Here is a 40,961-nt window from a genome sequence, read left to right on the forward strand (position 1 = left end):
CTCGCAAAGCTATGAATTATTTTATTGAACAAGGATGGACGGCTGGCGGCAATGCCGATGTCACTGCTAAGGCTGGTAACAAAGGCGTCGCGTATAATGGCGAGGGTTATTTCGGTGATGTTACCGTTTATACCATGACTGAAAGCGGCTTAGCACTACAAGCAACGGTAAAAGGCACTAAGTTTTGGGTAGATAGTGCACTTAATTAATACCGGGTTGTGAGTACAATCCTCGTTCCCCCTCATTTTCACTCATCTTTGCCTAAGCATTGGCTTAGGCAAAGGTCTATATAAGACCAATAGCTTATATGCACATGTAAATACAATGTTACCAATGTGAAAAACTCTATTTCCCCACACATCTCTCTGCAGTCATATACCACAACGGATAAAGTCGTCTGCACCAATGCCTTGTATTTTCTCAGACTATAAAAGCACCAAATATGTATTAATTAGGTTAAATTATTAACACAATAATAACTTTCATAACTTTTTTTGTACTTTAGTATGCCGGTAGTCAAGATTGAAGCCCATGGAGTAGCAATGACTACCAACAACACATCTACCGAACAGGCTGGTAGAGACACGATCAACAGTGCGTCATCCGTCGACGATAATTATCAAAGTAAACACCGTTCAAGTGCTTCATTTGAATCTCGCGACGACTATTTATGTCACGAATTGCAAATCATGTCTCCGAAACGTTGGCGGCCTAATTGGCCATTTAAAGATTACCGATTTGAATGGGAAGACACGATCCCAGCCATGGCAGCAACCATAGGCAAGGTAGTCATGGTAGGGGCCATCGCAGCCACTTTTGCAGGCCCTCTAGGATTAGGCGATTCTTTCGTACTGGAGAATGTCAGGTATGAATTAATCATTGTTGCCTTTTTCATTGTTTTATTTTCTGGATTTATTTTACCTACTGCGAATCTGGCAGGTACCCACGGTCCACTCATTCCCCTGATCCCCTTAGTGGTTGCCGCCGGCGGTCACCCCATGGCATTTGGCCTATTAATCGGCATCTTTGGCTTTCTATTGGCAATAAGTAAAGGCGGGAGTTTGCTGGCCAACCTTACCAGTAAAGGTGTTTGCGGCGGATTGCTTCTTTACTTAGGTTTTATTGGCACAACATCGCAGGTTAAAAAACTCTTCGCGTGGTCAGAGGGAATTGGCATGTCCCACATTTCCTTTGTGGTCATCGCCTGCACGATTATTTTGTATGCCCTGTTAGAACACTGGAAAAAACGCTGGTTAGCTGTGCCATTAAGTTGCTTACTTGGTGGCGGTTTAGCCTTTGCTATGGGGGCGCCCTTTGAGTTTCATACAAGCCCTGGTTTTCCCAATATCAACCCCATGTATTGGTGGGGTGAAAACACCGGCTGGATGTTAGGCTTACCCAGTGCCGAAAGTTTTATTGTTGTGCTACCTTTTGCCGTATTAGCGGTGGCGATGTGGTCGCCCGATTTTCTGGGACATCAGGTGTTCCAAAAAATCAGTTACCCTGCTCGCACTGAAAAAGTACAAATGGATATAGACGACACCATGGTCAGTGCCTCAGCGCGCCAAACCGTCGGGTCTATTTTAGGTGGAGCCAACTTTGCGTCCTCTTGGGGAACCTACATTGTACCCGCGGCGATTGCTAAACGCCCCATCCCGGCAGGCGCTTTACTCACCGCCTTATTCTGTGTTGTTGCCGGCATTTGGGGCTACCCAATGGATCTTGCTATTTGGGAACCGGTGTTATGCGTTGCGCTAGTGGTAGGTGTGTTTATTCCACTACTTGAGGCCGGTATGGAAATGACCCGCGAGGGCAAAACAACCCAGTCCGCCGCCATCGTGGTATTTGCTTCATCTTTGGTCAATCCCGCTTTCGGATGGTCTTTGACCATGTTACTCGATAACCTAGGTTTAATTGGTTGTAAAGATAGAAGCGCGGAACTAAGTCGCGCCAGTCGTTGGATCATACCTGGCATCATGTTTTTTGTACTTACCGCCGTTATGGCACTGGTGGGCTTATTGCCGGGTATTCCAGCCATTTTGGAAAACTTCAGATAGCATCAACTGCCCTATCCTCTCTTAAAAGCCAGAGCTTCGTCTCTGGCTTTTTGCTATTCAAGCCGGTTTTAATGGCAATGATTGGTTATGACGACTTATAGCGGCATTGACATACCCATCATCACATGCAAATATTCACATATGTAATTTAAAACATATGTGGATATATGAATCCCACTCAATTTTTTAAATGTCTGTCCGATGAGTCCAGACTTAAATCTGTGCTACTTATACACCAGTTTAATGAGGCCTGTGTGTGTGAGTTAATGGAAGCACTGGCAATGGATCAACCCAAAACATCCCGTCATCTCGCCTCCCTTCGCAAATGCAATATTTTACTTGATGAGCGCCGAGGGAAATGGGTGTACTACCGTCTTCATCCCGAATTACCCCAATGGGCCTATGAGGTCATCGCGAAAACCGCCGCGGGTACGGATTCGTTTATATCTAATGCTGCCGTCAAATTTAAACAATGCCAAATAAAACGCAACGACTGCTGTTAACAGGAAACCTTATGAAGATTCTTTTTATTTGTACCCACAATCGCTGCAGAAGCATTCTTTCTGAAGCTATTACCAATAAAATTGCTGGCGGTGTCATTGATGCGCGCAGTGCAGGCAGTCAGCCTGTGGGCGAAGTCCACCCACTATCGGTTAAGTATCTTCAACAAACCGGATATCCAACCGACAGCTTAAAAAGCCAATCATGGGACGAGTTTGAAGATTTTCATGCCGATGTGGTGATCACCGTATGTGATGCTGCCGCCGGTGAAGCCTGCCCAGTTTGGTTTGGAAAAAGCATCAAAGTCCACTGGGGTTTAGCAGATCCTTCAAAAATCGAAGGCAGTGAAGAAGACGTAAAAACGGCGTTTTTAAACACCATTAAAATTATTGAACAACGCGCAACTAAATTAGCCAAAATTGCCACACAAGATCTCGATACGGCCTCGCTAAAAGTCGCGTTAAATGACTTAGGAGCCCAGTCGTAATGAGTCAAGATCTCTCAACTCCGAATATCGTTGAAGCCGAGTGGAAAACCCCTTCCCAAGCGCAATTCAATATGACGTTTTCAACCCACAAACCGCGTATATTACTCATGTATGGCTCGTTAAGAGAGCGTTCCTACAGCCGCCTTGTGGTAGAAGAAGCAGCGCGGATCCTCAATAAATTAGGCGCAGAATCCCGTATATTTAATCCTCACGGCTTACCGCAAACAGACACCGAAGATGAATCACACCCCAAAGTTCAAGAGTTACGGGATATGGTTATCTGGTCTGAAGGCCAAGTGTGGTGTTCACCAGAAAGGCACGGCTCCATGACCAGTATTTTCAAAAGTCAGATAGATTGGATCCCGTTAAGTTTAGGCGGTGTGCGACCCACCCAGGGAAAAACTCTAGCCGTCATGCAAGTATGTGGTGGCTCCCAATCCTTTAATACGGTCAATCAGATGCGTGTTTTAGGTCGCTGGATGCGTATGGTCACCATTCCTAATCAATCTTCGGTCCCTAAGGCATTTCTCGAGTTTAACGAGGAGGGACGCATGATCCCTTCACCGTTTTACAATCGCATTGTGGATGTGTTGGAAGAACTAATGAAATTTACCCTGCTGTTGCGGGACAACAAAGAATACCTTGTTGACCGTTATTCCGAACGGGTTGAATCAGCGGAAGAACTTAGTAAACGGGTTAACCAAAAATCAATTTAGGACATAATAATGGGATTTTTTGAACGTTATCTTTCTGTGTGGGTAGGCCTTGCCATTCTAATTGGCCTGATTGCAGGCAGCATGTTTCCAGGGCTGTTTAGCACCGTTGCAGGACTTGAATTTGCGCACGTTAACTTGGTTATTGCTGTGCTGATTTGGCTAATGATTTACCCGATGATGGTGCAGGTGGATTTTTCCTCCATTAAAGATGTGGGCAAAAAACCCAAAGGGTTAATATTAACTTTAGTAATCAATTGGTTACTAAAGCCTTTTTCCATGGCGTTCTTAGGCTGGCTGTTCTTTAAGGGGATTTTTGCCGACTGGGTCGACCCACAAACCGCATCAGAATACATCGCCGGCATGATCCTTCTGGGCGTTGCGCCTTGCACCGCCATGGTATTCGTATGGAGTCAATTAACCAAAGGTGATGCCAATTACACGCTGGTACAAGTCTCGGTTAACGATATCATCATGATTTTTGCTTTCGCACCTTTAGCGGCATTTCTATTGGGCGTTACCGACATTACTGTGCCTTGGGATACGTTGTTACTGTCCGTTGTCTTATACGTGGTGATCCCCTTAGTTGCGGGTGCCATTACCCGTAAAAAACTGGATAAAGGTGATGATCACACCAAACTGAACGGCTTTTTAAGCACTATGAAGCCTTGGTCAGTGGTGGGCTTACTGTCAACGGTTGTGCTGCTGTTTGGTTTTCAGTCAGAAACCATCATTGCCGACCCCCAAGCCATAGTGCTTATTGCCATTCCATTACTGATTCAAACTTACGGTATCTTTGCCCTAGCTTACTGGCTAGCCAAGCGTATGGGCTTAAGTCATGATATTGCCGCTCCGGCATGTATGATTGGCACCTCCAACTTCTTTGAACTGGCTGTGGCCGTGGCCATTTCTTTGTTTGGCCTGCATTCAGGTGCGGCATTAGCTACCGTTGTGGGTGTATTAGTAGAAGTACCGGTTATGTTGTCATTGGTGTGGTTTGCCAACAAAACTAAGCATTGGTTTACACCCTAATTCATTTAGAGGTAACGTGTAACTATCTATTAAATTATTCTCTTTTTGAATGCTCTATGAGCAGTTGGTTATGACAACTTGCCAAACTTTTTCAATTGGGACATAAAACGCAGAGGAGTTGCGACATTTCATTTTCAAACAAAACCATGGTTTTTGCTTGTGGACTTTTATTGGTAAATAATATGGCCTATTGTCAAGACAGAAAAAGCCTCGCTGTTAAAAAGTTTGCATGGCAGCCAACGGAAAGCGCGCCAAAAGCGTACCCTATTGAAATTTATCGTGGCATCATCACCTGTGAAGACGGAAGCACAGTCAATATTCCCTCTGGTGGGCGCACGGTCCATAACGGTTGGGGAGAGACAGGCTCTACCTATGTCGTGGGCGACGACGTTAAATCTATCCCCAAAACACTGCACATAACTTGGTTATCATTTATCGAAAATCAGTTCTACACGGGTAACTTTCCATTACCTGTTGAGCAAATAAAAAAGTTATTTGAAACCGGCTATACCGATCACTTAGGCAAGAAGCAAACCTATTCGTCAGTGGTAGTGGGAATGGCGCCTAAAGGACATGTTTCGGTGTGGTTGCTAGGCGCAGATAAATCCGTAGAGATCGGTCATTTTAAGGCTCATCAAACCACCGTTAGCATGCAATCCTTTAATCCCAGCGGTATACAAGATCGCGCCAAATACGTAGCGGATACACTTGCCTATTGGTCGGAAAAAGAAGATACATATCAAGAAGGTAAAGCAGATGAGGAAGTCAATTGGAGTATCTTTCGTAGCACTTACCCATGGAAATTAGATTATCAGTTCACGCATACCGGAACACCGGCTGAGATACGGGTGAAATTCTTTAACGGAACCCATTTTTATTTTAAAACCTCTAACCCTGAAATCAGAGACTATACCAATTCTGCCCTTCCTAAAGCCATCGGCTATAAATGGTATGATGAAGACCATAATAAATTTGGCGCGGATATTACCTTTGATCACCAAGAAACAATGTCTGCTTTTAAAACGCTTTTTAGCCATACCGATATTGAAACAGCCACTCTGAGTATTACCGTTGACAACCATAACCAGTCGGTGGAGCTAGTATTAAGCTCGACTGAAGACTCAGTCAAGCTAAGCAACACCACTATCAAGGTTTATTCTACATCTGACTGAGGGTCGCCATTGCGCAGCTTAGATATTGTTTAATCCCCAATTTGCCGCATAAGAAAAAGATAATCGTTATCATATCAATGAGCAATGGCCCTAACGCAAAGCTCATTGCGTTTTCAATGTAAATAGTGTGATAAAAAACATTTAGTTGTTGCAAAAATCGATGGCCCACCTTAGGATCAAAACAACAATCATTATCATTTGCGCTACTAATGCGATTTAACCTTTCACTTGTTTTTATTAGCTTTATTTCCATTCATGCTGGCGCAGGGGAACTCGCGGCAAATGCTACCGCGCCGGAAACTATCGTCGTAACAGGCACTCGTACTGCCAAAATGCTGTACAACTCGCCGGTAAAAGTGGATGTGATAGCACAAGAAACCATTGCACGGCTTAGTCAGGGTACGTTAAAGCAACTGCTCGATATTATGCCTGGTGTCGTAGTCTCTAGAAGCATGAAAGATGGTTATACCGTTCAATTGCAAGGTTTCGCGGCCGACCGTGTGCTGGTTTTAATGGACGGAAAACCCTTGGTAGCCCCCACAGGTTCAGCCGTGGATTTAGACCAAATTAGCGTCAACAATATTAAACAAATCGAGATAGTAAGAGGGGGGGCGTCGGTTTTATATGGTAGTTCAGCCATGGGTGGGGTTATTAATATCATTACCCAATCCCCTGAAGCGTCCCAAGTCAAACTCACCTACCAGCTTTCATCTTACCTTGACAATGCCATTGATGACGATGAAATCGGACAACTCTTTCGACTACAAGCCGATCATAGCATTGCCAAATGGCAAACCAGCCTTAATGTTCAGTATATTGATGATCCCGGCTTTGACTATGATCCATCCTCGGTTGCCCAAAGTGGCGGAGCCGTAGACAAAACCTTTATCCATCTGGATTTAAGTCGTCAATTTGATGCCATAAAATTCAGCACCAAAAGCCGTTGGTTTGAAGAACAAAAAGACAAGGCCATCTCTACCCTACCCGGTCAAACCAGTTTACTAAGGTATCTGTCTGATGTTCGTCAGTGGCAACAGGATGTGGATCTTGTTATCGACAAAGATTGGCAAGTCAGTGCCCGGGCGTTAGGACATGAAGAAACCAGTGGCTATTCCAATGCCCTGCGTGACACCCATATTTTGCTCAGTGAAATTGATGCGCAAAAAGTATGGCAAGGCGATTACGAGTGGATTGTCGGCACCGTCCTTCATCAAGACAAACTCGATCAGGTTAACTTAGCCACCAACAGCACAGAAGTGGACGATGCCCAGCGGGAAAGTGTAGAAACCTACGCCCAAGTGAATATTACCCAGCAAACCCGTCAGTGGTTACTAGGCAGTCGCCTACAATACGACAGTGATTTTGATTGGCATCAAGCATGGCGCGGCAGCGTAAGCCAACAATGGCAAAGTGACCAGGTAGATTGGCAAATGCGCATGGGCCTAGGGCAAAGTTACCGAGTCCCTAATTTAAAAGAACGCTACTATATTTTTGATCATAGTAACCTAGGTTATATGATCATCGGTGATGAAACCCTAGAGCCAGAAACAGCCAAGAACCTCAATATCGGCTTACAAATTCGTCCTAAATGGCAATCCCAATGGCAAGTCACCGGGGATATTAGCGCCCACTACACCCGCGCCAAACAATTTATTACCACAAGCTTAGATGCAGACCTATCCCAAGAGGCAGGGCTTGATGTGTATGTGTATGAAAATATTGATCAAGCCACCATTTCAGGCTTGGATTTTGCGCTGGATATGAAAAATGACAGCCAGTCATGGCAGTTAAATTATAGCTATACTCATGCCGTAGATGGCGATGAACAGCGCCTTAGCGAACGCCCTCGTCATTTGATTAAAGCTTCATACACACAGCAATTCACTGCCTTTGACGCAGATCTTCAAATATATGCGGTCTCAACCTTTGACGAAGCCCCTGATAGTAGTTACGACGGGGTGTACAAAGACGATACCCACACCCTCAACGCTCAATTTCGAATGAATTTTACCGCTCATTTTAATGCCCAACTCGGCATCGAAAACATTTTTGATGAACATCAAAACTCTCAAGCTGTAGCACAAGGTCTATTTGACGCTAGGGACCTAACCAGTCGCCGTCTTACCTTGGGGATCAGTTACACACTTTAACGATTAAACATGGAGTAATCATGGATTTTAAAGCAACACTCATAGCAAGTGCGCTGGCACTCAGTTTAACCGCTTGCGGCGGCAGTGGTAGCAGTTCGAGCAGTGATACGGAAGCGAATACTGATACTGATACCAATACCGAGACCAGCGACACAAGTATTTACGGGCCCTTTAGCACAGGTACAGCCAGCGAGCCAGAAACCGTCTATTTTGATTTAGACACCATGACGACGGTCGCTATCACCGATGACGAGGCGAGTAATAATACCACCTGGGATATCGCTTTTCAGCGTACCAGCATTTGGTTGAATGGCGTTCAAGACACTCCCGTAAGTATGTATTTCACCGCCAATAACAGTGATTTTTACGACGATGACGGTAATGCCCTCGGCGACCGTTTTTTAGCTGCTACGGCAGACTCAGAGTTAGATGATTTCACGGCAGTAACCAGTGCCGACATTCCAGCTGATGAAGAATTTACCGCGGATATTGCCTCCTCGGTTATCGGTACCACTTTTTATAACTATGACACATCCTCTCATGAGGTTACTGCCGCCAGTGACGCCTATTACATCGTCTATTCGGATAGTAATTACACTCGTTTCCACGTCACTGACATTACCACCAGCGGTTACTATATTAGCGAAATCACGTTTGGTATTGAGCACCAAAGCGTACTTGATGGACAAAGTGAATTCGGCATTGAACAATCTTTAACTTTATCTACCAGCGGCTGTAGCGACAACATGTACGTTGATTTTGATACGCAAACCACCGCTACCGTATCTGACGATTGGGACTTAATGCTGACCTGTACCGATGGCGGCGCTGAGTTTGCATTGACCTTGGCCGATGATGCCACTGTGATGGCCACTGATGGCATGACCTACACCGGCATTGATACCGAAGCGGCCCCTTATCTTGCCTTTACGAGTGATAGTTACACAAGCTATGCCTTTGATGCATACCCTTGGTATTACTACGACAGCACCAGTCACTTGTTGTATTCACAATACGGCGTGTATTTGCTGAAAGTGGGCGCCGAGACCTTTAAATTCCAAATCACCAGCTATTACGACGAAGATGGCACATCCGGCAGCTACAGTTTCCGCGCCGCGGCTATCGAAGAATAACCCTAAGCATATAATCAGGGCTTGCTTTGCAAGCCCTAATGGGAATTGATTCATGAAGTTACTACTTATTGTACTGGTCTTGTTCAGTACCCCCAGTCTTGCCAATGAACCACCTCTGCGCATTGTGTCGGCTGGTGCCAGTGTCACAGAAATACTCTTCGCTCTTGAACGAGGCAATCTTGTTATTGCCACTGACAACACCAGTCTTTACCCCGAAAAAGCCGCTGCCTTGCCAAAATTGGGCTATTTTCGCCAATTAAGCAGTGAAGGTGTGCTAGCGCAAATGCCCTCTCACCTATTTGGCGCAGCCGCAACTGGGCCAAAAAGTATGATTGAACAACTAAAAGCCGCCCATGTCACGGTGAATATTTTTACTCAAAACCGAGATATGGACGGCTTATATGCCATGATCAGCGCCATCGCTGATAAGGTTAATGCATCCGACCAAGGTAAAGCACTTAACAGGCGCATAAAGAAACGTATCGCGACGTTAAAAGAGCAAGCTAACCACCAAGGTATTGAAGGAGTGAAAGCGTTATACATTGTTGCTAATACTGATCGTGGACTCACGGTTGCCGGCAATCACACCCTACCCGATGCGCTGTTCACCGAATTAGCTCTGGAAAATATAGCCCACAGCCTTGATAACTTTAAAGTGATGAACAACGAACAAATTATGTTAGCTAACCCTGATATTATTTTTGTGGCCAGTCATTTACTTGCAGGAGCCACCGCAAAACAAGATTTATGTGGCCATGGGGCTATCAAGCAAACCTACGCAGGTAAGCATTGCCTTGTCGAAGCCCTTGATAGCGCCACCAGTTTAGGGTTGTCTCCCCGAATTCCTGACACATTACAACGCATCCTGTCCTTAGCAGTGCAAGTAACCAAGGACTGATTTTGGCACCGTCTCTGTCTGTGCAATACGATCAAAACACACCATCAAGTGACCGTATCTTGCGTTTGCATCAAACCCGTATACGCTGGCTATTACTCAGTTCCATACTGACCATACTCGTTGCATTAATGTCCCTATGGGTGGGGAGTTATCAGATCCAATTACCTGATGTCGTGGATTTTCTTTTCCAACCCACTGACCAACCCTTAGGCCACCAGCAACAATGGTATGTACTGAGTCAATTGCGCTTACCTCGTAGTTTAATGGCAAGCTGCATCGGTGCGCTGCTAGGCATGTCAGGATGTGCTATGCAGGGGCTGGTGCGTAATCCGTTAGCAGATCCGGGCTTGATCGGCATTTCAGGCGGCGCCGCAGCGGCGGCAGCCGCGAGTATCGCATTTGTACCCTTGCTCGGTGCAAGCGCGTTATTTAGCACCTCTCTAGCCGCATTTTTAGGCGCATTACTCAGTGTTGCCATTGTTGTTAGAATGGCAAAACAGGTACAAGGGCTCACAGTGGCAACGTTAATTCTTGCCGGCGTAGCAATTAACGCCTTTAGCGGCACTATCATTGGTGCCATCAGTTATATGGCCGACGACGACGCGCTACGACAAATTTCTTATTGGACCATGGGCAGTCTAGCCGGTGCGAACTGGCAACAAGTTTTGATGCTACTACCTTGCTCACTTATTTGCATCCTGCTGTTTTGGCGCACACGTCATGGATTAAACTTATTTGCCTTAGGTGAACAAGATGCCGCAAGCATGGGATTAAATGTAAAGCACACTAAGCGAATGATACTCTGGACCATTGCTTTTGCGGTGGCAATTGCTACGGCCCTGTGCGGCATTATTGGTTTTGTTGGTTTAGTGGTACCCCATATATGCCGAGCACTCATTGGCGTTAATCATCGTTACCTGTTACCCGCTAGTGGTATTGTAGGAAGCCTGTTGTTGTTAGTTTCCGATATGCTATCTCGTACCCTAATCAGTCCTGTAGAAATTCCCATTGGCATTATTACATCCGCTTTGGGTGCGCCCTTTTTTCTTTATCTACTGTCCAGACAAAAATATGCCTATAACTAAACCCATTGTGACGCTAAGTCAGGTATGTGTTTCACGGGGTAACCGTGAGCTTTTAAAAAATATAAGTGGCCAGTGTTCCAGTTACCAAATGACTGCAATTGTAGGTGAAAATGGCTGTGGAAAATCAACCCTACTTGGTGCCCTTGCTGGTACCACTTTTCAAGGTGGTCAAATCACCATATTGAACCGAAACATTCATGAATGGTCGGCAAAATCACTGGCCCAACATCGCGCAGTCATGCAGCAACAAGCACTGACGCCCTTCTCCTTTTTAACCGATGAAGTCTTATTACTTGGCCGCAGTCTATATCGAGAACCCATGCGCCAACGACTTGGATGGTTACAACAAGTTGCATCATGGTTGTCGTTGGAACCTTTACTAGGACGCGATATCCAAACCTTATCCGGTGGGGAAAAACAACGGATTTTTCTCGGTAAAGCCTTAATGCAGTTATTCAATGAAGGGAGTCTAGCGAATGCCCAACCAGACCTAGACAATAAGCTACTGATTCTTGATGAACCCACCTCTGCATTAGACTTTCGCCACCAGCGAGATGTAATGCAACGTTTAGATAGCTTAACTCGCCTTGGATTAACCATTATCTGCGTGAGTCATGATATTAATTTAATTTCACCCTACTGCCAGCAGATGTGGATTTTGGGTGACGGACAGTGTTTGGCTCAAGGAAATACCCGAGATGTATTAACCGTACCGACCCTGTCGCGCTGTTTTCATACTCAGGTTGAATTGCTTCAACGTGAGAACAAGCCGCCACTTGTGACGCATTAACTTTTTAGAGGATTTACTATGTCTATTCAGACTCTAGCCCAAGAGGCCAAACATTTGTGTCGTCGCCAACATTCTGGCGTGTTAGGCACCCAATCCACGTCAATGCCTGGTTACCCCTTCGGTTCCATTGTTCCTTTCGTCATGGATCACCACGGCGACGTACTTATTTATATTAGCGACATCGCATTACATACAAGAAATTTAAAAGCAGATAATAAAGTCAGTTTAACGATTTTTGACGCCACTGAAGCTGACTCTCAAGCTAATGCTCGGGTAACAATTATGGGAAATGCCGAATTAGCTGATAGCGAGGACAATGAACGGCTGTATTTTCAGCTATTTCCCCAAGCCAGAACATATCAACAAACCCATGATTTCCATTTTTACAAAATTAAAACCGTGCGGGTGAGGTACATCGGTGGGTTTGGCAAAATTCATTGGATAGATGCGAATACGTGGCATACGCCACCGGCCCAATGGCATGAATCTAGCCAAAGTATGATTGACCATATGAACCAAGATCATCAAGACGCCATGGGCGAAATTCTACGCCACTACGCCAATGTAAAAAGCACAACTATCGCCATGATCAGTGTGTTTGCAGAAGGGGCTCACTATCTCACTGATGAGCAGAAGATTACCTTTATCCCCTTCGAAGAACCGTGCACAGATGCAATGAGTATTCGCAAAGCGTTGGTTAACCAAACCCATGCGGCAAGAGCGGCTAACGAAGTAAAGCACGATAATACGATAACCTCTTAAATGTAAATATCCAGGTGTTTAATTCCTTTGCTATCTTTTTTACTGTCAGCATCGGTATTGTCGCCTGCAGAGCGACTCGCCGAATCAGCAACGGATGAGGACGGTGCAGGCTCGTTATCGTCTTGCTCTGATGACTCTTGTTTAGCGTCACCCTGGTGGCGCTCTTCCTGGGCTTTTTCTGTTACACGACGTTCCTCATCGTGTTCTTGACGCTCTTCTTCACTTAGCCCTTTGGTTTCAGAACTTTTGTCTATTTTCTTAACCCGATCATCCACAGTAACGGGAACCTTTCCTTCTCGGGGCAGGATGGGAAAAATAAGATCGTTTACCATGTGTACTCCTTAAACCCGTTACAAATATTTCATAAAAAGGGTATTTTAAAGTGAATATGGACCTAGATATACCTTATGACTAAAGAATTAGTAGAATAATTCCCCTAAGGGCAAAATAAGGGTTGATTTAACTTAATCAATTAGCTACTGTTTGCGCCGTTAAAAAGATTGGAAAATAGTTTAATGTTAAATTGCGCTGCTAACCATCACCACCATCATATAGCATAGCCTTTCAGGTTCGTGCTGGAAGGTTATTGTCTCCTTCCAGTGGCGCAGATGAAAAAATTCTCGACCCCCGGAAGGAAACTTCCGGGGGTTTTTCGTATAAGCAGCTTCATTTTCAGGTTTAAAAAAGAGGAATGTTCACATGAGTGACAGCAAACGTCTGCGTATTGCAGTTCAAAAGTCAGGCCGTCTTAGCGATGACAGTATCGCGCTGTTAAAGGCAATTGGTATTAAACTCTATATTCGTGACCGTTTACTCATTGCGCATTCTACTAATGAGCCCATCGACTTACTTCGTGTTCGCGACGATGATATTCCGGGATTAGTCATGGATGGTGTGGTTGACTTAGGGTTTATTGGCGAAAATGAGCTAGAAGAAAAAATGCTGGAACGCCAAGCGGCGGATAAAGCCTCTGAATTTGAAGTATTACGTCGTCTCGATTACGGCGGCTGCCGCCTATCTATTGCGGTTCCCCAAGAAATGAATTATCAGGGTATTCGCTCTCTTGAAGGCAAAAAAGTGGCCACCACCTACCCTTACCTATTGGAACGCTATTTCAACGAAAATGGTGTTAATGCCCAGGCGGTGATGCTTACCGGTTCGGTGGAAGTGGCACCCCGTGCTGGCGTCGCCGATGCCATCTGTGACCTGGTTTCTACCGGAGCAACGTTAGAAGCCAATGGCTTAGTAGAAGAAGAAGTGATTTTTCGCTCAAAAGCCGTACTCATCCAACGTGCTGACGGCGCATTGAATGACGACAAACAAGCGTTAATTAACCGTTTGGTCCCCCGAATTGACGGCGTTATTCAAGCCAAAGAAAGCAAGTACATCATGCTGCACGCACCAAAAGCCTATCTAGAGCAAGTGAAAAGCCTATTACCCGGCGCAGAAAACCCAACGGTTTTGCCTCTAGCCGGTACCGATGACGCTGTTGCGGTTCACGTTGTTAGCCCAGAAGATTTATTCTGGGAAACCATGGAAAAACTCAAAGCCCTGGGATGTCGTTCTATCCTGGTTATGCCAATTGAAAAAATGATGGGTTAAGCAGTCATGATAACTTGGTCTTCACTTTCTGAACGGGAAAAAGCAGAAGCCTTGGCGCGCCCGGTAATGAAAAACTCAGACTCACTGCGTACTACCGTGGCCAACATGCTTGATGCCATACGTAATACGGGTGATGAAGCGGTACTTGAATATACGCGCCAGTTTGACTGCGCACGGTTACAAACATTGGCGCTTACCGTTGAAAAACGCGATGAATTAGCCGCTCGCGTAAGCGAAGACGTCAAGGCCGCTATCAACACCGCCTTTGCAAACGTAAAGCAATTTCACGAAGCGCAAAAGCCAGAAGATATCACCCTTACCACGACGCCAGGGGTGGTGTGTGAACAACGATTTACAGCCCTTGATGCCGTTGGCCTTTATATTCCTGGCGGCAGCGCGCCGTTACCCTCTACAGTGTTAATGCTGGGGGTACCGGCATTAGTAGCAGGCTGCGAGCGCAAAGTATTGTGCACACCGCCTAATCAAGCCGGTGAAATTGCCCCTGAAATTGCTTACGCTGCGGCCCGTTGTCATATTGATGAAATTTATCTGTGCGGCGGGGCGCAAGCCATCGGTGCCATGGCTTTTGGCACCAACGCTATCACCAAAGTGGACAAAATTTTTGGCCCGGGCAACAGCTTTGTTACCGAAGCCAAGCAGCAGGTGAGTCAACGGCCGGATGGCGCAGCCATCGATATGCCTGCCGGTCCTTCTGAAGTACTGGTACTGGCAGATAAAAACGCCGATGCCAGCTTTGTGGCGTCGGATTTGTTATCCCAAGCCGAGCATGGTCCTGATTCACAAGCTATTTTAGTGACCGATAGTGCTCAGTTGATTACCGCCACCAAGGCAGAAGTCGCCCGACAGCTTGCCACGCTTTCCCGTACTTCTATTGCCTCTCAAGCCATGGAAAATGCGCGCTATATTCTTACCGAGGATATGCCAAGTGCCATTGCCGTAAGCAACGCTTACGCGCCAGAGCACTTAATTGTACAAACAGATAATGCCCGGGATTTACTGCCTACCATTAAATACGCCGGCTCCATATTTGTCGGTAAATGGTCACCTGAATCAGCCGGGGATTATGCCTCAGGTACCAACCACGTGTTGCCTACCTACGGCTACGCCCGTAACTACTCAAGTTTAGGGCTACTCGATTTCATGCGCCGTTATACGGTGCAACAACTCAGTGAAGATGGCATGCGTAATCTTGGCCCTGCCATTATGACGTTGGCAAAAGCGGAAGGCCTCGATGCCCATGAACAAGCCGTTGCCCTACGGATGGCAGCACTCACAGGAGATGCGTCGTGAGTAAATTGGTTGATAATTTAATCAATAATAATTTAATCCCACTTAAACCGTATGAGTCGGCACGGCGCTTGTATTCTGGCGGTCAAGACTGGCTAAACGCCAATGAATCGCCGTTTTCTAATCACTACGAGGTAGACAGCAGTAACTTTAATCGTTATCCGTCTTGCCAGCCCGATGATGTGGTTGAAAATTATGCACGCTATGCAGGGGTAAATCCTAAGCAGCTCATGGTGACCCGTGGTGCCGATGAAGGCATTGAGTTACTTATCCGTACGTTTTGTACCCCTGGCCAAGACAACATCCTGATCTGCCCTCCTACCTATGGCATGTATGCCATCAGCGCAGAAACCTGCGATGTAGGGGTAAAAAAAGTGCTTCTTAACGACGACTTTTCGTTAGACATTGAGGGCATTTGTAATACCGACAACGTTAACGTGGTGTTTATTTGTGCACCGAACAATCCCACCGGCACACCGGTAGCTAAAAGCCAATTGCAAACCGTGTTAAATCACTTTGCTAACAGCGCATTGGTGGTGGTCGATGAAGCCTATATTGAATTTGACGCCCAAAGTACGTGGGTAGATGCACTAGCAGATTACCCGAACCTAGTGATCTTGCGTACCTTATCCAAAGCCTTTGCATTAGCGGGCTTACGTTGTGGTTTTACCTTGGCCAACGAACCGGTAATTAATGCTCTGATGAAAGTCATTGCCCCCTACCCTATTCCCGAGCCGGTAGCGCAGATTGCAGCAACAGCGTTATCCGCACAAAATATCCAACGCTTGGATGAGCAAGTCAATATCATTAATAACGAGAAGCAACGGCTTACTGATGCCTTAGCAAAAATTGATGAATTTACCTTAGTGGGCGATACCAAAGCCAACTTTGTGCTTTTTCGCTATGGGCAAAGTGCTGAATTGATGGCTTACTTGGTTAGTAAAGGCATGTTAATTCGCGATCAGTCCAAACAGGTTAATTTACAACATTGCCTGCGCGTTACCGTAGGCAGTCCCGAGCAAAATGATCGTTTGCTGGGCCTTATTGACGAATTCAGATCACAAACAGGAGCCTCCAAATGAGTCAGCAAGCAATTCTCTTTATTGACCGGGATGGCACCCTGGTAGAAGAACCACCCGTAGATAAACAGCTAGACAGTTTAGAAAAACTGGTGTTTGAACCCAATGTCATTCCTGTTCTGCTTAAACTCAAAGCGGCCGGCTTTTCGCTGGTCATGGTGTCGAATCAGGATGGTTTAGGTACCGATAGCTTTCCCCAAGCCGATTTCGACCTGCCCCATCATGCCATGATGGCAGTGTTTGAAAGTCAGGGCGTTACCTTTGATGATGTGCTCATTTGCCCCCACTTTGAGTCTGACAACTGCACGTGTCGCAAACCCAAATTAGGCTTGGTAAAAGATTACCTTCAACAAGGCCGCATTGATTTCACCCGTTCCTACGTTATTGGTGATCGAATCACCGACATGCAGTTAGCCGAGAACATGGGAATAAAAGGTATTCAATACAGCCGAGAAGAAACAAACTGGCAAGCCATCGAGAAGCAATTATTAGCATCATCTCGTATTGCTGAAGTGGTGCGAACCACCTCGGAAACCAATATCAAAGTGCGCATTGATCTTGATTCCCCAGCAAAATCGTCCATTCACACGGGGATGGGATTTTTTGACCATATGCTTGATCAGATTGCCACCCACGGCGGCTTTGAAATGCAAGTCAGTGTAGATGGTGACTTGCACATCGATGATCACCACAGTATTGAAGATACCGCGTTGGCGCTAGGTGATGCCCTTAAAAAGGCGCTAGGCAATAAGCGAGGCATAGGCCGTTTCGGCTTTGCTTTACCAATGGATGAATGTCGCGCCGAATGCATTATGGACATCTCGAATCGCCCATACTTAAAAATGGATGCTGAATTTAGTCGCGACAAAGTAGGTGAAATGGCCACGGAGATGGTGCCCCACTTTTTCTACTCCTTAGCACAAAGCATGGGGCTATCCCTACACTTGTCGACCACCGAAGGTAATGCACACCACCAGGTAGAAAGCCTGTTTAAAGTCTTTGGTCGTGCTCTTCGCCAAGCTATTACTCGCCAAGGTGATGCCTTGCCCAGTAGTAAAGGAGCTTTGTAATGACGCAAAAAATTGTCATTGTAAATACCGGCTGTGCCAATATCTCCTCGGTTAGGTTTGCTTTAGAACGTCTAGGGGTATCCGTAGACGTTTCAGACAATTTATCGGTAATCAAAGGGGCCGATAAGGTCTTTCTTCCCGGTGTAGGTAGTGCATTTGCCGCCATGGGCAGTATTGAAAGCAAACAGCTAAGTGACACCCTACGCAGCTTAACGCAACCCGTGCTCGGGGTGTGTTTAGGCATGCAGCTGATGGTAGAAACCTCAGATGAAACCAATGACGGCGTGATCCAATGCTTGGGTTTGATGCCGGGCCATGTGGCTCGCCTACAAGCCGGTGAACTCAGGCTGCCTCATATGGGTTGGAACACCATTACGCCGCAGCAAGATAGCCCGCTATTCAAAGGCATCCCCGCAGACACTTATTTTTATTTTGTACACAGCTTTGCCGTGCCGGTTTATGAAAAAACCCTAGCGACCTGTGAATACGGTCAACGCTTCTCAGCGGCACTGCAATCAGATAACTTTTTTGGTGTTCAGTTCCATCCGGAACGCTCTGGCGAAGCCGGCGCTCAACTGTTAACGAACTTTGTGGAAATGTAATGATAATTCCAGCCATAGATTTAATTGACGGCGCGGTTGTGCGCTTGTTTCAAGGTGACTACAAGCAAAAAACCCAATACGAAAAAGATCCTATCGACGTGGTGCATGACTACGCCGACCAAGGTGCAAAGTGGCTTCACATTGTGGATCTTACCGGTGCCAAAGATACCAGTAAACGTCAGCTTAGCCTGATTCGACGCATGGTAGACACACAACGCATGAAGTTTCAGGCCGGCGGCGGAATACGCAGCGAAGAAGATGTGGCTCAGTTGCTTGAGGCAGGCATCAGTCGGGTTGTAATTGGCTCTTTGGCCGTAAAAGAGCCTGAACGGGTACAAAGCTGGATAGAGAAATACGGTCCAGAACACATCGTACTGGCCTTGGATGTAAACATTGATGATAACGGCCAGCGTATGATTGCGACCCACGGTTGGCAAGAAAACTCCGGCGTGGCGTTAGAGTCACTGCTTGCGAGTTTTGAAAAAGTGGGCGTTAAACATGTACTGTGCACCGATATCAGTCGCGACGGTACACTGCAAGGCAGTAACGTCTCCTTGTACCAAGATGTTTGTGCCAAATTCCCACAAATCAGCTGGCAAGCCTCGGGAGGCATTGGCGGTCTTGACGATATTCGTGCTTTACGTCCCACCAATGTAGGCGGCGTTATTCTTGGCCGCGCCCTGTTAGAAGGCAAGTTCACCGTTAAGGAGGCCATTGCATGTTGGCAAAACGGATAATCCCTTGTTTGGATGTACGTGACGGCAAAGTCGTCAAGGGCGTTCAGTTTAGAAATCATGAAATCATTGGCGATATCGTGCCGTTAGCAGAACAATATGCCAAAGCCGGTGCTGATGAATTAGTGTTTTATGATATCACCGCCAGCTCAGATCGACGGGTAGTAGATAAAAGCTGGGTGAGTCGTATTGCGCAGGTGATTGATATCCCTTTTTGTGTGGCAGGCGGTATCAAGTCTGTGGAAGATGCCGGTCGCATTTTAGAGATGGGCGCAGATAAAATTTCTATTAACTCGCCCGCCCTCACGAATCCTGATCTCATTAACCAATTGCACGACATCTATGGTCAGCAATGTGTGGTGATTGGGATAGACAGTTTTTATAACGAAGAGAGTGGCCGTTACGATGTTTATAAGTTTACTGGCGATGCCGCCCGTACTCAGCAAACACGATGGCATACGGTAGACTGGATTAAAGAAGTGCAGCAACGGGGCGCCGGTGAAATCGTCCTCAACTGTATGAACCAAGATGGTGTGCGCAAAGGGTACGATATTAAGCAGCTGTCAGCGGTGCGAGAAGTGTGTCAGGTTCCTCTGATTGCCTCTGGCGGCGCCGGCGCGATTGAACATTTCACCCAGGTTTTTCAAGATGCCGATGTAGACGGCGCCCTCGCTGCGTCTGTTTTCCACAAAGGTATTATTGATATGCAAGAGCTTAAAGATACCCTGTCGTCTCAGGGCATTCCCATGCGTCGCCGCCATCAGAGGTAAGGATAAAAGTATGATTATTAATTTAGACAATATGGCATCACTGGCGTGGGAGAAGATGGAACATCTTATTCCTGCCATCGTTCAGGACGCGGTATCAGGCAAAGTGCTGATGCAAGGCTATATGAATGCTGAGGCCCTGAAAACCACATTGGAATCGGGTAAAGTGACGTTTTTTAGTCGCTCTAAACAACGACTGTGGCAAAAAGGGGAAACCTCGGGCAATGTATTATCGTTAGTAGAAGCCGGTAGCGATTGTGACAATGATGCTATTTTGATCCAGGCCACACCTAAAGGACCTACTTGTCATACCGGCACTGAAAGTTGCTGGTTTGATAACCAACCGGCGGCCTACACATTTTTAGCCGATCTAGAACGGGTATTAGCCGCGCGCAAATTTGCCGATCCCGACTCTAGCTACACCGCCTCTCTTTATAGTAAAGGGATCAAACGCATTGCGCAAAAAGTGGGTGAAGAAGGTGTGGAAACCGCGCTGGCCGCTACGGTACAAGATAAAGAAGAACTTAAAAATGAAGCGGCAGATTTACTCTACCACCTCACCGTATTACTTCAGGCTAGCGACTTATCGATGAAAGACGTTATCGGCGTGCTTCAATCTCGTCATCAGAAGTAGACTGAAACCCCAGTTGTTGAGCCGCATCTTTAAGTTGAGCCACAACAACTGGGTCCATTTTTTTGTTCACTGCTAAATAACCGTCTACGGCAAGTTCCGGGATCATCAAATAGGTTTCAAGTGCAGCGGGGTTAACATCCATTTCCTTTGCTGTTGGGCCAATAAGCGCTGGATCTTCAATAATAAAATCCACCACGCCCCGTAATAGATAACTCCAAGAACAATGGATATCAGCACACACTAGCAGCTCTTCACCTTCTCGCAGCCCTTTATCAATAAGCCAGCGATAGCTGATGTCGTCACGCTGAACCGCAAAGGTGTGCTGTTGATAAATCTCATCGGCGAAAAACGCTTTCGTCTCTTTTTTATCCGCAAGACCGACAACGGCCAGATTAAATTGGCTAACTTTTGCAATCCAGTAAAAGGCTTTATCCCGCTCTGATGTTTTGGCCATGGAGTAAATTAGCGTATTTGGATGGCGAATGGCTTTATCGTAAGCTCGTGCCCACGGATAAAGCATAAACTCGCCGTTAATATTAGCCTCTTCGAGTATTTCTTTAACCTGATCCGTCGCTACGCCACTGACGTTACCGTCCTTGTCTAGGTAATGATAGGGAGGGGACGCTTCGGTAACAACCGTAATAGTTTGCCCATTGGCGACTACCGATAACAAACAACACAGAACCAATGTGATGACAACTTGCATATGACGACTACTCGTTATGTTTACAATTTGTACACTACCATTGTTTCAACCTAATCAAAATACACTATGCAGTAAAAATGGACGTCTAGTTAAAAGTTTTTTTGTTTTTCATCTAATAAATTGAATTTTCTTTAAAATCAGTCTGATATCTCGTTTGTCTTTAGCCATAACATGCCGGCGCTAAATTTTTTTTCATTTTTATTGTTGAAAAAATCAAGACCAAACCTATATCTAAGTTGTCGGTGCTTGATAGCAAGGCCGATAAAACCGCCGCCGCAATGTCGGGGCACACCAATTAACATATTGCTTATTCATGAGGATATGACTATGCGTACTATCGATCTATCTCCACTTTACCGTTCTTTCATCGGCTCTGACCGTCTTGCGTCTTTAGTTGATGCTGCATCTCGTACAGACAATCAGAATGCGTATCCCCCTTACAATATCGAACTGCTGGGCGATGACAAATACCGTATTTCAATGGCAGTGGCAGGCTTTGCTTCTGAAGATGTGGACATCGTAGCAGAAAACAATGTGCTTAGCGTCAACGGTAAAAGAACCGACGACGATAAAAAGGCCAATACTCAATTTCTACACAAAGGTATTTCAGAACGTAGTTTCCAACGTAAATTCCAGTTAGGCGATCACGTTAAGGTAATCGGTGCCAACATGGAAAATGGATTACTGCATATCGAATTAGCAAGGGTTGTTCCTGAAGCGAAAAAACCTCGTCGTATCGATATCGGCGGCAGCACAGGCAACCAAGGGTAACATTTTTTCTCGAGCCTGCATTGTGCGGGCTCTTAACACTGTTGATTGCCGATGTTCGGGGTCAACAACACCATATTGCTTAATTAAAAGGGTATGACTATGCGTACAATTGATTTATCACCACTTTATCGTTCATTTATTGGTTCAGATCGCCTAGCAACGTTTATCGATAATGCCGCGCGGTTTGAAAACCAAAGCACCTTCCCTCCTTATAACATTGAACTGTTAGAAGAGAACAAATACCGTATCGCTATGGCTGTGGCTGGATTTTCCGAAAGTGAAATCCAAATAGAAGTACAAGAAGACACCTTAACGGTAACCGGTAAAAAAGAAACGAAGGAAGAGAAAGACAACCGACGATTCCTACATAAAGGCATTTCAGAACGGAATTTTGAACGGAAGTTTCAGTTAGGCGATCACGTTAATGTGATTGGCGCAGACCTCAAAGACGGCCTGCTAAACATCGATTTAGAACGGGTTATTCCTGAATCGAAAAAGCCTAAACGAATCGAAATAGGCAAACCGGCATTGGAAAACAAAGTCGACTAGCGTTAAAAAAACGGCACTTAATGTGCCGTTTTTTCTTTTCTAAACCATCGCAATGTGTGACGCCTCTTCTCTTTACCAACCTTGAGCACTACCCCATACCTCAGTAACGCTTTCGTTGTCTTCTGTCACCTGATAATGACTAAACTGTCCCGCCGTTGCGCAAGCATGATTAGGTAAAATACGAAGCAACTGGCCAAAGGCAAAAATATCATCGGGTAATGGCAAGCCAGCTTTATGCTTTATAATACCGTGCTCTTGGTTCGTTTCGCTCACATACCAACCCTCCAAGATATGTCCTCGGCTATCAGCCACCAGCCCATAACCGTGTCTATCGGATCCCTTATCTCGTGACAATGCCATCCAACCGGCATCGATAAGCACCCAATTTTTCTCTTTTTGATGCCCAATAACACTGGTCAGTACACTCAATGCAATATCTTCTGGCTGACAAACCTGTAGATCTGCCATGACTAAATCAAATGTTGCATAAACACCGGCTCTCAGTTCATTTACCCGTGAAGGACTGTAATCAATGCCCGCCAATACGGTGGGCGTAGAACCCACCGACACTAAATCACAGGCAAACCCTGCTTTTAGTAATGTCTCTACCGCAGTGGTTGTAGCCATGCTCTCTTGCTCTGCCATAGCCCGTTGTTGCGCCCTGGTATAACAATCGTATGAAGCTCCTGCATGCGCCATAACCCCCGAAAAAACAAGGCCCTTGCCTGTGGATAGACAACGTGCAACCTCCACAAGCTCATTACCCTGGCAAGACATTCCAGCACGATGATCATCCACGTCCAATTCAATTAAAACCCGAAGCGGCTGGGCTAAATCGTCAGTATGCTGTTTTAGCCATTTGGCCGAGTCCATACTGTCAATCACCACGCATAGATGAATACCTTCACTAAGCAACGCGGTTACCGCTGACAACTTATTAGGCGTGATGCCAACAGCATAAAGAATATCGGTATATCCAGCACTCGCAAAATAGCGTGCTTCACGCAATGTTGAAACGGTGATGGGACAAGACATGGGTGCGTAACTCGCGGCGGCTTCAATACTCTTAAGGGTTTTAACATGAGGCCTAAAACCCAAGCCTGATTTCTCGACAACAGAAGCCATGCGCGCGACATTGGCGGTGAGCTTGTTTTTATCTATTAAACAAAGCGGTGTAACCAGAGAAGAAAATAACGCCATATTAAATAATGTAGTGAATCATATATAAATTGGTGGCGGCAAAAAACAACATGGATAAGAAGGTGAGGATCATGCCGACAAACCGTTGCCAACTGACCCCTTCATGATGCAGTAATCCGTATGCATGAAATATCCGGCCGAATAAGAGTGCACAAGCACCTAAGTGCAACACCCACTGCTGGGGATGTAAGCTTTCTAAACACGCCAACAAGACAAGGGTAATAGGCACATATTCACTGAAGTTTCCGTGTACCCGTATGGCTCGATTAAGCTGGGCATCGCCGCCATCGCCAACGCCCACTTGCGTGCGGCGACGATTCGTGATGACCACAAATGAAAGATATAGATAACATAACGCCAATAAACTGGCGTAAAAAGCGGTAACAGGTAACCCCATAATCGTCCGTTTGATAAACTACTTTGTCTCTATTCTGGCAAGTAAAATGCAAAGTAGCAAAATCTTTTACTAAGCCATACAAATCTATTAAAAAAGGCTGCCAAATGGCAGCCTTTCAATAATTCGATAAATTAGCCTAGAAGCTCGGCCAATTCTTTACTGACATCTTCAACAGGTTTTGTGCCATCCAATTTATGATATTCACAATTGCCCTGTTTTGCTTCTGCTGAGTAGTAGTCTACCAACGGTTTCGTTTGCTCATGATAGACGCCTAACCGTTTGCGTACAGTCTCTTCTTTATCGTCGTCACGAATAATGAGATCGTCGCCAGTTTGGTCATCTTTTCCGTCAACTTTAGGCGGATTATAAACCACATGATATACACGGCCAGAAGCGGGGTGAACCCGACGACCGCCCATGCGCTCAACGATGACATCGTCAGGCACATCAAATTCGATACAATGGTCAACCACCACACCTGCGTCTTTCATTGCATCAGCTTGGGGGATAGTACGGGGGAAACCGTCTAACAAAAAGCCCTGCTTGCAATCATCTTGCGCAATACGTTCTTTGACCAAACCAATAATAATTTCGTCGGAAACCAGTTTACCCTCGTCCATAACTCGTTTCGCGGCCAACCCAAGTTCTGTTCCTGCTTTAATAGCTGCACGCAGCATATCGCCAGTAGAAATCTGAGGAATTCCATATTTCCCCATCAGAAATTGTGCCTGAGTTCCTTTACCGGCTCCTGGTGCGCCGAGAAGAATAATTCGCATGTTGCGCTCTCCGCTTTATTTTCTAAACTGCTCCGCACTTTACACATTAACCCCATGCGAAACAAGCCCACAACAAGTGCCAAGACTGATTTTACGACCTATGTCGCATACTTTATAGCCAATAGTTGTAGGCATTATAAGCTTGCAGTAAGCCGTAACCACGGCCTAGGGGCTAAAAACAACCTTAAAATAAACTTAACTCACTGATTTTTAGCAAAAATAGAGCAAAAAAGCAGCAAAATCGACAAACATAAAAAAACAGGCCTTTATGGCCTGTTTTTTTACATTAAATACCTAATTGACGACCTTATTTTGCCATGGTCATCAATAAGTTATTTAAATTACGAACAAATGATGAAGGATCTTTTAAGCTGCCCTGCTCGGCTAAAGCCGCTTGATCAAACAACACTTCAACCCATTGGTTAAAGAGTACTTCGTCCTGCACATCCGATAGTTTCTTAACCAGATCGTGTTCTGGATTAAGCTCAAAATGATACTTAACATCAGGGACGGTTTGACCCGCGGCCTGCATCAGTTTCATCATCTGAGTTGTCATGCCATTCTCATCGGCCGTGATAACCGCTGGAGACTCGGTAAGACGATGAGTGAATTTCACTTCAATGACTTTATCACCTAACGCAGACTTAGCACGTTCAAGTACACCTTCTACTTCTTTTTCCGCTTCTTCTGCCGCTTTCTTCGACTCTTCATCGTCCAGGTCGCCTAAGTCTAAATCGCCTTTGGCGATAGACTGGAAAGCTTTTTCTTTGTATTCAGTCAGGTGTGACATTAACCATTCGTCGATGCGCTCGCCCATCAACAATACTTCAATGCCCTTCTTACGGAAGATCTCAAGGTGAGGGCTGGTCTTAGCTGCTTGCAGGCTATCAGCAGTAACAAAGTAGATCTTATCCTGACCTTCTTTCATCCGCTCGATATAATCTTCAAGGGAAACAGATTGGGCATCAGACTCATCATGGGTAGATGAGAAGCGCAGTAACCCTGCCACTTTTTCCTTATTGCTGAAGTCTTCTGCCGGCCCTTCTTTAAGTACATTACCGAATTCTGCCCAAAACGACTGATACTTCTCTTTATCGTTTTTCGCCATACGCTCTAAGACTTGCAGCACACGCTTAGTACAACCTTGACGTAAGGTCTGGGTGACCTTGTTGTCCTGCAAGATTTCCCGAGATACGTTTAAGGGCAGATCATTTGAGTCGATAAGACCTTTTACAAAACGTAAATAAGTAGGCATAAATTGTTCAGCATCATCCATAATAAAGACACGTTGAACATACAGTTTTAGACCATGGCTTTGATCACGATTCCACATATCGAAAGGGGCTTTGCTAGGAATATACAGCAAGCTGGTGTATTCACTTTTCCCTTCCACTTTATTGTGTGCCCACGCCAAAGGATCGGCAAAATCATGAGAAATATGTTTATAGAACTCTTTATATTCGTCTTCAGAAATGTCTGATTTCTCGCGCGTCCAAAGTGCAGTGGCTTTGTTTACCGGTTCCCATTTTCCAGGTTCTGCCGGTACTTTTTCGCCATCAGGACCGTCTTGCTCTGGCACTTCATCTTTCCACATTTGTACCGGAATACTAATGTGATCAGAATATTTGCTGATAATGGAGCGCAAACGCCAATTGTCGAGGAATTCTTTTTCATCTTCACGAACGTGCAGGACGATTTCAGTACCACGGCTAGGCTTATTCAGCTCTGCCACGGTGAATTCACCTTCGCCGTCAGAGATCCACTCTACGCCTTCAGCCGCATCAACCCCAGCAGCTCGAGTACGTACCGTGACTCTGTCTGCAATAATAAACGCAGAATAAAAGCCAACACCAAACTGACCAATTAATTGTGAATCTTTCGCCGCATCACCGGATAAACGACTAAAGAAATCTTTGGTGCCTGATTTTGCAATGGTACCTAAATTGCCAATGACTTCGTCCCGTGTCATTCCAATGCCATTATCAGCAATGGTAATGGTACCAGCATCATTGTCGACACTGATCTTCACGTGTAATTCGCCATCACCTTCGAACAATGCATCGTTCTCTAGTGCTTTAAAACGCAGCTTGTCAGCGGCATCGGCGGCGTTAGAAACCAATTCACGAAGGAATATCTCTTTGTTTGAATACAAAGAATGAATCATCAGATGCAAAAGCTGTTTAACTTCTGTCTGAAAACCATGTTTTTCTTGATGGGCTGCTTCAGCCATAAACCAGAATCTCCTAGCTATACGGTTTAATTTTCAGTCTAGAAGATAAGGTCACCCAAATGAATTTCAACCTTTCAATGGCGGGTTTTTTCGTTTACTTGTGATTCTTAAGCTACGTAAAGAGAGGCAAGGCCACCATTCGCAAACTTAAAGCTTACGGCGACCTGAAAAAGCGTGGGTTAGTGTGCTGCCGTCGATGTACTCCAACTCGCCACCTACGGGCACACCATGGGCGATGCGACTAGCGTCGATATTCAATTCTTGGCAAAGCTGTGCAATATAGTGTGCTGTCGCCTCTCCTTCCACAGTAGGGTTAGTCGCTAAAATCACCTCACTGATTGATTCAGCTTTAAGGCGGCTTTCCAACTCGTTAAGCCCAATATCGGCCGGACCAATACCATCGATTGGCGACAAATGGCCCATCAATACAAAGTAGGTTCCTTTAAACGTTGAAGTTTGTTCGATTGCTAATACATCCTGAGGGCTTTCTACCACGCACAATATACCGCTATCTTGACGCTCTGGATTGGCACAAATGCGACAAATCGACTGCTCGGTGAACGTGCGACAAGACTCACAATGCCCGATATGTTCCATGGCATTTTGCAGTGCAGTACTTAGCGTATTTCCACCCTTTCTATTTCTTTCAAGCAAGTGAAACGCCATGCGCTGGGCACTTTTGTCTCCCACCCCGGGCAAACAGGTTAACGCACTAATAAGCTCACTTAATAAGGGGCTATACTTCATGTAAATAACGACTTAACACTAAGAGAATATGTTCGCAATGGTACGCTGTATAACCCTTATTGAGCAAATGAAATTCCTTATCCGGCAGCAGGGGAAATACGTAATATCATGAGATATATGCGTTTTTTCTTTAAGTCGATGAGACTGTATCCGTATCTGTTGCGCCTAAATGATAATAGTCATCTTGTCGCTATTCCCTCACTATTTAACTTTTGTTAAAAAAAATGTCTCACTTTTGAACTATACTTTTCCGGATGATAACTCGGTGTTATCAAACAACAGGCAATATGCCTTCACCACAATAAATAAGAGATAAGGAATAATAGGATGAGCAACTCAAAATGCCCCTATGACCATAGCCCCCTTACCACCAGCAGCGGCGCGCCTGTTGTTGATAATCAAAATAGCTTAACCGCTGGTAAACGTGGCCCCATTTTGACCCAAGATCTTTGGCTAAACGAAAAGTTAGCAGATTTTGTGCGTGAAGTGATCCCAGAGCGTCGAATGCACGCCAAAGGATCTGGCGCATTTGGCACCTTCACCGTTACCAATGATATTAGCCAATACAGTTGTGCCAATATTTTTAGCGAAGTCGGTAAGAAAACAGAAATGTTTGCCCGCTTCAGTACCGTCGCCGGAGAACGCGGTGCCGCCGATGCAGAGCGGGATATCCGCGGTTTTGCATTAAAATTTTATACCGAAGAAGGTATCTGGGATATGGTGGGTAATAATACGCCTGTATTCTTCCTTCGCGACCCGCTTAAATTCCCCGATTTAAATAAAGCCGTAAAACGAGATCCTAAAACGAATATGCGGTCGGCCACCAATAACTGGGATTTTTGGACGTTATTACCAGAAGCCCTTCATCAGGTCACGATTGTGATGAGCGACCGTGGCATTCCTGCCTCATATCGTCATATGCACGGATTTGGCTCTCACACTTACAGCTTTTGGAATAAAGAAGGCGAGCGTTTTTGGGTAAAACTGCATTTCGTTAGCCAACAAGGCATTGAAAACCTGACCGATCAGGAAGCCACCGAATTGGTAGGAACAGATCGTGAAAGTCACCAAAAAGATCTGTTTGAATCCATAGAAAACGGGGATTGTCCTAAATGGAAAATGTATGTTCAGGTAATGCCAGAAGCAGAAGCTGAACAAGTGCCCTATCACCCCTTTGATTTAACCAAAGTTTGGCCGAAAGGCGACTATCCGCTTATTGAAGTGGGCGAGTTTGAACTTAACAAAAACCCAGAAAACTATTTTGCCGATGTTGAGCAAGCAGCGTTTGCGCCGAGTAATTTAGTACCGGGTATCGGTGCATCTCCAGACAGAATGCTGCAAGCGCGTTTGGTAAATTACGCAGATGCCCATCGCTATCGTGTGGGTGTGAATTTAAATCAGATCCCAGTGAACAAACCTCGCTGTCCTGTACACAGTAATGCCCGTGATGGTCTAGGCCGTGTTGACGGCAACTATGGCGGCCGCCCTCACTACGAACCCAATAGCTTTAGTCAGTGGCAAGAACAACCCCAATTTGCTGAACCACCGCTTAAAATTGATGGTGATGCGAAGCGCTATGATTTTCGTGAAGACGACGATGATTACTTTAGCCAACCACGGGCATTGTTCAACTTAATGACCGCGGAGCAAAAGCAAGTGCTGTTCGATAATACCGCTGCACAGATAGGCGGCGCATTGGATTTCATTCAATACCGTCACATTCGTAACTGTACCCGCTGTGATCCCGCATATGGAGAAGGCGTAGCACAAGCATTAGGGTTAACCGTTGACGATGCCATTAAGGCACGAGACGCAGATCCAGCTAAACACTTACCTGGCTGTTTGTAAGTTTATAAAACAAAAAAGCGCTAGTTAAACACTAGCGCTTTTTTTTCGTTCATCTTTTGCTATTTAACCGGTCAGCCAATTTCACTGATTAAGGATCAATACAGGAAAAGACGTAAAGCTGTCGTTAGAAGGGCATTTTAAAGCCTGGGGGTAATGGCATGCCGCCGGTCACTTCACCCATTTTTTCCTTAGACATTTCCTGAACGCGACGCACGGCATCATTACAGGCCGCCGCCACTAAATCTTCAATCATATCTTTGTCATCGTCCATCAGAGATTCATCAATCTCTACGCGACGAACATTGTGGTTACAGGTCATGGTGACTTTCACCATTCCGGCTCCAGCTTCACCGGTCACTTCCAATTTGGCCAGTTCTTCCTGGGTTTGTTGCATGCGCTCTTGCATTTGCTGCGCCTGCTTCATGATATTACCCATTCCACCTTTAAACATGGTCGACTCTCTCTGTATTAAAAATTAATGTGTTACTCACGGGGACGAATGGTATCTTCTAACACCGTTGCTGAAAAGCTTTCACGCAACAATGTGAATATTTCGTCTGAACGAACAACGCCGCGAGCATGCTCTTGCCGCATTGCATCGATTCTGGCTTGCAGTGTCAACGGTGTTTGCACCGGTTCACCTAATACGATTTCCAGTTCGATATCTTCTTCTAAAGCCGCAGACAGCGCTTGTTTAAGTTGCGCCACCGCACTGTCCTTTAATAGATGGTCTTGAGTGCGGTCTAATTCAAGGGTCACTTTACCGTTAGCTTTCGAAAACGCCGAATTAAGCACAATTTGTTTCGTTAGCCCGACTAAACCTAAGCGAGCAACAAGATGGCTCCAACTGTCAATTTGACGCCCTCGTAAAAGCTTTTTTCCATCCGCTAGATACGGACTTAATGTTTCATGGCGATCATCACTGCCTACTACGGGTAAAGTCTCAGAATAAGATTCATCCACCACATTTTCAGCATTTGTGGCCGTGACATCTTTTTCATTCGATAGTGCTGGCGTTTCGGCCTCACTATCAACTTGAGGCTTATCTTCCGTTGCCACCGACGTGCTGGCTATGTCCTCAAGTACCCATGGCGGCGGTGTGCCGCTGATTTCTTTATCTGCGTCGTCACCCGCTTTTATCGACTGCTCGCTTACCCCTTGGTTATCCGGCTTTTCAGGCTCACGGTTTACCTGGGTATCACTGTCTTGTTCAGTTTTAATTAGGGATCTGTCAGCCTGACTTAGTCGCTTAACCCGTTCAGCAGCACTCTCGGTGTGTTTACTTGGCTTTTTTCCAGGTGATTCATCAGCCTCCGTGCGGCCTTTTTTTAATTGTTGCCGCAACGCAAGCATGTGTTCAATGGATGTAGCCTGCCCTGTGGATGGCTCAACAGGTGCTGATTCTTGTTGGGGTACTTCAGGGACGTGTTGCTCAACAATATCCACCGATGAACCCAATGTTTCGTCGGTGCTTTGCTGGCGATAATCTTCCGCCTGATGTTCAATCTCGACCTGCTGTCTGTTCAGTTCCTCCATTGAATCCTCTCCTTGATCGTGCACATCGCTGTCGCGCTGTGGTTCGAAAGATGACGGCATATGGGAGGAAGAAGGTTGCTCAGAAGTATCACTAACTGGAGACAACTGCGGCACAGAAGGCGGTGGATTGCCGCCTTCTTGGATAACAGGCTGATTGTCCTCTTGGCTTGGTACAGGTGCAAATGACATCATGCGAATCAACGTCATTTCTAAGCCAGAGCGACCATCTAAGGCAAAGGGTAAATCCTTTCTGCCTTGCAAAACAATTTGATAGTACAACTGTACCTGTTCAGCACTGATGGTTTTAGCCAGTTGATAAATGGCTTTGGCCGAAGTGGTTTCTAACTTACACACATCGGGGATCCACTGGGTCAGTGCCACCTGATGCAATAGGCTTGAAAGCTCCGCCAACACTTGGCTATAGTCTGGAGACTGCTCTGCCATACTATTGATGATGTTCATCATGGTTTCAGGTTGCTTTTTTATCACGCTATGAAGCAACTTGAGTATTTGATGGCGATCCATCAAGCCCAGCATATCTGTAACCACCTCAGATAGCACCTGATTATCACCTTGGGCAATGGCTTGATCGGTTAAGCTTAATGCATCTCGCATACTGCCTTGAGCAGCCCTTGCTAACAACGCAATGGCCGGTGGTTCAAAGGCAATTTGTTCTTCGTTTAATATGTGGGTTAACTGCCCGGAAATTTGCTCTCGCGATAAGGCTTTTAAATTAAACTGCAAACAGCGAGAGAGAATAGTAATGGGTAATTTTTGCGGATCCGTGGTCGCCAGTAAAAACTTCACATGAGGAGGCGGCTCTTCCAGCGTTTTAAGCAAGGCATTAAAGCTATGCTTAGACAGCATGTGCACCTCATCGATAAGGTACACTTTATAACGCCCACGGGTGGGCTTGTACTGCACATTATCCAGAAGTTCTCGGGTATCTTCCACTTTGGTACGAGATGCCGCATCAATTTCTAGCAAATCAACATAGTTGCCCTGCTCTATTTCCGTACAGGTGTAACATTTCCCGCAAGGCGTGGCACTTTGCCCTTCCTCACAGTTTAAGCTTTTTGAAAAGATGCGGGCGATAGTCGTTTTACCTACCCCCCGGGTTCCGGTGAACAGGTATGCGTGATGTAAGCGGTCATTATCCAATGCGTTAGAGATAGCAGTAACCACATGTTCCTGCCCGACTAACTCACTGAATATCCTTGGCCGCCACTTTCGGGCGAGTACCTGATAACTCATAGGTATCCCGTTTTATTATTCACCATCAAATTCACAGATAGAAAAACATTCGACATTGACAGCCGCAAGTTTCTCGTAGCCACCCAAATCGGGCAACCCAATAACAAACCCAGCATGTTCAACCACACCACCTAACGAGCGGATGAGTTTTGCAGACGCATCAATTGTTCCGCCTGTAGCAAGCAGATCATCAATGAGCAAAACACGATCACCGGGTTCAATTGCATCTTTATGAATTTCCAGAGTATCCATACCGTACTCTAACTCATAAGTTTCACTCACTACTTCGCGAGGTAACTTATTCGGTTTACGTACAGGAATGAAGCCCAAGCCCAATTCAATGGCCAATGGCGCACCAAAAAGGAAGCCTCTCGCCTCTGTGCCGGCAACTTTATCAAAGGCCATGCCCTGATATTTATCCACCAACAAAGAAATACAAGCAGAAAACGCCTTGTGATCTTCCAGTACACTGGTCACATCACGAAAGACAATGCCCGGCTTTGGGTAATCGGGAACGGATTTTACGACAGATTTTATATATTCAGCAGTCACTTCTTTGCCTCAGATTACAGCCAAAAAGTGAACCAGCCAGCAATGACATGCATCAGAGGAAACGCAACTAACGTAACAACGCACGCTAGAAAATACCACCAATTAAACACTTCTTTAAACTCGCCATGATCAGCCATAATCAATACCTGAAATTACTAAGTAAAAAATGGGCATAAATGGTAATCGAAAGATGACATGAATGACAGTGCTAATGTGATTTTTTAGTTACAACAAACTTTCATCTGCTTCATAGCCAACACGCAGTCCACCCCAATGCCGCCCATTTACGTATATAGGAACAGACAGATCATGCATGATCTGTCCCGTATCTCGCTTGTAGGTTTGTAATAGGAAATTCTCCGTATTTCGGGCGCACCGTTTCCCCGTTATATCATCAAAAATACGCTTGGTTCTATTGTTGGTTAAATCGACGTCATAGTTTCCCGTCAGTGGTTTACTGAATTTAAGGTTATGGGTGGGGAAGTAACCATTTTTATCTACTGCACCAGCGTAATTCACAAACGGATATTGGGCTAAAATAGGTTCTTGGATCGCCGGTAATCGGGCATCGGTAAAGGTATCAAATGCACTGTTATATTTCTGAGGACGGGTATTGGCTATAGGTGTATAAGCAAAGTTAAACAAATCCGTTTCTTTGATGGCCCCTTGCTCAATGGCAGACTCAAACAAGCAGCCAATTTCACTAGCCGCCTGTGTGGCCTTACACAATACCTGCGCATTTCTATCTTCAATCGCGAATTGCTGTAGCGCTCTAAAGATACTTTCTGTCTGGCAACTTAATGAAAAGGCTTTTTCCGCCACCTCTTTTAAATCACCTTCAAGGTGCTCGGTATTGCGATGTAGCTGCACGGCATTTACGCTAATCCCTTGATTCGTCTCACGGTGTTGTTCAACGGTGAAGTTCACCTGCTTCATGGCGTTGGCCGCATCGGATGAAATACTGCTGGTTTCTTCAATAAGAGAAGACACTTCAGCTAACGCCTTTGCCATACATTCACTGGCAGAGGATACATTGCCAATAGAATCAACCGAGCTTCGACTATCTTGGTTAATTTTACTAAGCACCTTATCAATACCTTGGGTAGCGTTGGCTGTTTTTTGTGCTAAATCCCGCACTTCATCGGCAACAACGGCAAACCCGCGGCCCTGCTCGCCCGCCCGTGCAGCTTCAATAGCCGCATTTAGCGCCAACATATTCGTTTGGTCTGCTAACTGATTTATTGTGGTGGTAATTCCACTAATGGCATCTGCATTTTGGCGTAATGAATCGAGCATGTCAGTGGCAACATCAATTTCTTGTTTAAGTTGCCTTTGTTGTCCAATGAGCGCTTCTAATGCAGCTTTACAATGAAAGGCTTTTTGGTCTGACTCCTGAATTTTTGTTTGCGCATTCCCAGAAAGGGTAACCAATTGCTCATTGCCATCTTCAAGTTGTTTTATACGCTGGGCAATTTCTTGAATGTTGTCGGTTTGTTGGTGAAACACATCCGCGAGTTTGTCGAGAAAAAATGAAACGTTCGCACTGCCGATAGCAATGCGCGTTGTCGACTGATTAATCGCACTCGCCGTTGATTTAAGGCTTTCTCCCTGCTCATCAACCAACGACTCCGAAGGTACGGTGGAGCGATTAACAGCCGTTAAACCCACTGCTATCAGAAAAACCATTACACCTGCGAGGCCAGACAGAATAAAACCAGAAAGTCCCATATACGCTACACCATAGGTAGCAATAAACGTGACCATTCCCAACACTAGCGCTTTAATCATAGGAGTCATTATTGGTAGATGATTTCATTTTACTATAACGCATATTTACAATTTGGTTACATCATGACGATGAATACTGTAAACAGTAAAATGGGATATCAGTGAATAATTACTCTTGGATCAGAATGAGCTTGCCGGATTTGGGATCACGATAAACCTGCCCCAAGGATTCCATGCTTCCTTTCGCGGCCGTGTTACGATTTTTAAGTGTATCTGGCACATCGAGTAATTCTTCGCCCACGGAAACCGGACTGGCTTGCTCACTCGAGACCTTAAAATGTGTCTGCAGATTTTCAAACCGGCTGACCAAAGCCAGCATCAAGCCCAAGGCAAATACCAACATCACATCCATAATGTTGGCAAATCCGGATAAGGGATCGCTATCCTCCTCTGCAAACTTGCCCTTTTGCCATGACGGTTTATCCATGATGTTTTTGCTCGCTTTGATCACTGATTTGCTGCCATACCTGGGTATACCAACGCCGACGGACTTTAGCCATCACAAAGCCACCAAGACCAATTAGCAACCCCAAAACCGTGGTATCGAAAGCCACACTTAAGGCCGTAGACAGCACATCAAGTTGCCCCTGCCCTAATGCAATAAGCCCAGGCCCCAAAGGGATCAGCGTCCCCATCAACCCAAGAATGGGACCGGCTTTGGCCAATAAATCTACCCGCTCTAAACGCACCGAGGCATATTTATCAAAGGCAGTTAGCGCTTCACCATGACTCACCCGGACAAAACGTTTCAACGAGTGTACGGCCTCAAACACGCTCATCCCAACTTCAAATAAGCACACCAAAACACAACCCATAAGCCCAATAATTACCGGATATAATAAATACCCGACGACCTGATGTAGCACTCCAATGACTATTCCATACTCCATGTTCATTTTTTATCCGCACTTCCCGTTATTCTGTTGCTTAGTATTAAGCCTCTTAACATCCCCGCGATTAATATAAAGCCCAAGGCCGCCAGCGCGATAAAGAGATTAACAGACCAGGCATGATCATCGGCTTTGCTATCTTGCCCTTGTGTTAGTTCGCGCTGTTTACCGTTGTCTTGGTCTTTTTCTGCCACTGACACCTCGGTTATTCGTGTCGGTGAAGACGTAGACGGTGCTTCTTGCGCTGTTCCTTTCGCTTTATTAAGGACCTCGGTAAGGGTCGCTTCTTCCTCTGCATTGAGGTATTGATCAAGCCAATCAAGCATGGGATGGTTTGGATCCGTATGCCCACTGCCAGGCAAACCATGAGCACTCACTAAGCGTACAAATTGGGATGCTAATTGATGGGTTTGTTCATCGTCGGCATGCCAAAAACCTTTTTGAATGGCAACCAACATCACTGCCAGCATATTGCTTTTCACATGTACATTGTGGGATTGCTCTAAAAACGCATCCAATCCTAATCCATACCGGTCGTTAATATACACATCGGTTACTTCTTCCCAAGCCCAATCCCCCACTAATGTGGGATTCGTTATTTGCCAGCCCCACAAGTATTCAACAAACTCACTTCCCATGGTTCTTGCGCCCGCATAACCGTGTTCCATCATACCTTTTAACCAAGCGGGGTTTAAATAACGCCCTCTCAATTCCTCCCGCAATGCCAATGCCAGTGGCCGTGCTGAAATACGGTTGGGATTGGCATGATCCATCACGTAGTTATCTGGCGCTTTCCCGCTAACCGACTCAACGGCAAGACTTAAACCACCGAGATAATCGAAGGCGTCGTTATTGTCTATTAACCCATAAAGGTTACTGGCCCGTCCTAAATAGGTATTTTCCACACTGCCAACGGCTCTGCGGTATGCCGATTGAGCCGGAATGCCGAAGCCATCGTTGGTATAGCTATGACCTAAGCGGCGCAGAAAAACAGCAGCCAACTCATGGCGATGTTCCCATGCGCCAGACCGTTCAGCTAAACGGTTAATACCAGCGCCATATGTGCCCGGCGCATCACCAAAAACTCGATACGAGGCCACCACACCCGCTTCCTTTGCGAGTACATTTTCAGCGAGCAGCTTTTGGGTATCTTCCACCCAATGGGCAGCAACTTGGTTAACCGTTAGTGACTCATTGCCCCCGCCTATCTTATTGCTTAATGGAGAAAGGGCCGCTTCTAGGGATAAGGTGAGTGCGGGATATTGCTCAATGATAGTGTGTTTACTGGCCGCTAATGCCATTAGCCAGGCTTCATTTAATAAGGCAATTTGATGACCGTAGAGATCCCGGAAAAGACCCGATGTGGTAAACAAGGTATCACGGCGAATACGGCTGGACACATCATCGCCAGCGGAATCAGCGGTGTCCATATAGGTTAGCCCTTTAACTAAACCACGACTGTTCCAGACTGGTTTTAAGCCTAACATATCAAGACCAAAGGCAATCATTACCCCTTCATCACGGACCACATCAGATGCCCAGAGTATGACCGCTTCTTTTTTGTCTTTCGACTGCTTATTATTTTGCCGAGCGCCTTGGGCCATTTCACTGCCCACTTCCCAGGCCACCTTGCTTGGAATAAGCTCACTACTTAGGGCATAGAAATTACGCCCCGTAGGGAGACTTTGAGGACTGCGGATAGGATCATTACCCGGTCCTGGGGAAACAAACTGGCCATTTAAAGCAGATAATAAGGCTGCCATTTCTGCTTTCGGAGAGGCGATCAAAGCTTCTCGCATTTTTCCTTCATCACCTTGTTCTAAAATCCTGGTAGTTGCCAAGGTTTTATTTTCTTGCAACATGGACGACACCATCATAGTGATCGCTTGTTCATTCCAGTCTTTACCAAAAATATGTAAACCCAAGGGCATAAAACGCTCTTGTAAATTCGTCAAATAGTGTCCAACTTCGTGCACGAGCATGTCGTCATCCACGTCTTCAAATCCAATTCCCATGACACTGAGTTCTGCAGACATGGCCTCAGCAAGCTCATCTTTTAACTCTAATTTATCTAATGTTGCGCGCAAATTAGTGACTAGACGAGTAGCAACAATATCGTTACCCGAGGCATGACTGGCTTCATAACTTTCGACCATTTGCCGCAATTGCAGTAAATCATCATATAGGGGGGTTGCCGCTAGCGGCGGCGTAAGGTGATCAATCATCACTGCTAAGCCGCGGCGTTTTGCCTGAATACCTTCCCCTACACCATCAACGATATAAGGATAAATGCCGGGAATATCGCCGCCAATAATACGAGGGTAGTCGTCAAACGCCACTCCCACAGAGCGGGTTGGCAAAAACTCGTAGGTAGAATGTCTACCCAAGTGAATGAGCGCATCAGCCGCAAAGGTATCCTGTAAATAATGGTAGAACGCCAGGTATTGATGGGGCGGCGGAAAAGCCAAATTGGCATGGAGCAATTCTTCATTGATTTCCCAGCCCCGTGGTGGTTGAGGACCAATAAATATATTGTTGTACTGAATACCCGGTAACAAAAACTGCCCTTGATACGTCATGACCTTACCTGGTGGCTCTCCCCAACCGCTAAGCCCTTCAATTCCGGTACGGGTTAATGCGGTTATGATTTCCTGAGCATCATCGAGGGCCCCTTGGGCATTATTACCGGCAATGGCATTTTCATAGGCAGTGTTTAATTGTTTTAATAGTGCCAGCGCCCGCTCTCTTGCAGGATGATCCACCCCTTCAAGTAAATGCACCATTTCCTCGCGGGTATGGCCAAGGGTCGTCCGAGCCCATTGGGGTTTATTGTCCGCCAACGCCTTTTTAATTTGGTCATCTAATCGTCCAAAAGGGCCAAAGCGCATTTCTTGGGTAATGGATTCAGGTAGTGTATTGAACCAAGCCTGATAATCGTCCAATGATACATGGGCCGTATGTTGGCGCATTGTCGCTAATGCGCCTTTATCGTTGGGCAGATTTACCCCTTTTTCCTGCAATTCAGTAAGCAATGCTTCTGGGGATACCGGTAAGGGACCCGTATTATATCCCGCAGCTTTCAAGGATCTTAGCAGATGCCACAAGGAGGCAGGCACATCCAGATTATCGGCGCCTATATTGTGTCGTCCAGGGGGGTGATTGTAATAAACAATAGCAACCTTTTTGTCCTTATTAGGCACATTCTGAAGCTTTTGCCATTTTTCTAATCGGGTAACTAAAGCACGTACCCCCTCTTGTTCAGCAACAATACCCGTTGTACGTATTCCCGTCGTATCATCCTCTTTAGGCTTACCCGCCGTAGCAATCACGAGTGGCTGGCTAGCCCCTTGTAGTTCAGGCATTGCAACTTGATAATACACTTTCTCATGGGACAGACCGTCGGCAGACAACAAACGGGCCGTATGAGAACGATCACGCAATTTAATGGCCTTGATAACCGGCACATTCAATGTCCGTAGTAACTGAGTGACCTGTTCTCGTCCTTCCCCAGCACCGATAACAAAGTCTTGGAACATGACTGTGGCCAACAAGGGGAGTTTTTTCGCCACTATGGTTGAAACTGCATCTACGCCCGATTCCCCCCAATATGCCAAAGCGCCGATACATTTTGCGTTAACCTTTGCCCTAATTTGCTCACAGGTATAACGAAGTATAGCCAGATCTGCCGGTCTCCCCCCTCCTGCATGATCGATAATAAAAACATGGGGTGTGGCTGATGCTTCATCCATATCAACAGGAAACCGGTTGTACAATTTATCATTGTAGAACCAACGTACTTTGGCTATTGGATGGGGCAAAGGAACAGGTATATCTTCACCAATTAAGTGGAAGAACCAAGCAAACAAGTTAGCCGCATTATCACTTTCTCCTGCTTGCCAATATGCATTAGCATATAGCCACAAAAATGTCTTGGGCTGGTTTTTCTTTAACTTTGCAAACGCTTCAGCCATATTTTTGCCAAATCGATATCCACTTACCTCATTAACCTCTGAAACGTCACTAAAGAAAGGCTGTTGGGGGCCTCGGCTTAAAGCAATTAACCGATGATCGCTGCTAAGTACAAACACCGGCTTGGCGAAATTGCGTAGAATAGGGGTTAAGCGAGGCACGGTTGCGCCAAAAAGGCCAATACCGATGACGCCATGACTTTGCTCGATTAAAGCGGCTAATTCGCTGTCGGACATTTCACTAATCTGACGGTCAGTACGGGCGCGTACATGAAGGTTTGGCTGAGCCACTTGAAATTGTAGCCCTGCTTGCGCCACTGTCTCAGCATTTCGCTCAGAGGTTAGCACTAACAAGTATTCATGACTTTGAGCAAAAGCATTGGAAACAAAAAGAATAAAAATGAGAGAAGCAAAACGCATGACTATCCTTGTAATACAAAAATAAGACAGCAGGATGCATGCACAACATCGTCACGACATTAAATCGTTTACAGATAATGATGACAGCTAAATTGAGTAATCCCGCCCTAATTTAGTGGTTATGTTCTGTATCATGTATCTGGCTTCCATCGAAATGGATACAGTTGCAGGTACAGCTCCGGATTTAAATACCCTACCAATGGGTATTCTTACCGGATTCCATGATTGCAGCATTAAATTTCACTGCCTACAGTAACCAGAGAAGGTTGTATAGCAGGCCACTAGGGAAGTCAATGATTAACAGGAAATAAGCGATATTCTATTGAGGAAACCTAAGGGTCTACCTAAGCGGGTTGTTTTATCGTGCCCCAAACGAAAAAAAGGCCACTCGCATGAGTGGCCTTTTTCTTAAATTGGGAGCCTGGCGGTGTGCTACTCTCACATGGGGAAACCCCACACTACCATCGCCGCTAATGCGTTTCACTACTGAGTTCGGAATGGGATCAGGTGGTACCACATCGCTATTGCCGCCAGGCAAAAAACTTTGTTTAACAATTTCGGAAAGCTTGATATCAATGTCAATCAGAGTAACTCACTACTCTAACTTACTTAAATTAGTCAGTCATTTAACTTACAACACTTAAGTATAAAGCTACTTAGGCGTTGTATGGTTAAGCCTCACGGGCAATTAGTACAGGTTAGCTTAACGCCTTGCAACGCTTCCACATCCTGCCTATCAACGTTGTAGTCTAC

General features: G+C 45.7%; 38 protein-coding genes, 2 rRNA genes, 1 riboswitch and 1 other annotated feature (1 of these 42 running past the window's edge). Of the genes, 24 read left to right on the plus strand and 16 right to left on the minus strand.

Going from position 1 to position 40,961, the window contains the following annotated elements; translation table 11 throughout:
* The 13 genes from KO501_RS16240 to KO501_RS16300 all read left to right on the plus strand — a co-directional run.
* A protein-coding gene (locus tag KO501_RS16240; RefSeq protein ID WP_252728513.1) for a YSC84-related protein crosses the window boundary here: on the plus strand, positions 1-209 show its 3' end. 367 nt of this gene lie to the left of the window's left edge; 209 of the gene's 576 nt are visible here — the last part of the coding sequence; its start codon lies off the left edge, out of view; the stop codon is at positions 207-209.
* Between the two features lie 333 nt (positions 210-542).
* Positions 543-2,057, plus strand: a complete 1,515-nt coding sequence (locus KO501_RS16245; protein ID WP_216030746.1) for a DUF3360 family protein — start codon at positions 543-545, stop codon at positions 2,055-2,057.
* A 167-nt stretch (positions 2,058-2,224) separates the two neighbouring features.
* On the plus strand, positions 2,225-2,560 hold the full coding sequence (locus KO501_RS16250) for a metalloregulator ArsR/SmtB family transcription factor (protein ID WP_216030747.1): 336 nt from the start codon (positions 2,225-2,227) through the stop codon (positions 2,558-2,560).
* An 11-nt stretch (positions 2,561-2,571) separates the two neighbouring features.
* Complete coding sequence (locus KO501_RS16255) at positions 2,572-3,045, plus strand: arsenate reductase ArsC (RefSeq protein WP_216030748.1); 474 nt, start codon at positions 2,572-2,574, stop codon at positions 3,043-3,045.
* Positions 3,045-3,761 carry an arsenical resistance protein ArsH gene (gene arsH / locus KO501_RS16260; protein WP_216030749.1) on the plus strand — a complete coding sequence of 239 codons (717 nt, stop codon included), beginning with the start codon at positions 3,045-3,047 and terminating at the stop codon, positions 3,759-3,761. Before KO501_RS16255 ends, arsH begins: the two co-directional genes overlap by 1 nt.
* Before the next feature lie 9 nt (positions 3,762-3,770).
* A complete protein-coding gene (gene arsB / locus KO501_RS16265) occupies positions 3,771-4,790 on the plus strand; it encodes an ACR3 family arsenite efflux transporter (protein ID WP_216030750.1) in 1,020 nt (339 codons plus the stop codon).
* Positions 4,791-4,972: 182 nt separating this feature from the next.
* Positions 4,973-5,962, plus strand: coding sequence for a DUF2931 family protein (locus tag KO501_RS16270; protein ID WP_216030751.1), 990 nt, complete (start codon positions 4,973-4,975; stop codon positions 5,960-5,962).
* A gap of 209 nt (positions 5,963-6,171) precedes the next feature.
* Complete coding sequence (locus KO501_RS16275; protein ID WP_216030752.1) at positions 6,172-8,112, plus strand: TonB-dependent receptor; 1,941 nt, start codon at positions 6,172-6,174, stop codon at positions 8,110-8,112.
* Between the two features lie 20 nt (positions 8,113-8,132).
* A complete protein-coding gene (locus KO501_RS16280; protein ID WP_216030753.1) occupies positions 8,133-9,245 on the plus strand; it encodes an HmuY family protein in 1,113 nt (370 codons plus the stop codon).
* A gap of 52 nt (positions 9,246-9,297) precedes the next feature.
* Positions 9,298-10,143 carry an ABC transporter substrate-binding protein gene (locus KO501_RS16285; protein ID WP_216030754.1) on the plus strand — a complete coding sequence of 282 codons (846 nt, stop codon included), beginning with the start codon at positions 9,298-9,300 and terminating at the stop codon, positions 10,141-10,143.
* Between the two features lie 2 nt (positions 10,144-10,145).
* A complete protein-coding gene (locus tag KO501_RS16290; RefSeq protein ID WP_252728515.1) occupies positions 10,146-11,228 on the plus strand; it encodes an iron ABC transporter permease in 1,083 nt (360 codons plus the stop codon).
* Positions 11,215-12,018, plus strand: coding sequence for an ATP-binding cassette domain-containing protein (locus KO501_RS16295; protein WP_289847314.1), 804 nt, complete (start codon positions 11,215-11,217; stop codon positions 12,016-12,018). The genes KO501_RS16290 and KO501_RS16295 overlap by 14 nt, the downstream gene beginning before the upstream one ends.
* A gap of 18 nt (positions 12,019-12,036) precedes the next feature.
* Complete coding sequence (locus tag KO501_RS16300; RefSeq protein WP_216030756.1) at positions 12,037-12,780, plus strand: DUF2470 domain-containing protein; 744 nt, start codon at positions 12,037-12,039, stop codon at positions 12,778-12,780.
* On the opposite strand, the gene KO501_RS16305 is transcribed toward KO501_RS16300, so the two are convergent.
* Positions 12,777-13,112, minus strand: coding sequence for a hypothetical protein (locus tag KO501_RS16305; protein WP_216030757.1), 336 nt, complete (start codon positions 13,110-13,112; stop codon positions 12,777-12,779). The two genes, KO501_RS16300 and KO501_RS16305, sit on opposite strands and share 4 nt — an antisense overlap.
* A 203-nt stretch (positions 13,113-13,315) precedes the next feature.
* Positions 13,316-13,433: a sequence feature (His leader region), on the plus strand.
* A 46-nt stretch (positions 13,434-13,479) separates the two neighbouring features.
* Between KO501_RS16305 and hisG the strand changes: the two genes are divergently transcribed.
* The 8 genes from hisG to hisIE are packed head-to-tail and all read left to right on the plus strand — an operon-like array spanning position 13,480 to position 20,576.
* The gene (gene hisG / locus KO501_RS16310; protein WP_216030758.1) at positions 13,480-14,382 is read left to right on the plus strand and encodes an ATP phosphoribosyltransferase; all 903 of its coding nucleotides are present in this window, start codon (positions 13,480-13,482) and stop codon (positions 14,380-14,382) included.
* Between the two features lie 6 nt (positions 14,383-14,388).
* Entirely contained in the window at positions 14,389-15,693 is a 1,305-nt protein-coding gene (gene hisD, locus KO501_RS16315) for a histidinol dehydrogenase (protein WP_216030759.1), read from the plus strand.
* On the plus strand, positions 15,690-16,772 hold the full coding sequence (hisC, locus tag KO501_RS16320) for a histidinol-phosphate transaminase (RefSeq protein WP_216030760.1): 1,083 nt from the start codon (positions 15,690-15,692) through the stop codon (positions 16,770-16,772). The genes hisD and hisC overlap by 4 nt, the downstream gene beginning before the upstream one ends.
* Complete coding sequence (gene hisB / locus KO501_RS16325; protein ID WP_216030761.1) at positions 16,769-17,839, plus strand: bifunctional histidinol-phosphatase/imidazoleglycerol-phosphate dehydratase HisB; 1,071 nt, start codon at positions 16,769-16,771, stop codon at positions 17,837-17,839. Before hisC ends, hisB begins: the two co-directional genes overlap by 4 nt.
* Complete coding sequence (gene hisH / locus KO501_RS16330; protein ID WP_216030762.1) at positions 17,839-18,441, plus strand: imidazole glycerol phosphate synthase subunit HisH; 603 nt, start codon at positions 17,839-17,841, stop codon at positions 18,439-18,441. The genes hisB and hisH overlap by 1 nt, the downstream gene beginning before the upstream one ends.
* Positions 18,441-19,178: a 1-(5-phosphoribosyl)-5-[(5-phosphoribosylamino)methylideneamino]imidazole-4-carboxamide isomerase gene (gene hisA / locus KO501_RS16335; RefSeq protein ID WP_216030763.1), complete on the plus strand. Its 738-nt coding sequence runs from the start codon at positions 18,441-18,443 to the stop codon at positions 19,176-19,178. The genes hisH and hisA overlap by 1 nt, the downstream gene beginning before the upstream one ends.
* Positions 19,160-19,945 (plus strand): imidazole glycerol phosphate synthase subunit HisF, encoded by a 786-nt coding sequence (gene hisF / locus KO501_RS16340; protein ID WP_216030764.1) that lies wholly within the window; start codon positions 19,160-19,162, stop codon positions 19,943-19,945. The genes hisA and hisF overlap by 19 nt, the downstream gene beginning before the upstream one ends.
* Positions 19,946-19,955: 10 nt before the next feature.
* Positions 19,956-20,576, plus strand: coding sequence for a bifunctional phosphoribosyl-AMP cyclohydrolase/phosphoribosyl-ATP diphosphatase HisIE (hisIE, locus tag KO501_RS16345; protein ID WP_216030765.1), 621 nt, complete (start codon positions 19,956-19,958; stop codon positions 20,574-20,576).
* On the opposite strand, the gene KO501_RS16350 is transcribed toward hisIE, so the two are convergent.
* Positions 20,542-21,282 carry a transporter substrate-binding domain-containing protein gene (locus KO501_RS16350; RefSeq protein WP_216030766.1) on the minus strand — a complete coding sequence of 247 codons (741 nt, stop codon included), beginning with the start codon at positions 21,280-21,282 and terminating at the stop codon, positions 20,542-20,544. The genes hisIE and KO501_RS16350 overlap by 35 nt on opposite strands.
* A gap of 327 nt (positions 21,283-21,609) precedes the next feature.
* Here KO501_RS16350 and KO501_RS16355 point away from each other — a divergent pair, with 327 nt between their 5' ends.
* Together KO501_RS16355 and KO501_RS16360 are read left to right on the plus strand one after the other, a co-directional pair.
* Positions 21,610-22,053: an Hsp20 family protein gene (locus KO501_RS16355; RefSeq protein WP_216030767.1), complete on the plus strand. Its 444-nt coding sequence runs from the start codon at positions 21,610-21,612 to the stop codon at positions 22,051-22,053.
* Positions 22,054-22,152: 99 nt separating this feature from the next.
* Positions 22,153-22,602 carry an Hsp20 family protein gene (locus KO501_RS16360; RefSeq protein WP_216030768.1) on the plus strand — a complete coding sequence of 150 codons (450 nt, stop codon included), beginning with the start codon at positions 22,153-22,155 and terminating at the stop codon, positions 22,600-22,602.
* Positions 22,603-22,674: 72 nt separating this feature from the next.
* On the opposite strand, the gene KO501_RS16365 is transcribed toward KO501_RS16360, so the two are convergent.
* The 5 genes from KO501_RS16365 to recR all read right to left on the minus strand — a co-directional run bounded on the left by KO501_RS16365 (position 22,675) and on the right by recR (position 27,952).
* Complete coding sequence (locus KO501_RS16365; protein ID WP_216030769.1) at positions 22,675-23,802, minus strand: alanine racemase; 1,128 nt, start codon at positions 23,800-23,802, stop codon at positions 22,675-22,677.
* 1 nt (position 23,803) lies between these two features.
* Positions 23,804-24,199, minus strand: coding sequence for an MAPEG family protein (locus KO501_RS16370; protein ID WP_216030770.1), 396 nt, complete (start codon positions 24,197-24,199; stop codon positions 23,804-23,806).
* Positions 24,200-24,330: 131 nt separating this feature from the next.
* Positions 24,331-24,975 carry an adenylate kinase gene (adk, locus tag KO501_RS16375; protein WP_216030771.1) on the minus strand — a complete coding sequence of 215 codons (645 nt, stop codon included), beginning with the start codon at positions 24,973-24,975 and terminating at the stop codon, positions 24,331-24,333.
* A 307-nt stretch (positions 24,976-25,282) separates the two neighbouring features.
* Positions 25,283-27,205, minus strand: coding sequence for a molecular chaperone HtpG (gene htpG, locus KO501_RS16380; RefSeq protein ID WP_216030772.1), 1,923 nt, complete (start codon positions 27,203-27,205; stop codon positions 25,283-25,285).
* A 147-nt stretch (positions 27,206-27,352) separates the two neighbouring features.
* Positions 27,353-27,952: a recombination mediator RecR gene (recR, locus tag KO501_RS16385; protein ID WP_216030773.1), complete on the minus strand. Its 600-nt coding sequence runs from the start codon at positions 27,950-27,952 to the stop codon at positions 27,353-27,355.
* A 327-nt stretch (positions 27,953-28,279) separates the two neighbouring features.
* Here recR and KO501_RS16390 point away from each other — a divergent pair, with 327 nt between their 5' ends.
* Positions 28,280-29,800, plus strand: coding sequence for a catalase (locus KO501_RS16390; RefSeq protein ID WP_216030774.1), 1,521 nt, complete (start codon positions 28,280-28,282; stop codon positions 29,798-29,800).
* Between the two features lie 124 nt (positions 29,801-29,924).
* On the opposite strand, the gene KO501_RS16395 is transcribed toward KO501_RS16390, so the two are convergent.
* The 9 genes from KO501_RS16395 to KO501_RS16435 all read right to left on the minus strand — a co-directional run.
* Positions 29,925-30,251 carry a YbaB/EbfC family nucleoid-associated protein gene (locus tag KO501_RS16395; RefSeq protein WP_216030775.1) on the minus strand — a complete coding sequence of 109 codons (327 nt, stop codon included), beginning with the start codon at positions 30,249-30,251 and terminating at the stop codon, positions 29,925-29,927.
* A gap of 32 nt (positions 30,252-30,283) precedes the next feature.
* A complete protein-coding gene (gene dnaX / locus KO501_RS16400; RefSeq protein ID WP_216030776.1) occupies positions 30,284-32,590 on the minus strand; it encodes a DNA polymerase III subunit gamma/tau in 2,307 nt (768 codons plus the stop codon).
* Positions 32,591-32,605: 15 nt separating this feature from the next.
* Positions 32,606-33,142 (minus strand): adenine phosphoribosyltransferase, encoded by a 537-nt coding sequence (gene apt, locus KO501_RS16405; RefSeq protein ID WP_216030777.1) that lies wholly within the window; start codon positions 33,140-33,142, stop codon positions 32,606-32,608.
* 225 nt (positions 33,143-33,367) lie between these two features.
* Positions 33,368-34,930 (minus strand): methyl-accepting chemotaxis protein, encoded by a 1,563-nt coding sequence (locus tag KO501_RS16410; RefSeq protein ID WP_216030778.1) that lies wholly within the window; start codon positions 34,928-34,930, stop codon positions 33,368-33,370.
* A 109-nt stretch (positions 34,931-35,039) separates the two neighbouring features.
* Positions 35,040-35,357: a DUF2149 domain-containing protein gene (locus tag KO501_RS16415; protein WP_216030779.1), complete on the minus strand. Its 318-nt coding sequence runs from the start codon at positions 35,355-35,357 to the stop codon at positions 35,040-35,042.
* Positions 35,350-35,826 carry a MotA/TolQ/ExbB proton channel family protein gene (locus tag KO501_RS16420; RefSeq protein ID WP_216030780.1) on the minus strand — a complete coding sequence of 159 codons (477 nt, stop codon included), beginning with the start codon at positions 35,824-35,826 and terminating at the stop codon, positions 35,350-35,352. The genes KO501_RS16415 and KO501_RS16420 overlap by 8 nt, the downstream gene beginning before the upstream one ends.
* The gene (locus tag KO501_RS16425; protein ID WP_216030781.1) at positions 35,823-40,208 is read right to left on the minus strand and encodes a cobaltochelatase subunit CobN; all 4,386 of its coding nucleotides are present in this window, start codon (positions 40,206-40,208) and stop codon (positions 35,823-35,825) included. Before KO501_RS16425 ends, KO501_RS16420 begins: the two co-directional genes overlap by 4 nt.
* A gap of 112 nt (positions 40,209-40,320) precedes the next feature.
* Positions 40,321-40,475: riboswitch (cobalamin riboswitch) on the minus strand.
* Between the two features lie 152 nt (positions 40,476-40,627).
* Positions 40,628-40,743: ribosomal RNA gene (rrf, locus tag KO501_RS16430) — 5S ribosomal RNA — on the minus strand.
* Positions 40,744-40,875: 132 nt separating this feature from the next.
* Positions 40,876-40,961: ribosomal RNA gene (locus tag KO501_RS16435) — 23S ribosomal RNA — on the minus strand; the annotation flags it as partial.

Source organism: Alteromonas sp. C1M14 (genome assembly GCF_018860965.1).
Taxonomy (GTDB): Bacteria; Pseudomonadota; Gammaproteobacteria; order Enterobacterales; family Alteromonadaceae; genus Alteromonas.

Bases quoted from the DNA above. Each gene is read 5' to 3' on its own strand.
- KO501_RS16245 (WP_216030746.1), top strand. From the start codon at position 543: ATGACTACCAACAACACATCTACCGAACAGGCTGGTAGAGACACGATC.
- KO501_RS16250 (WP_216030747.1), top strand. From the start codon at position 2,225: ATGAATCCCACTCAATTTTTTAAATGTCTGTCCGATGAGTCCAGACTT.
- KO501_RS16255 (WP_216030748.1), top strand. From the start codon at position 2,572: ATGAAGATTCTTTTTATTTGTACCCACAATCGCTGCAGAAGCATTCTT.
- arsH (WP_216030749.1), top strand. From the start codon at position 3,045: ATGAGTCAAGATCTCTCAACTCCGAATATCGTTGAAGCCGAGTGGAAA.
- arsB (WP_216030750.1), top strand. From the start codon at position 3,771: ATGGGATTTTTTGAACGTTATCTTTCTGTGTGGGTAGGCCTTGCCATT.
- KO501_RS16270 (WP_216030751.1), top strand. From the start codon at position 4,973: ATGGCCTATTGTCAAGACAGAAAAAGCCTCGCTGTTAAAAAGTTTGCA.
- KO501_RS16275 (WP_216030752.1), top strand. From the start codon at position 6,172: ATGCGATTTAACCTTTCACTTGTTTTTATTAGCTTTATTTCCATTCAT.
- KO501_RS16280 (WP_216030753.1), top strand. From the start codon at position 8,133: ATGGATTTTAAAGCAACACTCATAGCAAGTGCGCTGGCACTCAGTTTA.
- KO501_RS16285 (WP_216030754.1), top strand. From the start codon at position 9,298: ATGAAGTTACTACTTATTGTACTGGTCTTGTTCAGTACCCCCAGTCTT.
- KO501_RS16295 (WP_289847314.1), top strand. From the start codon at position 11,215: ATGCCTATAACTAAACCCATTGTGACGCTAAGTCAGGTATGTGTTTCA.
- KO501_RS16300 (WP_216030756.1), top strand. From the start codon at position 12,037: ATGTCTATTCAGACTCTAGCCCAAGAGGCCAAACATTTGTGTCGTCGC.
- KO501_RS16305 (WP_216030757.1), bottom strand. From the start codon at position 13,112: ATGGTAAACGATCTTATTTTTCCCATCCTGCCCCGAGAAGGAAAGGTT.
- hisG (WP_216030758.1), top strand. From the start codon at position 13,480: ATGAGTGACAGCAAACGTCTGCGTATTGCAGTTCAAAAGTCAGGCCGT.
- hisD (WP_216030759.1), top strand. From the start codon at position 14,389: ATGATAACTTGGTCTTCACTTTCTGAACGGGAAAAAGCAGAAGCCTTG.
- hisB (WP_216030761.1), top strand. From the start codon at position 16,769: ATGAGTCAGCAAGCAATTCTCTTTATTGACCGGGATGGCACCCTGGTA.
- hisH (WP_216030762.1), top strand. From the start codon at position 17,839: ATGACGCAAAAAATTGTCATTGTAAATACCGGCTGTGCCAATATCTCC.
- hisA (WP_216030763.1), top strand. From the start codon at position 18,441: ATGATAATTCCAGCCATAGATTTAATTGACGGCGCGGTTGTGCGCTTG.
- hisF (WP_216030764.1), top strand. From the start codon at position 19,160: ATGTTGGCAAAACGGATAATCCCTTGTTTGGATGTACGTGACGGCAAA.
- hisIE (WP_216030765.1), top strand. From the start codon at position 19,956: ATGATTATTAATTTAGACAATATGGCATCACTGGCGTGGGAGAAGATG.
- KO501_RS16350 (WP_216030766.1), bottom strand. From the start codon at position 21,282: ATGCAAGTTGTCATCACATTGGTTCTGTGTTGTTTGTTATCGGTAGTC.
- KO501_RS16355 (WP_216030767.1), top strand. From the start codon at position 21,610: ATGCGTACTATCGATCTATCTCCACTTTACCGTTCTTTCATCGGCTCT.
- KO501_RS16360 (WP_216030768.1), top strand. From the start codon at position 22,153: ATGCGTACAATTGATTTATCACCACTTTATCGTTCATTTATTGGTTCA.
- KO501_RS16365 (WP_216030769.1), bottom strand. From the start codon at position 23,802: ATGGCGTTATTTTCTTCTCTGGTTACACCGCTTTGTTTAATAGATAAA.
- KO501_RS16370 (WP_216030770.1), bottom strand. From the start codon at position 24,199: ATGGGGTTACCTGTTACCGCTTTTTACGCCAGTTTATTGGCGTTATGT.
- adk (WP_216030771.1), bottom strand. From the start codon at position 24,975: ATGCGAATTATTCTTCTCGGCGCACCAGGAGCCGGTAAAGGAACTCAG.
- htpG (WP_216030772.1), bottom strand. From the start codon at position 27,205: ATGGCTGAAGCAGCCCATCAAGAAAAACATGGTTTTCAGACAGAAGTT.
- recR (WP_216030773.1), bottom strand. From the start codon at position 27,952: ATGAAGTATAGCCCCTTATTAAGTGAGCTTATTAGTGCGTTAACCTGT.
- KO501_RS16390 (WP_216030774.1), top strand. From the start codon at position 28,280: ATGAGCAACTCAAAATGCCCCTATGACCATAGCCCCCTTACCACCAGC.
- KO501_RS16395 (WP_216030775.1), bottom strand. From the start codon at position 30,251: ATGTTTAAAGGTGGAATGGGTAATATCATGAAGCAGGCGCAGCAAATG.
- dnaX (WP_216030776.1), bottom strand. From the start codon at position 32,590: ATGAGTTATCAGGTACTCGCCCGAAAGTGGCGGCCAAGGATATTCAGT.
- KO501_RS16410 (WP_216030778.1), bottom strand. From the start codon at position 34,930: ATGATTAAAGCGCTAGTGTTGGGAATGGTCACGTTTATTGCTACCTAT.
- KO501_RS16415 (WP_216030779.1), bottom strand. From the start codon at position 35,357: ATGGATAAACCGTCATGGCAAAAGGGCAAGTTTGCAGAGGAGGATAGC.
- KO501_RS16420 (WP_216030780.1), bottom strand. From the start codon at position 35,826: ATGAACATGGAGTATGGAATAGTCATTGGAGTGCTACATCAGGTCGTC.
- KO501_RS16425 (WP_216030781.1), bottom strand. From the start codon at position 40,208: ATGCGTTTTGCTTCTCTCATTTTTATTCTTTTTGTTTCCAATGCTTTT.